54 protein-coding genes and 1 pseudogene (1 of these 55 cut by a window edge) are annotated in these 52,625 nt (G+C 63.5%); 28 read left to right on the top strand and 27 right to left on the bottom strand.

Annotated features, from left to right (window positions below):
• The 7 genes from AC50X5_RS10415 to AC50X5_RS10445 all read right to left on the bottom strand — a co-directional run.
• On the bottom strand, positions 1–35 hold the 5' end (the start) of the coding sequence (locus AC50X5_RS10415) for an aspartate ammonia-lyase (protein ID WP_494975995.1). It extends 1,396 nt beyond the left edge of the window; only the first 35 of its 1,431 coding nucleotides appear in the window; the start codon lies at positions 33–35; its stop codon lies beyond the left edge, outside the window.
• A 7-nt stretch (positions 36–42) separates the two neighbouring features.
• Positions 43–1,098, bottom strand: a complete 1,056-nt coding sequence (locus tag AC50X5_RS10420) for an asparaginase (protein ID WP_494975996.1) — start codon at positions 1,096–1,098, stop codon at positions 43–45.
• Positions 1,099–1,146: 48 nt separating this feature from the next.
• On the bottom strand, positions 1,147–1,863 hold the full coding sequence (locus AC50X5_RS10425) for a FadR/GntR family transcriptional regulator (protein WP_494975997.1): 717 nt from the start codon (positions 1,861–1,863) through the stop codon (positions 1,147–1,149).
• 57 nt (positions 1,864–1,920) lie between these two features.
• Complete coding sequence (locus tag AC50X5_RS10430) at positions 1,921–5,319, bottom strand: DEAD/DEAH box helicase family protein (RefSeq protein ID WP_494975998.1); 3,399 nt, start codon at positions 5,317–5,319, stop codon at positions 1,921–1,923.
• Between the two features lie 62 nt (positions 5,320–5,381).
• On the bottom strand, positions 5,382–6,320 hold the full coding sequence (locus AC50X5_RS10435) for a restriction endonuclease (protein WP_494975999.1): 939 nt from the start codon (positions 6,318–6,320) through the stop codon (positions 5,382–5,384).
• Positions 6,320–7,393 carry a restriction endonuclease subunit S gene (locus tag AC50X5_RS10440; RefSeq protein WP_494976000.1) on the bottom strand — a complete coding sequence of 358 codons (1,074 nt, stop codon included), beginning with the start codon at positions 7,391–7,393 and terminating at the stop codon, positions 6,320–6,322. The genes AC50X5_RS10435 and AC50X5_RS10440 overlap by 1 nt, the downstream gene beginning before the upstream one ends.
• Positions 7,390–8,886 (bottom strand): type I restriction-modification system subunit M, encoded by a 1,497-nt coding sequence (locus AC50X5_RS10445; RefSeq protein ID WP_494976001.1) that lies wholly within the window; start codon positions 8,884–8,886, stop codon positions 7,390–7,392. Before AC50X5_RS10445 ends, AC50X5_RS10440 begins: the two co-directional genes overlap by 4 nt.
• Before the next feature lie 121 nt (positions 8,887–9,007).
• On the opposite strand from AC50X5_RS10445, the gene AC50X5_RS10450 reads away from it, so the two are divergent.
• The gene (locus AC50X5_RS10450) at positions 9,008–10,246 is read left to right on the top strand and encodes a hypothetical protein (protein WP_494976002.1); all 1,239 of its coding nucleotides are present in this window, start codon (positions 9,008–9,010) and stop codon (positions 10,244–10,246) included.
• A gap of 76 nt (positions 10,247–10,322) precedes the next feature.
• On the opposite strand, the gene AC50X5_RS10455 is transcribed toward AC50X5_RS10450, so the two are convergent.
• Entirely contained in the window at positions 10,323–11,402 is a 1,080-nt protein-coding gene (locus AC50X5_RS10455; protein WP_494976003.1) for a thermonuclease family protein, read from the bottom strand.
• A 242-nt stretch (positions 11,403–11,644) separates the two neighbouring features.
• Here AC50X5_RS10455 and AC50X5_RS10460 point away from each other — a divergent pair, with 242 nt between their 5' ends.
• On the top strand, positions 11,645–12,106 hold the full coding sequence (locus tag AC50X5_RS10460; protein ID WP_494976004.1) for a DUF3817 domain-containing protein: 462 nt from the start codon (positions 11,645–11,647) through the stop codon (positions 12,104–12,106).
• Between the two features lie 24 nt (positions 12,107–12,130).
• Here the strand turns inward: AC50X5_RS10460 and AC50X5_RS10465 are convergent, their stop codons facing one another.
• The 3 genes from AC50X5_RS10465 to AC50X5_RS10475 form a co-directional block, all read right to left on the bottom strand.
• Entirely contained in the window at positions 12,131–12,403 is a 273-nt protein-coding gene (locus AC50X5_RS10465) for a Txe/YoeB family addiction module toxin (protein ID WP_494976005.1), read from the bottom strand.
• Positions 12,400–12,651 carry a type II toxin-antitoxin system Phd/YefM family antitoxin gene (locus AC50X5_RS10470; protein WP_494976006.1) on the bottom strand — a complete coding sequence of 84 codons (252 nt, stop codon included), beginning with the start codon at positions 12,649–12,651 and terminating at the stop codon, positions 12,400–12,402. The genes AC50X5_RS10465 and AC50X5_RS10470 overlap by 4 nt, the downstream gene beginning before the upstream one ends.
• A gap of 95 nt (positions 12,652–12,746) precedes the next feature.
• The gene (locus AC50X5_RS10475) at positions 12,747–14,207 is read right to left on the bottom strand and encodes an MFS transporter (RefSeq protein ID WP_494976007.1); all 1,461 of its coding nucleotides are present in this window, start codon (positions 14,205–14,207) and stop codon (positions 12,747–12,749) included.
• A 137-nt stretch (positions 14,208–14,344) separates the two neighbouring features.
• On the opposite strand from AC50X5_RS10475, the gene AC50X5_RS10480 reads away from it, so the two are divergent.
• From AC50X5_RS10480 to AC50X5_RS10500, 5 genes are all read left to right on the top strand, one after another.
• Positions 14,345–15,211 carry a helix-turn-helix transcriptional regulator gene (locus AC50X5_RS10480; protein WP_494976008.1) on the top strand — a complete coding sequence of 289 codons (867 nt, stop codon included), beginning with the start codon at positions 14,345–14,347 and terminating at the stop codon, positions 15,209–15,211.
• Positions 15,208–15,591 carry a RidA family protein gene (locus tag AC50X5_RS10485; protein WP_494976009.1) on the top strand — a complete coding sequence of 128 codons (384 nt, stop codon included), beginning with the start codon at positions 15,208–15,210 and terminating at the stop codon, positions 15,589–15,591. The genes AC50X5_RS10480 and AC50X5_RS10485 overlap by 4 nt, the downstream gene beginning before the upstream one ends.
• A gap of 2 nt (positions 15,592–15,593) precedes the next feature.
• Complete coding sequence (pip, locus tag AC50X5_RS10490) at positions 15,594–16,580, top strand: prolyl aminopeptidase (protein WP_494976010.1); 987 nt, start codon at positions 15,594–15,596, stop codon at positions 16,578–16,580.
• Positions 16,581–16,633: 53 nt separating this feature from the next.
• Complete coding sequence (locus tag AC50X5_RS10495) at positions 16,634–16,981, top strand: hypothetical protein (protein WP_494976011.1); 348 nt, start codon at positions 16,634–16,636, stop codon at positions 16,979–16,981.
• Positions 16,982–17,073: 92 nt separating this feature from the next.
• A complete protein-coding gene (locus AC50X5_RS10500) occupies positions 17,074–17,253 on the top strand; it encodes a hypothetical protein (RefSeq protein WP_463935593.1) in 180 nt (59 codons plus the stop codon).
• 28 nt (positions 17,254–17,281) lie between these two features.
• On the opposite strand, the gene AC50X5_RS10505 is transcribed toward AC50X5_RS10500, so the two are convergent.
• The 3 genes from AC50X5_RS10505 to AC50X5_RS10515 all read right to left on the bottom strand — a co-directional run bounded on the left by AC50X5_RS10505 (position 17,282) and on the right by AC50X5_RS10515 (position 18,238).
• Positions 17,282–17,644, bottom strand: a complete 363-nt coding sequence (locus AC50X5_RS10505; RefSeq protein WP_494976012.1) for a hypothetical protein — start codon at positions 17,642–17,644, stop codon at positions 17,282–17,284.
• 122 nt (positions 17,645–17,766) lie between these two features.
• On the bottom strand, positions 17,767–17,973 hold the full coding sequence (locus AC50X5_RS10510) for a hypothetical protein (protein WP_494976013.1): 207 nt from the start codon (positions 17,971–17,973) through the stop codon (positions 17,767–17,769).
• A 127-nt stretch (positions 17,974–18,100) separates the two neighbouring features.
• On the bottom strand, positions 18,101–18,238 hold the full coding sequence (locus tag AC50X5_RS10515) for a hypothetical protein (protein ID WP_494976014.1): 138 nt from the start codon (positions 18,236–18,238) through the stop codon (positions 18,101–18,103).
• A gap of 213 nt (positions 18,239–18,451) precedes the next feature.
• Here AC50X5_RS10515 and AC50X5_RS10520 point away from each other — a divergent pair, with 213 nt between their 5' ends.
• A complete protein-coding gene (locus AC50X5_RS10520; protein ID WP_494976015.1) occupies positions 18,452–18,898 on the top strand; it encodes a hypothetical protein in 447 nt (148 codons plus the stop codon).
• On the opposite strand, the gene AC50X5_RS10525 is transcribed toward AC50X5_RS10520, so the two are convergent.
• Positions 18,895–19,512 (bottom strand): uracil-DNA glycosylase family protein, encoded by a 618-nt coding sequence (locus AC50X5_RS10525; protein WP_494976016.1) that lies wholly within the window; start codon positions 19,510–19,512, stop codon positions 18,895–18,897. The two genes, AC50X5_RS10520 and AC50X5_RS10525, sit on opposite strands and share 4 nt — an antisense overlap.
• A gap of 210 nt (positions 19,513–19,722) precedes the next feature.
• On the opposite strand from AC50X5_RS10525, the gene phnD reads away from it, so the two are divergent.
• The 4 genes from phnD to AC50X5_RS10545 are packed head-to-tail and all read left to right on the top strand — an operon-like array spanning position 19,723 to position 23,099.
• Positions 19,723–20,643, top strand: a complete 921-nt coding sequence (gene phnD, locus AC50X5_RS10530) for a phosphate/phosphite/phosphonate ABC transporter substrate-binding protein (protein WP_494976017.1) — start codon at positions 19,723–19,725, stop codon at positions 20,641–20,643.
• The gene (gene phnC / locus AC50X5_RS10535) at positions 20,643–21,518 is read left to right on the top strand and encodes a phosphonate ABC transporter ATP-binding protein (RefSeq protein WP_494976018.1); all 876 of its coding nucleotides are present in this window, start codon (positions 20,643–20,645) and stop codon (positions 21,516–21,518) included. The genes phnD and phnC overlap by 1 nt, the downstream gene beginning before the upstream one ends.
• Entirely contained in the window at positions 21,499–22,335 is an 837-nt protein-coding gene (gene phnE, locus AC50X5_RS10540) for a phosphonate ABC transporter, permease protein PhnE (RefSeq protein WP_494976019.1), read from the top strand. Before phnC ends, phnE begins: the two co-directional genes overlap by 20 nt.
• Entirely contained in the window at positions 22,332–23,099 is a 768-nt protein-coding gene (locus tag AC50X5_RS10545; RefSeq protein ID WP_494976020.1) for a tyrosine-protein phosphatase, read from the top strand. The genes phnE and AC50X5_RS10545 overlap by 4 nt, the downstream gene beginning before the upstream one ends.
• Positions 23,100–23,182: 83 nt before the next feature.
• On the opposite strand, the gene AC50X5_RS10550 is transcribed toward AC50X5_RS10545, so the two are convergent.
• Complete coding sequence (locus AC50X5_RS10550) at positions 23,183–24,976, bottom strand: glycoside hydrolase family 35 protein (RefSeq protein WP_494976021.1); 1,794 nt, start codon at positions 24,974–24,976, stop codon at positions 23,183–23,185.
• 175 nt (positions 24,977–25,151) lie between these two features.
• Between AC50X5_RS10550 and AC50X5_RS10555 the strand changes: the two genes are divergently transcribed.
• Entirely contained in the window at positions 25,152–25,667 is a 516-nt protein-coding gene (locus AC50X5_RS10555; RefSeq protein WP_494976022.1) for a hypothetical protein, read from the top strand.
• A gap of 25 nt (positions 25,668–25,692) precedes the next feature.
• Here AC50X5_RS10555 and AC50X5_RS10560 read toward each other — a convergent pair whose 3' ends face one another.
• The 4 genes from AC50X5_RS10560 to AC50X5_RS10575 all read right to left on the bottom strand — a co-directional run bounded on the left by AC50X5_RS10560 (position 25,693) and on the right by AC50X5_RS10575 (position 28,816).
• A complete protein-coding gene (locus AC50X5_RS10560) occupies positions 25,693–26,079 on the bottom strand; it encodes an RNA-binding S4 domain-containing protein (protein ID WP_494976023.1) in 387 nt (128 codons plus the stop codon).
• Positions 26,080–26,174: 95 nt separating this feature from the next.
• Positions 26,175–27,038 carry an SDR family oxidoreductase gene (locus AC50X5_RS10565; RefSeq protein ID WP_494976024.1) on the bottom strand — a complete coding sequence of 288 codons (864 nt, stop codon included), beginning with the start codon at positions 27,036–27,038 and terminating at the stop codon, positions 26,175–26,177.
• Positions 27,039–27,045: 7 nt separating this feature from the next.
• Positions 27,046–28,047, bottom strand: coding sequence for an aldo/keto reductase family protein (locus AC50X5_RS10570; protein WP_494976025.1), 1,002 nt, complete (start codon positions 28,045–28,047; stop codon positions 27,046–27,048).
• Between the two features lie 52 nt (positions 28,048–28,099).
• Positions 28,100–28,816 carry a hypothetical protein gene (locus AC50X5_RS10575; protein WP_494976026.1) on the bottom strand — a complete coding sequence of 239 codons (717 nt, stop codon included), beginning with the start codon at positions 28,814–28,816 and terminating at the stop codon, positions 28,100–28,102.
• Positions 28,817–28,995: 179 nt separating this feature from the next.
• On the opposite strand from AC50X5_RS10575, the gene AC50X5_RS10580 reads away from it, so the two are divergent.
• Positions 28,996–29,397: a YchJ family protein gene (locus tag AC50X5_RS10580; RefSeq protein ID WP_494976027.1), complete on the top strand. Its 402-nt coding sequence runs from the start codon at positions 28,996–28,998 to the stop codon at positions 29,395–29,397.
• Positions 29,398–29,628: 231 nt separating this feature from the next.
• Here AC50X5_RS10580 and AC50X5_RS10585 read toward each other — a convergent pair.
• The 5 genes and pseudogenes from AC50X5_RS10585 to uvrA all read right to left on the bottom strand — a co-directional run.
• Positions 29,629–30,210, bottom strand: a pseudogene (locus AC50X5_RS10585) (hypothetical protein); the annotation flags it as partial.
• Positions 30,211–30,298: 88 nt separating this feature from the next.
• Positions 30,299–32,314, bottom strand: a complete 2,016-nt coding sequence (locus AC50X5_RS10590; protein WP_494976028.1) for an acyl-CoA dehydrogenase family protein — start codon at positions 32,312–32,314, stop codon at positions 30,299–30,301.
• 73 nt (positions 32,315–32,387) lie between these two features.
• The gene (locus tag AC50X5_RS10595) at positions 32,388–32,678 is read right to left on the bottom strand and encodes a hypothetical protein (protein ID WP_494976029.1); all 291 of its coding nucleotides are present in this window, start codon (positions 32,676–32,678) and stop codon (positions 32,388–32,390) included.
• Between the two features lie 242 nt (positions 32,679–32,920).
• A complete protein-coding gene (locus AC50X5_RS10600) occupies positions 32,921–33,124 on the bottom strand; it encodes a hypothetical protein (protein WP_494976030.1) in 204 nt (67 codons plus the stop codon).
• 412 nt (positions 33,125–33,536) lie between these two features.
• Positions 33,537–36,077, bottom strand: a complete 2,541-nt coding sequence (gene uvrA / locus AC50X5_RS10605; protein ID WP_494976031.1) for an excinuclease ABC subunit UvrA — start codon at positions 36,075–36,077, stop codon at positions 33,537–33,539.
• Positions 36,078–36,246: 169 nt separating this feature from the next.
• Between uvrA and AC50X5_RS10610 the strand changes: the two genes are divergently transcribed.
• The 3 genes from AC50X5_RS10610 to AC50X5_RS10620 are packed head-to-tail and all read left to right on the top strand — an operon-like array spanning position 36,247 to position 42,060.
• The gene (locus AC50X5_RS10610; RefSeq protein WP_494976032.1) at positions 36,247–37,716 is read left to right on the top strand and encodes a DUF3375 family protein; all 1,470 of its coding nucleotides are present in this window, start codon (positions 36,247–36,249) and stop codon (positions 37,714–37,716) included.
• Positions 37,709–38,635 (top strand): DUF4194 domain-containing protein, encoded by a 927-nt coding sequence (locus AC50X5_RS10615; RefSeq protein ID WP_494976033.1) that lies wholly within the window; start codon positions 37,709–37,711, stop codon positions 38,633–38,635. Before AC50X5_RS10610 ends, AC50X5_RS10615 begins: the two co-directional genes overlap by 8 nt.
• On the top strand, positions 38,632–42,060 hold the full coding sequence (locus tag AC50X5_RS10620; protein ID WP_494976034.1) for an ATP-binding protein: 3,429 nt from the start codon (positions 38,632–38,634) through the stop codon (positions 42,058–42,060). The genes AC50X5_RS10615 and AC50X5_RS10620 overlap by 4 nt, the downstream gene beginning before the upstream one ends.
• Positions 42,061–42,127: 67 nt before the next feature.
• Here the strand turns inward: AC50X5_RS10620 and AC50X5_RS10625 are convergent, their stop codons facing one another.
• The gene (locus AC50X5_RS10625) at positions 42,128–42,631 is read right to left on the bottom strand and encodes an FBP domain-containing protein (RefSeq protein WP_494976035.1); all 504 of its coding nucleotides are present in this window, start codon (positions 42,629–42,631) and stop codon (positions 42,128–42,130) included.
• 391 nt (positions 42,632–43,022) lie between these two features.
• Between AC50X5_RS10625 and AC50X5_RS10630 the strand changes: the two genes are divergently transcribed.
• From AC50X5_RS10630 to AC50X5_RS10655, 6 genes are all read left to right on the top strand, one after another.
• The gene (locus AC50X5_RS10630) at positions 43,023–44,093 is read left to right on the top strand and encodes an iron-siderophore ABC transporter substrate-binding protein (RefSeq protein ID WP_494976036.1); all 1,071 of its coding nucleotides are present in this window, start codon (positions 43,023–43,025) and stop codon (positions 44,091–44,093) included.
• Between the two features lie 9 nt (positions 44,094–44,102).
• Positions 44,103–45,197 carry a FecCD family ABC transporter permease gene (locus AC50X5_RS10635; protein ID WP_494976037.1) on the top strand — a complete coding sequence of 365 codons (1,095 nt, stop codon included), beginning with the start codon at positions 44,103–44,105 and terminating at the stop codon, positions 45,195–45,197.
• 98 nt (positions 45,198–45,295) lie between these two features.
• Positions 45,296–46,360, top strand: a complete 1,065-nt coding sequence (locus tag AC50X5_RS10640) for a FecCD family ABC transporter permease (protein WP_494976093.1) — start codon at positions 45,296–45,298, stop codon at positions 46,358–46,360.
• Between the two features lies 1 nt (position 46,361).
• Positions 46,362–47,252: an ABC transporter ATP-binding protein gene (locus AC50X5_RS10645; RefSeq protein WP_494976038.1), complete on the top strand. Its 891-nt coding sequence runs from the start codon at positions 46,362–46,364 to the stop codon at positions 47,250–47,252.
• Positions 47,249–48,313 (top strand): siderophore-interacting protein, encoded by a 1,065-nt coding sequence (locus AC50X5_RS10650; protein WP_494976039.1) that lies wholly within the window; start codon positions 47,249–47,251, stop codon positions 48,311–48,313. The genes AC50X5_RS10645 and AC50X5_RS10650 overlap by 4 nt, the downstream gene beginning before the upstream one ends.
• A 77-nt stretch (positions 48,314–48,390) precedes the next feature.
• Positions 48,391–49,221: an SGNH/GDSL hydrolase family protein gene (locus AC50X5_RS10655; protein WP_494976040.1), complete on the top strand. Its 831-nt coding sequence runs from the start codon at positions 48,391–48,393 to the stop codon at positions 49,219–49,221.
• A 28-nt stretch (positions 49,222–49,249) separates the two neighbouring features.
• Here the strand turns inward: AC50X5_RS10655 and AC50X5_RS10660 are convergent, their stop codons facing one another.
• Positions 49,250–49,537, bottom strand: coding sequence for a YciI family protein (locus tag AC50X5_RS10660; protein WP_494976041.1), 288 nt, complete (start codon positions 49,535–49,537; stop codon positions 49,250–49,252).
• A gap of 78 nt (positions 49,538–49,615) precedes the next feature.
• Between AC50X5_RS10660 and AC50X5_RS10665 the strand changes: the two genes are divergently transcribed.
• The 5 genes from AC50X5_RS10665 (at position 49,616) to rpsN (ending at position 51,917) form a co-directional block, all read left to right on the top strand.
• Positions 49,616–50,092 (top strand): MarR family winged helix-turn-helix transcriptional regulator, encoded by a 477-nt coding sequence (locus AC50X5_RS10665; protein WP_494976042.1) that lies wholly within the window; start codon positions 49,616–49,618, stop codon positions 50,090–50,092.
• Between the two features lie 54 nt (positions 50,093–50,146).
• Positions 50,147–50,908 carry an SGNH/GDSL hydrolase family protein gene (locus AC50X5_RS10670; protein ID WP_494976043.1) on the top strand — a complete coding sequence of 254 codons (762 nt, stop codon included), beginning with the start codon at positions 50,147–50,149 and terminating at the stop codon, positions 50,906–50,908.
• Between the two features lie 295 nt (positions 50,909–51,203).
• On the top strand, positions 51,204–51,440 hold the full coding sequence (gene rpmB / locus AC50X5_RS10675; RefSeq protein WP_463935512.1) for a 50S ribosomal protein L28: 237 nt from the start codon (positions 51,204–51,206) through the stop codon (positions 51,438–51,440).
• Entirely contained in the window at positions 51,440–51,607 is a 168-nt protein-coding gene (rpmG, locus tag AC50X5_RS10680) for a 50S ribosomal protein L33 (protein WP_056737121.1), read from the top strand. Before rpmB ends, rpmG begins: the two co-directional genes overlap by 1 nt.
• A gap of 4 nt (positions 51,608–51,611) precedes the next feature.
• A complete protein-coding gene (gene rpsN / locus AC50X5_RS10685; RefSeq protein WP_026266887.1) occupies positions 51,612–51,917 on the top strand; it encodes a 30S ribosomal protein S14 in 306 nt (101 codons plus the stop codon).
• Positions 51,918–52,625: the final 708 nt, after the last annotated feature.

The raw sequence follows: 52,625 nt of genomic DNA on the forward strand, positions 1-52,625 counted from the left end.
GCAGGGGTTTCGGTGGTCGAAATGCTTTTTGTCATGGTGGTCCTAGCGGGCTTCGTTGACTTGCATGGACAGGAAATCGAGGGCCTGGAAGGTGCCCACCTTGCGGCCGCCCCCCAGGACTGGGGTGGCGGCGATGGTGCCAAGGGCGGAGGTGTCGACGTCGAGCGCTTCCAGTACGCGGACGGTGACGGGCATGCGGGCGCGGTCGCCGCCGTCGGAAATCTTCACTGCGATGGCACGGCCGTCCGGGAGTCCCACCAGCTGGACGCCTTCAAAGCCGTCCTTCGCGACCGCTCCGGGGAGCCGGCGCATCAGTTCGGTCACGTCCCGGCGCTCGCCGGCCACCATCTCCGGGTGGCGGGTCATGGCCAGGCCGACGGCGGCTTCCGCGGTGAGTGCCGGCGGCTCCTGCACTTCCCCGGTTCCTGCGTCGGAAACGGCCTTGGCGATCTTTCCGAAAGCGATAGCCATCCCCCGGAGGGTGAGGGCGAACAGCGGTGTTCCGCAGCCGTCCGTGCTGACGGCGAAGGGCTGCTCGCCGGTGAGGTCGGCAACCGTGGCGGCGACGAGCTGCTGCAGCGGGTGGCCGGGATCCAGGTAGCCCTTGACCGGCCAGCCGTTGATCACGCACATGGCGGCCATGGAGGCGTGCTTGCCGGAGCAGTTCTGCGTGAGCTGGGTGGGGGTGCCGCCGGCGCGCAGCCATTCTTCGCGCTCCGGCCCGCCGTAAGGCATGTCCAGGCTGTTTTCCAGGGCGTCCGGCGTGAGGCCGTGGAGATCCAGAATGCGCCGCGCGCCGTCAACGTGGGCGGTGCTGCCCGAGTGGCTGGCGGCGGTGAGGGCCAGCAGGTCGGCAGGGAGGTCCAGTCCGGCCCGGACCATGGCTACGGCCTGCAGCGGCTTAAGCGAGGACCGCGGGTAAAACGGCGCAAGGGGATCGCCGGCGCTGAGGAGGGTTCCGCCGTCGAGGTCCGTTGCAATGACGGAGCCGTAATGGATGCTTTCGGCGAGGCCGTCCCGGACGGCGACTGCGAGCGGCGCATGCGCGGGGAGTTGGCCCGCGTGGGCGGGCAGGATGACGGGCGCGGGGGAGGGCATGGGGTCCTTCGGGGTGGTCAAGGAGGGCGGGTCCGCTTTTGGCGGAGGTTAACTGTCCAGGATGGAGTCGACGGCAGCGCCGACGGCTTCAAGGTGGCTTGCCATGGCTGCCGCGGCGGCTTCCGGGTTGCCGGCCTCGATCGCGGAGAGGATTTTCTGGTGTTCGGTATCTGAGGCATGCTGGCGGTCCGCCACCAGGTTCAGGGTTTCGGACTGGTGGGCCAGGGCATCCCGGATGTCCGCCACGACGCTGGCAAACACGCGGTTTCCGCTGGTTCGGGCGATGGCCGTGTGGAACGTGGAATCGAGGTGCACCCAGGATTCCGGGTCACTTTCCTGGAGCATGGCCTGGGCAACGTCCTTGAGCTCCTGGAGGTCCTCTTCGCTGCGGCGGAGGGCTGCAAGCGCCGCTGCCGGGACCTCGATGTGCGGCCGGGCTTCGGTGAGGTCCCGCGCTGAGTACTGGCCGAGTGCAAGATCGTTTGCCACCTTATTGGCGACGACGAATGTTCCCTTGCCTGTTTTGGTGACAGTCAGGCCAAGGGCGGTGCAGGAGCGGAGAGCTTCCCGGATTACGGAACGGCTCACCCCGTACTGCGCAGCAAGTGCTGCCTCGGAGCTTAGTTTGGCGCCTACCTCCACCCGGCCGGACTCGATGTCCTGGCGGACGGCGTTGAACACTGCCTCGGCGGCGCTGAGCCGGGTGAGCGGCATGGGGCTTGGACCAGCAGGCTGTCCTGCTGTCCGGCTGTCTGACAGGTTCACGGTTTAAAATATGGCACGGGTCACAGGGAGGTGTCAAAGCGAGAGTGAGTTAGAGCCTCAGCTGACCCGGGCGCGGTCCTCAATGGAACGGAGAATGCCGAACAGCTTAACCACACCGTCATCCCCGAACAGCACGTCAGGGCCGGACGGCGCAAGCTCGTTGTAGGGCGAACTGAACAAGGCTGCCGGGTCCACCTTGCCGTTCTCCACGAGGTGGTTGGTCAGAACCTGCAGGAAATCGATTTGCTGAGCGGTGAGCGTGGTGCCTGCCACGAACTCCCCAAGAGCTTCTTCCACGGCTTCCCGGTCGAGGCCGACGAGCGACCGGACGTACAGACCCAACCCTTCCGCGGCAGCCCGATTGAGGTCCTCGGAGGAGCCGAGGCCACTTTCCAGCAGGATCCGTTCAAGCTCGGAGAGATCCAGCGCCGTCAACTGCTTGTTCCGCCGGAGCCGCTGGACCGTTGCGTGTTCCTTGTACTGGTCGAGGTACAGCCGGATTTTCTCGCGGTAGCGCACCAGGTCCACGTGGCCATTGCCGGCGCCGGTCAGTTCCAGCTCTTCAAGTTCACCGAGCTCGTCCTGGAAGTTGGTATAGACGACGTTCCGTTTCCGCTTTTCGATGAGGTGCACAAGGGTACGGAGCTTCTGCCGGAGCTCCTCCAGCCACTCGACGGAAACTGACTCCCACTCGCCGTCATCAAGGACGGCTTCGATGAGGAGCAGCTGCGCAGCAATGGCGGGCACGTTCGGTTGGTCCTGCAGGGCAGATGCGACTGCTTGGATCTTTTTCCGGTAGGGACCGAGGGGTTTGCCCTGAAGGGCTGCCAGCTCGGTTTGGAACATCAGATAGTCGAAGCGTTTGGCCTCCTCCGTATCCGGCAGGGCACCAATTGACGCAAGTCTGGCGAGCTCAGTCTCGAGAGCGTCAAAGTCTTCCGTTTGCAGGGACTCCCACGTGGTTGCTTCCGAGAAGCGGTCCAGCCACTTCCGCGACGGCTTCACCAAAAAGTTGTCCCGCGGCAGCCGATCCACGGTATGTTTCAGGTTTTCCCGCAATTCGACGACGAAGGGAGAGCCGGGGTCCCAAGCCAAGTCTGCCGTTGTGCGCAGCAGCTGGGCCCGTGCTGCAAACGTGCTTTCCGCAAGGGATATGCCCAAGGAGCCTTCATTGCCTGGCATGCCGGCATTGAAATACTCGGCGTTCCGGCAGAGGTCAAAGATGAAAAAGTCCGTCTTGTTCTCGTCCGGGCCAAAGAGGTCAGAACAAAGGCGTGTTCCACGGCCCACCATCTGCCAGAACTTTGTTTTTGAGCGGACCATTTTGAAGAACACCAGGTTGACCACTTCGGGGACGTCTATCCCGGTGTCCAGCATGTCCACGGATATGGCTATATGCGGATTTCCGTCACGGCGTGAAAACTCGTCGATCAGGGACTGGGCGTAGTTGACCTGATGGGTGATAACGCGGGCGAAGTGGCCTTTGAGATGCGGGTAATTGTGGTCGAAGCGCTTTTCAATGAACTCCGCGTGCCGGTTGTTCTTGGCGAAGATGATGGTCTTGCCCAGGCGGTCGCCGCCGGCCACTTTGTGGCCGCGGGTCATCAGGACCTCGAGGGCTTTGTCTACAGTGTCCGTGTTGAACAGCCAGGAGTTCACGACGTTGGGGTCAACGGACTCCGGGATTTCGCCGTCTTCGTTCCAGTCGAGTTCGTCCCACTGTTCCTTTTCCTCGTCGGGAAGGTCGTCGTAGGCGATGCCTTCGTAGGGGAATCTGAGCGGGACGGGTACCACCCGGGGAGGAACCAGGTACCCGGATTCGATAGCCTCGTTGAGCTCGTAGGCGAAGGTGGGAACGTTGTCTTCGATGCCAAACAGGTTGTAGGTGTTGCGGTCCACTTCTGACTGGGGTGTCGCCGTGAGCCCGATCAGGAGGGAGTCGAAGTACTCGAAAATGGCACCGTACTTCTGATACACGGAGCGGTGGGCTTCATCGATGACGATGAGGTCGTAGTGGCCGATGCCGAACTTCCGCTGGCTCAGCCGTCCCTCGGTCTTGTTGATGAGGTTCATCATGGTGGGGTAAGTGGCCAGGTGTATGCGACTGTCGGCCTCTTCGCCGGATCCGAGGATGACGGGTCCCGAACCGGGCAGGTGGGTCCTGAACGCGTTGGCCGCCTGTTTAACTAGGGCCACGCGGTCCGCAAGGAACAGGACGCGTTTGGTCCAGTTCGCTTCCTGCAACATTTTTGCGAGTGCGACGACGGTGCGCGTCTTGCCTGTGCCGGTCGCCATGACCACGAGGGCCTTGCGTTCGCAGTTCTTCTCGTAGGCCTCCGTCACGGCGCGGATGGCGTTGTGCTGGTAGGGCCGCTCGACGATCGCATCGTCGATGGTCTGTTCAGCAAGTGGTTTGCGGGTCTGCCGCCGATCGACGAGCAGTTGGAGCTGGTCCCGGGTGTGGAAGCCCTGCACGGGCCGCTCCGGGTACATGGTGTCGTCCCAGATCCAGGTTTCGTATCCGGAGGTGTAGTAGATGATGGGGCGTCGTCCGTACCGGCGCTGCAGGCAGTCGGCGTACAGCTTGGCCTGCTGCTTCCCGGTGTGCGGGTCCTTGGTGGTGCGTTTCGCTTCAACTACCGCAAGGGGAAGACCGTCAGCCCCCCACAGAACGTAATCCACGTAACCTGTGCCGCTAAGGGTGCCGCTTTTGGTGGGCATGGTGTCCACCTTGAATTCGCGGTCCTCGGTGTTGGACAGCGGCCAGCCGGCTTCGTGCAAGTCCAGATCAATGAGGTGCCTGCGGGTGAGCGCCTCGTCATAGTCGTGGTGGTCCGGTACCAGCTGGTTTTGTTTCTTGGCCTCAGCAATCTGGGCCTGCAGTTGTTTTAGCTGCGCCGCGAGGTCTGCCGACTCAGCGGCGGCCTTCGACAGAGCTTCATCCCGGGATTTGAGCTCGGCTTCCAGCTTTTGCAGCTGCTCAGGGCTTTGCTGGGTGGCGGGGGCCTTTTGTGCCGGGGCCAGGAGGGCGGAGTCGAATGCCAGCGACGGCGGCAGCTGGTTGCCCCTCGGCGCATAGTTCCGGGCGAGCCAGTAGCAAACGTGGTGCAGCTCCCGCAGGACGAGTTCGGCGCCTTGGGCGGTAGGGGCGACTGCGTTGTGGACGGCATGATTGCCGGCTTTGCGGATGATGGTCAGTTTGTTGCCGATGGCGTTGCCGACGAGGCTCTTAAAAGCCGGCTCGCTCAGGAGTGCGTTGAGGTCCTCCTTGTAAGGACGAGGCAATGCTGTCTCAACCTTGTAGAGCCACTCGACGAGGCGTTCCACGGTGTAGCGGGCGTAAAAGACGGATGCCCGGGGGTCCAACCGGGCAAACTGTTCCGCCCGCCTGGCCTGCTGTGCCAGTTCGGGCCAGTCGGTCAGCAGAAACCCGAAATTGCTGTTCACTGCCCCCATGCAGCCGTCTCCATTCCCACGTCCCGTTGCTTCTGAGATCAGTCAACCATGCGGCACTCCCGTTATTCGAAGAAGTCCTCGTCCAGCTCAACCACGTCGTAACTCTGTTTGACCTGCACACCCACCCGGTACTTGATCATCAGGGTCACCAGACGGGCGGCGTCGATCAGGATGATGCGGGAGGGAACGCCGTCGGCATACTGCTTGGCACCGGAGGAGAACGAACTGGTGGTGATGAAGACTCCGCGGGATGCCCCGACTCCGTGGAGGGCACCGACGAAAGCCTGTATGGCTTCCCTGCCAACAGTGTTGCCGTCCGCATAGCGCTTCGCCTGGACGTAGATGCGGTCCAGGCCCAAGGCGTCCTGGTCGATGACGCCATCAACGCCGCCGTCCCCGGATCCACCGATGCGGCGACCCCGCTGCTCGGCACCGCCGTAGCCCATTGTGAGGAGCAGCTTGACCACTGCGTCTTCAAAAAAGTCCGGGTGTCCATCACGCAGTCGCTGTAGCAGCGCAGCTCCCACCTCGTCGTGAATGCGGTTTACGCCGTCCTCAATTTGCTCGACCGGTTCCAGGTCTTCCCCGGCAGTGACCCCTGCGGCCACGGATTCTTGGGTCGGAACGTGCTTATCAGTTTTGGGCCAGTACGGAGCAAAAAGTTCGTGTGCTTGGCTGTAGTTGATGCCGTCCGGGTTCTCTTGAAGCCAGTTTCTGCCGGCGTCCGTGATGCAGTAGTGGCCCTTGGTTGGACGGTCAATCCACTGCGCCCTGGTCAGATGACTAAGCACCCAGCCCATCCGTTGCTCATAACGAAACCCGCCGGAGTTCAGCGTTTCCTGACGCGCCGAGTCAGTAAGCCCTGCTTCGTCGGCAGCCTGATGGAAAAGGTCCTTGCGGTGCAGGGTGGACCCGTCGCTCAGAGCTTGGAGCACGGGCACGATGAGCGCCGGCCAGATCGGGACGGCTGTAGCTGAAGAATCCTGCTGAGCATCGGTCACTACAGTTCTCCTCTGAAGGCGCGGTACTGAAGGGAAGCAAAGAGGGCGTCCAGCTCCGCCAGGTGCTTTCGGTTGGTTTCTTTCAAGCGCTCGACGGCGGCAACACGGTCTGCGAAAGCCTTTTGAAGCTGCAGTGTGGGCACCGGGATTTGGGCCGCGTATATCCTTGACCCTGATATCAGGGGCTGGCCAGACTGGCTAGCGTACTGATTTAGGTTAGCGGCGCGAAGCGCTGCAGTCATGAAGCCTATGTCTAGGTCGCTTCTAAGAAGATGCACAATCAGTGCGTTATCAGTCACCCAAGATTTGGCCGGGGCCAGGTGGACGACACCACAATATGCGCCCACACGCCCTATCACGATCGTGGCTTTATCCATTAGGTATTCGTCGTGGTACCCATTGATGCCATTCCCACCGTAGACGGGGTAGACCCCGCTCGAAATCATGTTCTTAGCTGGAAGAAACTTCCCACTCGATACCTTCAACAACTCGAGCAGCGGTAGGGAGGGAGGGGAATTTGCAGCCACGAGTTGCCGGTACAGAGATTGGGTGAGGGTGTCGAGGTGGGCGAGGGCTTGGCGGCGCTTGGTGCGGAGCTCCTCGGCCTTGTCCAGGATCGCCGCAATCCGCCGCTGCTCGTCGAGTGATGGAAGCGCCAAGGGGAGGCCTAAAAACACCTCCTCTTTGACACGCTGCCTGTTGGTCGCCCCAAAGCTTAGGCGTTTGATTCCGTCGACGAAGGGGGGCGCCGTCACTACGCCTAAAAGATAACGTGTATCAACTTTCGCAGTATCAATATTGAACACGGGAAAATCTTTGGAGACAACGGCTCCGTCTAGCTCCTTAGGCACAATAGCGAAGGCGCCATTCCTGGCGTCAATACGTGAATATATGAATTGGCCGGCTTTCACGCGGTATCCGGTAAATATTTGCGGGGTTTTGCCCTCACCAATTTTCCGTTGGACTGCTCCACGACCGTTTAACCGGAGGGTCAGAAACCTCTCCGTTTCTGGTCGGTCCACGCGCTCGGTATTATCGTGCTGGGAAAGAACATCATTAAAGACTGAACTCACTTGAGCAGCTCCCGCAACTCCGCCATGTCTTGCTCAATTTCGCTTTCGAGGTCCTCCAGCGCAGCCAGGATGTCCCTTGGTTCAGCGTGCTCGATGTCTTCGTGCTCGATCTCCCTGTACCGGTTCAACGACAGGTCGTAGTCGTTGTCGGCAATTTCTGAAAGCGGCACGCAGAACGACTGTTCTGTTCGCTCTCTAGTGAGTTCCGCCGTCGTGCGTTCCTTCCACCGAGCAAGGACCTCTGGGAGGTCGGAAGTCCCCAGCGGGGTGCGCTTGTCGTCGAGGGAGAAGCCGTCGGAGCGGACGTCGTAGAACCAGACATTGTCCGTGCCGCCGGAGTTCGTTTTGGTGAAGAAGAGGATGGCTGTGGACACTCCGGCGTACGGCTTGAAGACACCGGACGGGAGCTTGACCACTGCATCGAGCTTGTGTCCCTCGACGAGCATCTTGCGCAGTTCCTTGTGCGCCTTGCTGGAACCGAAGAGCACGCCGTCGGGGACGATCACTGCCGCACGGCCTCCGTTCTTGAGCAGCCGGATGAACAACGCAAGGAACAGCAGCTCTGTCTTCTTGGTCTTGACCAGAGTGAGCAGATCCTTGGCTACGTTGTCTATGTCGATGCTGCCGGCAAACGGGGGGTTGGCAAGGATGAGATCGTACTTCTCCTCCTCGGTACTGTGCAGGTCGGCGAGGGAATCGCGGTACGAGATGTCCGGGTTCTCGACGCCGTGCAGCAGCATGTTCATGGAGCCGATCCGGAGCATGGTGTTGTCGAAGTCGAAGCCGTGGAACTGCTCGTTATGGAAGAACTTGCTAGATTCCGGGTTGGTGAGCAGGTTCGGGTGGTTTTCGCGCAGGTGCTCGCTGGCCTGGACCAGGAATCCGCAGGTGCCGGATGCCGGATCGCAGATGGCTTCCAGCGGTTTCGGTGCCGTCATGTCCACCATGAGGTCAATGATGTGCCGGGGGGTGCGGAACTGCCCGTTGGTGCCGGCGGAGGACAGCTTGGAGAGCATGTACTCGTACAGGTCGCCTTTGGTGTCCCGGCCGTCCATGTTGATGCCGTCAATGACGTCCACCACCTGCTGCAGCACGCCGGCGTTGGGGATCTTGAACTGCGCGTCCCGCATGTGGTGGCTATACGTGGATTCCTCGCCGTTTGCCAGCTTCGGGAGCTCATTGCGCAGGAACGGGAACACCGACTCGGCGAACACGGTGAACATCTCGTCTTTGGCGAAGTTTTTGAACCGGCTCCAGCGCAAATCCGAGTATGGCCGGCCCTTCGGGTCGTTGCCCTCGGGGAAGACGGCTTCTTCCATCGGCTGACCCAGCAGGTTGGCTTTCTTCTCCTGAAGGGTGTGACGCTCATCGAGACGTTTGAGGAACAGCAGGTAGGTAATCTGCTCGATCACTTCCAGCGGATTCGAGATTCCGCCGCTCCAGAACGTATTCCAGACCTTGTCTACTTGGGACTTAATTTCACCGGTGATCACTCCAGTGAGTTTAGTGCGTAGGAGAGACCTCGGATTGTGATGACGGGCGGCATGCCTGCATCCCTACGGGTCGAAACGTCACGTCGGCCATTAGTCGGTGCTATGTGTGATGATGTCGCCTATGAATGATGTGAACCCGGACCTTGCCCTCTACGTACAAGGTGAGGCCGCTTTAGTGGCAGGGTCACCAGACGCCATCGCCGAACTCTTCCGGAAGCTCGATGTTCCGCCGGAATCAGCGACAAAGGTAGGCACAGCCCTCACCGACATGCTGGCTGTCGCCGGGGGACTGCTGAGCCAGCTGGGACAGGGAGCGGTCAGTGGCAACTCGTTCCAGATGACTCCCGAGTCCTACGCGAAGTACCTGGAGTTGGCTGGCTCCACCAAAGAAACGTTCGGCATCGTCAGCGGCGTGCTTCGTGAGGCTGACGGACGAATTGATTCCATCGTCAAGCTGGTGCAATCTCCCCCGGCAAACCTCGCAGCCGCGTCCAATCCCGCGATGCTGGCGGCCGCGCTCGCGATTCGAACTGCTATTCACAGCCTCGAGGTGCAACTCGAGTCCATCGAGGCCAAACTCGATACGGTGCTGCGCGACACTCGCAACGAAGCGCTGGGCAACATCCAGGGAACCACCGCCATCCTGGACAAAGCCTTTGGATACTTTGAGGAAACTGGGGAGCTCAGCCCCACCCTGTGGGACCAGGTGGCAGGACAGGCTGCAGCCCTATCGCAAATGCACGCCGTGGCACTCAACCACATAGAAACTCTCGCGGAGGGGCTGAGTGCCAAGGGCTTCGGAAAGCGGCTGGAGGGCGCAAGGAATGCCGCCTCCGGTGAACTCCAGCACTGGCTGATCATCACAGCAGTTGCACTGACGAACATGGTCCGGATGGATTCACTTGAAATCGTGCACGGCTCCAAGGCTGACTCTGCCGGCGCACACACCCGTCACGTAGAGCAGGCCAGAAACCGCCGCCTTGAGCTCACCCGCGCAAAGGTGCAAAAGCTGGCGGATGCTGCTGCAGCGGCCTCCAAGGTAGACACGTTCACGCGGGTAGCGAACCCTCTCGAGATGCCAAAGCTCTACGACGCCTTAGCGGAAATTCAGCGGTTGCTGCTGGTGTTCTCGCAGGGCTACGGCATGCCTGCGCTCGCCGATATCGACCGGAAGTCATGGCACGCCTCGCTGCTAGATCTTGGTCAGGCGGCGGGGACGACGGTGGCGGGTGCTGTGGGTGCGGCTGCAGGCACGGTAGCCGCTGCCCCCAAGGCTATTGCCGGAGGCGTGGAAGATACCATCCTGCATGTTGCTGGAAGTATCGAGGAGCGTCGAAGGAACTCCAGCGAGGACCAGTAACGGGTGTGAAAGTGCGCTAACACGACAAAGGGTCCAGGAGCGATATGCTTCTGGACCCTTTGTTGCTAATTGCTGCTTAGCAGGGACGCCAGGTTTTCCCGCCCGGGGCGTAGCAGCGCGGACCGTTGTAGTTCGAAGGAGGTGCCGGGGGCACGTAGGGCTGAGGCGCCGGTGGGATGTACGGCTGAGGTGCTGGAGGGACGTAGGGCTGCGGAACCGGGATGTTTCGAAGCCGCTCGTCTTCAATCGCAGCCAGCCGGGACGCCTCGGCGGCCGCCGCTTCCGAGGCGGCACGTTCTTCTGCTGCCTTTTTCTCTGCCGCAGCCCGCGCTTCAGCTGCCAGACGGTCCTCTTCCGCCTTCCTTTCCGCCGCTGCCAGGGTGGTCTGAAGTGACTGGAGTTCTTCCTTCTTTTTATCCCCGGAGGAGATACTGCTGTCAAGGACGGCGAGTGCTGCCACGGCTCCGCCAGCGGAGAGCCCGGCCCAGTAAACGGCCCTGTTGGCGGCTTTAGTGGAGGCGTAAACTGTCCGCAGGGTTCTCGCCGCTGCCAGCTTTACAGTAAGGGCTGCGGCGGCCGTGCCTGCAGCGGCGGTGCCCGCGGCGGCTGACGTGGCTACGGGCGCAGCACCCGCGGCCTGTTCCAATGCATCGGTAGTTTGAGCGAGTTGCGCCGGCAAGGTGCAGGTAACAGTTTCGGAGAAGAGTCCTGTCTTCGCCTCACGGGCTTCCTCATACGCTTCTTCTACGGAAGGCAGGAATTTGACGTTTCCGTCGTACTCGACTGGTATGCCCAGCCCCTCGCGTGCGATTTCTGCGTTGACCAGGGTGCCATCAGGGGCGAATACGCCTGCAAGCGTCCGCCCATATCGATCGTGGCGTTCTTTATCGAATTCAAGCCGTACAGAGGTACCCGGGGGGAGAATGTTGGTGAGGTAATCAGAAGCTTGCGGTCCAAGGCACTCGACGGGTTGATTCGGGTCTTTTGTTTCAGGAGTATCCACGTTAAGGAGCCGGATGGTGTGGTCCCCGTTGTTGATGGAAACCACTAGGGTGTCGCCATCGATGACGCGGACGACGGTGCCGGAATCTGCATTAGCAGCGGCGCTGACAGCTATGGAGCCAGCGACCAGGGCGGCCGTGGCTATTGAAGCCACTAATAGTTTTTTCATAAATGTCGTTCGATCTTTCTGAGGGGCGGCAGAGCATCCACGCGGATGGTTATCTATAACCGCCGATATTTCCGCTTATTACATTGGAAGCGGAGTCGCTCCAAGATACCGGCACTTTCGCTTCCAACCCTGTCTGTTACACGCTGCCCCAGAGTTTTGGTCCAGATGTCTGCGCCGCGCCCGTTTGGTAGCCTCGAAGGGATCCCGTTTCCCAACTGAGGACCTCCATGTCTCCGCGCACACTGTTCCGCACCTTTGCCATCGCCGAAGCCATCACCTGGACCCTGCTGCTCCTCGGCATGTTCCTGAAGTACGTCACCAAAACGACGGACGTGGCGGTCTCGATCGGCGGCGGCATCCACGGCTTTGTGTTCCTCTGCTACGCCGTGGTGGCGTCCTTTGTGTGGCTGAACCAGAAATGGCCGGGCCGGGTGGGTGCCGTTGCTCTGGTGGCCACCCTCATTCCGTACGCCACCGTTCCGGTGGAGCGCCGGCTGGACCGTTCGGGAATGCTCGGCGGCGGTTGGCGGCTCGGTGCCGGCGGTGAGCAGCCGCGCGGGGTGCTGGAAAAGGTCCAGGCCTGGGTACTCCGCAAGCCCGTAGTTGCCGGCGTGAGCGCCCTGGCTGCCGTCGCCGTCGTCTTCGGTGTGCTGCTGGTGGCCGGCCCGCCCGGCACCTGGTTCGCCTAACGCTGCAATGCCGGGTGCGATCCGTTAGTTGCCGTAGTGGTACCGGCAGGCGGCAATGCGGATTTCGATACCATCCTCAGTTTCGACGAACTTGTAGACCAGTCGATGCTCGTCTGTAATGCGCCGCGACCAGTATCCGTGAAAGCCGTGTTTCAGCGGCTCAGGCTTACCGATTCCATCGTTGCCGTTCCGGGCGATGTCCTTGATAAGGGTGTTGATGCGCTTGAGTATCTTCCGGTCTTGGGACTGCCACCATTCGTAGTCCTCCCAGGAGGATTCATCCCAAATGATGGTCATTCAGCAAGGTCCCGGGCGGTTCCCTGCCCGGATTCCAAGCGCTCGATTGAGGTCAGGATCCTCCGTGCGTTAGCAGGGCTGCGTAGGAGATAGGCAGTTTCCCGTAGCGATTCGTAGTCGTCGCGCGAAACGATGATCACGTCTTCCTTGCCGGGACGGGTGATGATGACTTCTTCCCGGTCATTGGTCACCGCATCGAGGGTTTCCTTGTAGCGGGCCCGTGATTCTGTGTAGCTGAGTGTGCGCATTGCAGGGCTCCTTGGGTGTTGCGTACAAAATATTGTACGCCCCGGCTGGGCCGCTTAGAAGTGGTGCCCGTCCACCCGTTAGTGGCAGCACTGCCCTACAGTGCCGCCGTCGGCCGTTTCCCGCGGAGGAACAGCGCAACCGTGGCCGCCGTTGCCAGGCATAACAGCGCATTGATGCCGATGGCCGGCAGTACTGCGTCCAGAACCCCCTGTGGACTCCGATCGCCGCCCCGATGAAGAAGTCCCGCCGCGATGATGCTGCTCATGATCGGGATGCCCATGGTGATGCCCACCTGCTGGCTCATGGTGGTCAGGCCGGTGGCGAGGCCCTGCTCAGTGTTGGAGAGCCCGGAGGTGGCAGTGATCATGAAGCCGACAATCGCCGCCAGGTTGGCAACGCCGCCGACGAAGGTTGCCAGCAGCACCAGGCCCAGCGAAACCTGCCCGGTGTTGATCAGGAGCAGGGACCCGGTGGCTGCGGACTGAACCACCAACCCGCCCACGATGGTGGCTTTTGCGCCGTATCTGCCCACGATCCTGGGAGCGATCAGCCCGCCCACCACGGTGCCGAAGCCCAGCACGGCGAAGGCAAGCCCGGCTCCGAGCGGCGAGAAACCCAGCACCTGCTGCAGATACAGCGTGAGGACAAAAACCAGGGACGTCTCGGTGGCGAACGCCAGGACTCCGGCGACGTTTCCCCAGGCGATATTGTTCCGCCGCAGGATGACGACCGGGACCAGCGCGTGGTCTGTGCGCTTTTCAATGACGACGAAAACAGCCAGCAGCGCCAGCCCACCGGCCAGTGAGCCCCATGCCGGGGGCTCCAGCCAGCCCCGTTCACCCGCGGTGGTCAGGCCGAAGACCAGCAGGAGGAGCGCAAGGGTCACGGTCAGTGCACCGGGAACGTCCAGACGCGTCTTCTTTGTCCGGGGCGCTTCGGTCAACAGCTTCGGTGCGAGGACCAGGACGAACAGGGCCACCGGGATATTGATGAAGAAGGCCCAACGCCAGGAGAGCAGGTCCGTCAGGAGGCCCCCGAGGATGGCGCCGGCGGTGAACCCGGCAGCCATCAGGGAACCGTTCAGGCCCAGTGCCTTATCGCGGAGGGATCCCTCAGGGAAGGAGGTGGTGAGCAGGGACAGCGCCGCGGGGGTGACGGCCGCCGTGGCAAGGCCTTGCGCCACCCGGGCGGCCAGCAGGACCTCCGGCGTCGTGGCGAGCCCGCCCACCAGCGAACCAATGCCCAGAAGTGCCATCCCGGCGATGAAGAGGCGCTTGCGCCCGAAGAGGTCAGCCACCCGGCCGAAGAAGAGGGTGAAGCCTGCCGCACACAGGGCGAACGACGTCGCCGTCCATTGGAGTTGCTCCAGCGAAAGCCCGACGTCGGCCCCGATCCTGGGGAGGGCGACGTTCAGGATGGAGAAATCCACCGCGAGGGTGAAGCTGGCGGTCAGCAGCAGGACCATGACCAGCCGCTGACGGCCGGTCATCCTGGCCGGCAGCGGGGAACCCGGAGGAAGCGCGCGGGTGTCCGGGGAGGTGTGGGGTGTTGTCATTCGGGAAGTGTCCGTTCAGCGAGTCAGGTGTGGGTTCCTTTCCACCCTGTCGCTCCAACGCCCCGACAGCCACGCCGTGTTGTGGGTAGCACTGCCGGTGCTACCCACAAACGGCGAGGGTCGTGAATACTCGGGGTATGAACCAACCAGCAGCCATGGGCGATTTCCTGCGCAAGCGGCGGGCCGCATTGAGCCCCGGCGATGTGGGACTGATGGATTACGGAACCCGCCGCGTCCCCGGCCTGAGGCGCGAGGAAGTAGCCATGATGGCAGGGATGAGCGTCACGTACTATGCCCGCCTGGAACAAGGGCAGCACGTCAACGCTTCGGACGCCGTCATCGATTCACTCGCCCGGGCGCTGGTGCTCACAGAGGTGGAACGGAAGCACCTCGCCGACTTATCCGGCATCAAGCGAGGCGGTGCGAAGCCATTCCGGAGCAGGCCGGATCACGTCCGCCCGGGAACCAAGCGACTGGTCGACGCCATGGTTGTCCCTGCCGTGGTACTGGGCAAGCGCACAGAAATCCTGGCCTGGAACTCCGCCGGCCATCGCCTGGTGGCCTCCCGCCAGGACTATGATGCGCCGGAGTCGCCATCCAGGCGCCCCAATATGACCCGGATGCTCTTTTTGGACGACGCCACCCGCGCGCTCTACCCGCACTGGCGCTCAGAAGCGGGGCGGGCAGTCGCCTCCCTGCGGTTGCTGTCCGGACGGTTTGCGGACGACGCCGAGCTGGCGGCATTGGTGGGTGAACTCACCCTGAAGAGTCCGGAGTTCGCCTCGATGTGGGCGGAACATCCCGTGGAAAACTGCATGTCAGGACAGAAAACCCTGCTGCATCCCGACGTCGGATCCCTGGAGCTGGGGTTCGAAGTACTCACCATGCCGGATGATTCCGGTCACCGCATCCTGACCTACACGGCAGACCCGGAGAGCGGTTCCGCCGCTGCCCTCGTCCGGCTCTCGGCGGACATAACCACTGGCGGGCTAAGGCTGCCATGACACGTTCCTACTTCAGCCCCAGCCTGCACCAGTCCACCGCACCCTTTTCGCACTTCACCCAGCATGGAGGCACAGGGTACACGGCAGGAATTATCGGCCAGGACCCGCAGAGCGGTGCTTTGGTCTCGGACGATGTCGCGGAACAGTGCGCTGCCATGCTGGCCAACCTGGAGACGCTGCTGAGCGAGGTCGGGCGGGAATTCTCCGATGTGCTTCGAACAACCGTGTACCTGACGGACTACCAGGATTTCGCGGCCATCAACGGCGTCTATGCTGAGCGGTTCACGGCTCCCTTTCCCGCGCGAACCACCATTGGGGTCGCAGCGCTCCCGCTCGGCGCGAAGGTGCAGATCGACGCCGTCCTGGCGATGGGGAGCTGACCATGCCCTACCCGCTTATTGAACCTTTCGACTCAGGGATGCTGGAAACGGGCGAGGGTCACCAGCTTTACTGGGAGGTCTGTGGCAACCCGGAGGGCAAACCGGCCGTTGTCTTGCACGGAGGCCCCGGATCGGGGTCCTCTCCCTGGTGGCGTCAGTTTTTCGACCCTGAGCTCTACCGGATTGTGCTGTTTGACCAAAGGGGTTGCGGCCGGAGTCTCCCCAATGCCGGCGACGACATCGCCGCGCTGGACCGGAACACCACGCCCCATTTACTGGCTGATATCGAAAGGCTGCGCAAACACCTTGCCATTGAGCAATGGCTGGTTTTTGGAGCCTCCTGGGGCTCCACCCTGGGACTTGCCTACGCCGTGGAACATCCCGGCCAGGTATCTGAGCTGGTGTTGTGGGCTGTGGTCACCACCAGGGCAGCCGACGTTGCCCGGCTGACGCGCACCCTGGGGGAAATCTACCCACAGGAGTATGACGAGCTGCTCGAAATCATTCCCGTCAGTCGCAGGGATGGAAACGTTGCGGCGGCAATCAACGAGTTACTGGTCTCGGACGATCCTGCCGTATCCGGTGCAGCGGCACGGGCCTGGTGTGCCTGGGAGGACCGCATCGCCACTCTCAGCGGTCCGGTGCAATCAAGCCCCCGCTTCGCGGACCCGCGGTTCCGCCTCGGGTTCAGCAGGATCGTCACCCACTACTTCGGTAACAACGGCTTCCTCGCAGATGACGCCATCATGGGGCATCTGGACCGGCTCAGTGCCATCCCTACGTACCTCCTCCGGGGCAGGCTGGATATCGCCTCCCCGTTACGCAGTGCCTATGAGATTGCACGGCAACTGCCCTTGGCGACGCTCGACGTTGTTGAAACTGACGCACATGGCGGTGGTGACGACACCATAAGCCGATTGGTGAGCGCATTGGACAGGTTCGCCGATTCGGAGGACCGGGAGTCGTGGAATCGTGTAATGGACACCTAGACCGGCGGAGTCTGACTCTTCCCGCAGAGCCACTCTAGTGGGACCATGCCCATATGAGCGATGAAATCACTGAAGACCCGCGCGACCATAAGCCGCACCAGCGCGGGCACGTTGCACCAAGCACCCAGCAGATGCGGACCGTTGGCCAACGCCGGCGCGAAGCGGAGCAAAAACTGGATCAGCACCTCGATGAGGCGCACCACAAAGATGACCGCCACTCCGCTGACCTGCGGACAGATGCCGGGATGTCCCCTGATGGGGATGTGGACAGCGCCGATGTTGCCGCTATCCAAAACGATGACCGGCTGACCGCGGCAGACCGCGTCGATTTGATAGCCAACCAGGTCATCCCCGAAACAGAAAACAAGGGCGCGCAGCCCGACAATAACGGCAACCGCTAAATCTCAGGGACTACTTGGACGGCAGCGACGGTGCTCGCTGCCGTTTCCCCTGGGCGGGGCATCTTTAAAGGTCGCGGTGTCGAATAAAGGATATGAACTACTACAGCCCGGCGGCGCAGGAACGGGCCAAAGACGCCGCATACGATGCAGTTGAAAAAGTACTGACCGGCTTGTTCGAGCCGCTGAGTAGGCAGGCCCTGACAGCACGCTGGAACCAGGCCCTCGAAGCCATGGAAAAGCACCTCGAAGCGCAGGACAACGGAACGGAATAATCCTCTGGCCGCTCCGCAGTAGGTTCTGTCAGGCCAACCGGGGACCGAGAACTGTTGAAACCACTATGAACCAGATCCCCACGAAGGCGAACATCCCGCCAAAGAATCTAATGAATAGAGGCTTGGAGAGGATCGACTTGGAGTAGTCGACTCCCAAGGGCTTGAAGTCTTTCATGACGCCCGCGTAAGCCTGCGCGGCCCCGCGCACTTTGAAGACCAGGACAAACCCAAGCACGACCGCGGACAAGCCTAAAGCGCTCAGGATCCAAGGCATCACGTTCACAACCTGCGCCTGGCCCAGGAATGCCGTAAGGGGCACGGATACAAACGCCGCTGCGAACACAACCGTGTAGGCGACAAGGCAGCCCTTTAGCGGTTGCGGCAGTCTCATCACTGATCGCCAGAATTTCATTGGTCCCCCATCCAATCGGCTATTGCAGCCACCCTAACCCGTCCACGCTGTGGGGCGGGAACTGCCTCCGGTGTTGTACGGCAACGTGTTCAGGGGCAATATCAGCGGGGGGTGACGTCCAGGCCCTCCATAGCCCAGGCTATGATCTTGAGCTCGAATGGTGGCGGCTCCAACGCCTCGTGGACGTACGCGTCAAACTCAAAGTCTTCTGCGTTTCCGCCCTCTCCCCAGTACTTGAGCCAGAGACCTGTCATGGTGATGGCGTTATTCTCCAAAAGGATTCGTGCTGTCTGCCGTGGATCTTCCATATCTGTTATCCCAGTGCTATCGCCGGTCATCCTGCAGCCTGAAGTGATAAGTCTACTTTCTAAATTGGGGGATGGAGTTCCGGGCCAGAAGGGACGGGGGTGACGCGCGTAACTAAGACGCCGTGTATCAAGACGTCAGCGGTCCCATGGATTCGGACGCCGCTTCCACGCCCGCGTAGATCTCACGAAGTTCCATACCGGGCATGGCGGCCAGCGGATTCCAGATGATGATGTTCAGGACACCCAACGCTGCATAAAGGATCACGGCGGCCAGGCCCGCCAGAGATTGATTACCTGCGCTAAACGTTTCATGGTTACCCCCGGCTGGCCCGTTTCCGGGCAGTCTAACCGGCCTCTCACCGCAGCGGCCTCCGTAAGCGGGCGGCAGCTCCGGCGTCGTACGGGTGTTCAAGGGTTCCGTGCGCAATAATCGGAACCTAGGCCATTTTGTCCCTTGATCAAACATCTGGAGCAGTCCATGCCTGACCCGGTAATCAGCAGCATCGACAAGACCCGGCTGGAAGCTGGCTATCTGAGCGTCACCGAACTGCTTGAGGCGGCACACCAGAACACCTTCCTGGACCCGTTCTCGATCCTGATTTCGCGGAATGTCATCCTCGGGGAGGGAAACACCTTCTACCCGAATGTGCTGATTTCCTGCCGGCAGGGCCAGTGCTTCATCGGCAGCGGGAACGTCTTCCACTCCGGAACCACGGTGATGGTCGACGCCGGCGGCATGGTTTTGATGGGAAACAACTGCGAAGTGGGGCCCGGGGGAGTGCAGTTGATGGCCAACCGCCGGAACTCTCGCCTTGTGGTGGGGGACGCGGTGCGCATCCAGGGTGGAGTGTCACTGTCCGGGAGCGGAGTCCTGCAGCAGGACTCCGAGATCCTGCCCGGCACTGTTGTCGGCTCGACGCCCTAGAGGTGCTGGATGCCCGCGCGCTGCATGGCGTCGCGGTAGATCTCCACGTTCTTGGCCAGGAGCTCTTCCTGCTTGGTTTCGGAAACGGCGAACGCACGGCCGCCCAAAGCGCTGGCCTTGTAGACCTTGATACCGCTGTTGCGCAGCGAGGAGTGGTACGTCTTCTCGAAGAGCGTCAGGAACGACGAGGCATCCGTGCCGTGGGCGATAATCGCGGAAACACGCGAGTTGATCTTGAGGAACTGGCGGAAAGGGCGGAGGCCGTCGGTCTTTTCCTGGACGTTCAACGCGCTGGGCAGTTCGGGATCGCGCACCCAGGGGTAAGCGTGCCACGGCATCACGTAACGGGGGTCCAGCTCGGCAGCCTCGTAGATGCTGGTGGCGCGGCGGGCGGCTTCGTCATCGTTGAAATGGGAGACAAAGCCTGACAGGGTTCCCCGGCCGGGGCTGACCTGCAGGCTGACGATCCGGCACTCATCCTCATCGTGGATCGGGTCTACGTACGGAACAACGGAACCGGGTTTGCGTGCCATCAGCTCGTCACAGAGCGCGGTCACTGCCGCAATGTTTGGTTCCTGCAACAGGGTTTTCTTTTCATCCCAGTCAATGGTCATGGTCTCTCCCTCAGCAGCACGGGCATCCAGATTCAGGCGTCTCTTGCAACTCTACGCTTTTGGGCGGCTGGGTGCTTACGGGCAGTTTCGAGAACACGCTGAACCTATTGTTCACCTCGCGTTCCATATGCAGTACGCCGTTCTCGTAATTACGTGTCACCTCACGCAGCTTTTATATGGGTATCCCGTTCGCCCCGAAAGGATTCCCCCATGCGTTTCCCCCTCGCTCCCACCGCAGGCATTCTCGGCCTTGCGTCCGTGCTCGTCCTGACCGGCTGCGCCGGCGGTCCTGCTTCCGCTGACGCCGAAGCCGCCGATGCCCCCATCAAGTTCGCCACGCTGCCCCTCACTGAGGACCCCAATGCAGTGAACCCGGTGGATGCGTTCGCCGAACTCGTTGCGGCAGAAACCGGCCGCGAGGTGGAGGTCATCGACGTCCCGGACTACACCGCCGTGATCGAGGCAATCCGGAACAACCATGTGGACATCGGCATCATGAGCGGCTTCCCGTCCGCCCTCGCCGTGAACACCGGCGAAGTTGACTCCCTGATCGCCTGGCCCGGCGGCAAGGAGCCTGTCTCCACCTGCCTGGTCCTGGACGATTCGCCCATCAAATCTCTCAAGGACATCAAGCCGGAGACGGTCGTCGCCTTTGCGGACCCCGCTTCCAGCTCCGGATACTTCATGCCGACCCACATGCTCCACGAGGCCGGCCTGGAACCCAAAACCGGCTACACCTCGCTGTTCGCCGGCGGTCACGACATGAGCTTCATCGCTCTCGAAGCCGGCCAGGCCGACGTCGCCTGCACCTCAACGATCTTCCCCACCATGGCCGGCCAGGGCAACAAGATGTTCCCGTTTGACGAAGGCGAGACCCGCTCGATCGGCGAGAGCATCTCCATGCCGGTGTCCGTCACCGTTCTGGCCAGCCAGGGCATGTCCTCAGAGAAGCGGGCCCTCCTGCTTGACTCACTCCCCAAGGTCTTCGCCGAGAAGAACGCCGAGAAGCTGGGCGTGCTCTACGAGGGAATGACCGACGGCGAGCCGATCCTTGAGCCGGGCAAACACGTTTTCCAGCCGTTCGTGGACATTGCTGCCATCGCCGACGTTGATATCTCGGACCTGAGCTAGTGAACGCCCCCACGCTCAAGCCGGCCGCCATGGCCGAAGTTGCAGAACCGATTCCGACGGCGGCACTCGAGCCGGCTTCTCCAACCACCGCAGAACTCCGGCAGCACCTTCCTCTCGTCACCGTCCGGGACCTGCAGGTCGCGTACGGTGACGGTCGCCTGGTCCTGGACGGCGTTGATCTGGACCTGTACCCCGGCGAGGTCGTCGCGCTGCTGGGATCCTCGGGATCCGGTAAATCCACGCTCATGAAGTCCCTGACCGGCTTCGCTCCCATCACCGCCGGTACGGTCCGCGTGGCCGGCCACGACGCCACCAACCTGAGACGGCGCGAGCTGCGCACCTTGCGTGCCGACGTCGGGCAGGTTTTCCAGCAGTTCAACCTCATCCCGCGGCTCAGCGTGCTGACCAATGTGCTGACCGGCGCCCTCCACAGCGCCGGACCCATCAACCTGGTGGGTGGCTTCGGTGGCGCGCAGCGGAAACTGGCGCTGCAGCTGCTGGACCGAGTAGGCATAGCGCACAAGGCGAATGACCCCGCGCGCTCGCTTTCGGGTGGCCAGCAGCAGCGCGTCGCCATCGCACGTGCCCTGATGCAGCAACCCAAGCTCATTCTCGCCGATGAGCCGGTGGCCTCCCTGGACCCCAAGCTCGCCGACTCGGTACTGGAGCTGCTGCGCGGAATCGCCAAGGAAGACGGCATTCCGGTGCTGGTCAGCCTGCACGTCCTGCCCCTGGCGCTGCAGCACAGCGACCGCATCGTGGGACTCCGCCACGGCGAGATGCTGGTTTCGGCTCCCACCGCCCAGCTCGACGCCGCGAAGCTGGCCCCGCTATACCGGGACGAGGAGGACGACCATGCCCACCATCTCGCCTGAACGCCAGCAGGCCAGGCCGCAGCTGGACAAGGCGGAACGTGAGCGCCTGGAGAAAGCCTTCACAGTTCCCCGGGTCCGCTTTATGTTCGGCATTCCCGTTGCCGCCGTGATCATGTTGTGGTCGTTCGTCGGAGCGGAATTCAACTTCGTGAAACTGGGCGAAGGCACCATCAACATGGCCGAGTTCGTCACCCGCCTCTTCCCGCCGGACTTCGCCAAGTTCGGAACGATCGTTGAACTGCTGATCGAAACCCTGCAGATGGCGATCGTCGGCACCGTGCTGGGCGCGGTCCTGTCGCTCCTGGTCGCGTTTGCTGCGGCGTCGAACATTGCTCCCAAGTGGCTTTACTACCCGGCCCGCTGGATCATGAACGTGATCCGCTCCGTCCCGGACCTGGTCTTCGCCCTGATGTTCGTCTCGGTCGTCGGCCTGGGCCCCTTCGCGGGCATCCTGGCCATGACCCTCGGCTCGATCGGATCAATCGGCAAGGTCTACGCGGAGGCGATGGAGGCAGCAGACCGCGGCCCCATCGTCGCCATGGAAGCCGTGGGCGCGTCCAAGCGGCAGGTGATCCAATACGGTGTGCTGCCCCAGGCGGCGCCCCTCCTGGTCTCCTACACGCTCCTGCTTTTCGAAGGCAACGTCCGCGGTGCCACGATCCTTGGCCTCGTGGGTGCCGGCGGCATCGGCCTGGAACTGACCACCGCCATGAGGATGTACAACTACGGCCATCTGAGTGCGATCGTGCTCAGCATCATAGTGCTCGTCACGATCATCGATCAGTGCAGCGCCCTTATCCGACGGAGACTCACATGACCATCATCAGCACCATCCCCGGGCTTGAGCTCAGCGCCCCGGTGAACCTGCGGGACCTCGCGGGCATCTCCATTGCGGGCGGCGTGATCCAATCCGGATTCGCGATCCGCACGGACGATCTGTCCTATGTAACCGAAGACGCCGCCGCGCAGCTGGTGGACCAGGGGCTCAGCGCCATCATCGATCTGCGGTCCAAGGATGAAACCGTCCTCACCGGCCGCGGCCCGTTTGCGAACACCGCCGTCACCTACCACCACCTGCCGTTCATCTCGAGCATCGATCAGGACGTCACGCCCGGCGGGACTTTCGACCAGGCAGCTTTCGCCCAGATGTATGTGCGGATGTTCGACCGCGCTGCCGCGAACATCGTCAGTGCGCTCGGGATCATGGCGCACACGCCAGGCGCTTCCGCATTCCACTGCGCCGCCGGCCAGGACCGTACCGGCGTGCTGGCGGCCTCACTGCTGCTGGTACTCGGCGCTTCCCACGAGGACATCGTTGCCGACTACGTGCGCACCGGTGAGAACTCTGCCGCGATCCACGCCCGTATCCGGCCCGTCATCGGCGTTCTCATGACCCGGCTTGGCATGGATCCGGACGCGATGGCACTGGCGGCCACGCGCGCAAAGTTTTCTGATGTGCCGATGCGTGCGCTGCTGTCCAGCTTGGTTGAGCGGCACGGGGACCCGCTGGTGCCGCTGCGCGCCGCAGGCCTCACGGATGCGCTGATCCAGCGCCTGCAGGAGCGCGCGCTGGGCGCCTGACTCATCCGCGTCTTGCCGCTGCTCAGGCCCGGCCGCTGCGGACCCATCAGGGAAGGTTCGACGGCGCCGGGCCGGGGCCGGTGCTACAGCTCGGCTGCGGCTATGGGACCGGAGCTGACGGGACCTAGATCGTGCCGGGCACGCAGCTCGATCGATGTTCCGGCTTGCTCCAGTTCCAGCACGTGAATGCTGTTGGTACCCTCCACGACCAGCGGCGCCGGGATGTACAGGGTCACCTGCGGGCCGATGTTCCAGTAGCGCCCCAACAGGAATTCGTTGATCCAGACGAAGCCCTTGGTGAAGCCCGGCAGCGCCAGGTAGGCGTCGGCCGGCCCTTCGGCCTCAAATGTCGCGGAGGCGAGCGGAGCTAATTCCGCCATGGCCCAGTCTGCGAGTGCCACCGGTGTATTGGTCCAGTTGAAGGTGTAGCGCTGGTTGACCAGCACCCCGCCCAGGAGGCCCTTTCCATGCCCGGTCAAGGGGCCGTAGTTGATCCGTCCCTGGTTCTCCACGAGGATTTCCAACCGGACGGGGACACCGTGCCCGGTCACCGTAAGGCCCGCCGCACCGGTGACGACATCCAGTACGCCGGCGAATACACCGTCCAGCCAGATGTACGCGCGGTCGGCCAGGCCCGGCAGGCGCAGCTGTGTGTCGTCCGGCCGGCCCGGGCGGCCCGGCAGTATGGCGTCAGCGGTGTAAAGCACCAAACCCGCCCTCAGCCCCAATTGCTCGAAGGACAGCGGCTTGACTGACTCCACCGGTCTCCCCGTGCTGCGTACCAGTTCCAGCAGTTCCACTCCGGGTGAGACCGGAAGCGTCCGGACCGGCAATACCGCCGTTTTCTTGCTGAGCTCCAAGGGAAGTGGCGGAAGTTCGGTGACGCCCTGCGCGCGGAAGAACTCGGCCCGCATGGCATGGAACTTTGGCGTCAACGCCCCGTCCTCGGCAATCGGCGCGTCCGAGTCGTAGCTGGTTACCGTGGGCTGGAGCCTGGTGCCATCGTGGTTGCTGCCGGACCACAGGCCAAAGTTGGTGCCGCCATGGGCCATGTACAGGCACACCGATCCGCCCAGGTCCAGGACTTTCCGGACTTCGACGGCGGCCTCCGCCTCATCGCGGACCGTGTGGTTCTCGCCCCAATGATCGAACCAGCCACCCCAGAACTCGACGTTGAAGAAGGGTTCGCCGGGCCGGCGCCGCTGCCAGGTGGCAACCGCTTCGTCGCCGCGGCTCCCCAGCGTCGCAGTGGCCCAGGTGCCTTCCATGGCGCCGCCGTCGAGGAAATAGTCCGTGCCGCCGTCGGCGGTAAACAACAGCTCCGTGATGCCACGCTCTTCCAGGGCCGCACGGTTCCAGCGGAGGTAATCCTGGTCGTCGCCATAGCTGCCGTACTCGTTCTCGATCTGTACTGCGATCACCGGGCCGCCCGCACCTGCCTGCCGGCTGGCGATGATGGGAAGCAGCACATCAAACCACTCCCCGATGGCTGCAGTGTAGACCGGGTCCAGGCAGCGGAGGCCGATTCCCGGGATGCCGGTCAGCCAGACGGGGAATCCGCCGTTGTCCCACTCGGCGCAGATGTACGGGCCCGGCCTGACGATCACGTCCAGCCCCTCCGCCGCCGCGAGGTCGATGAAATGGCCAATGTCCCGCCAGCCCGAAAACTCCGGATCAGCACCCCGCTCGGGCTGGTGAAAGTTCCAGGCGATATACGTATCAACAGTGTTGGCGCCCATGGCCTTGAGCTTCCTGAGCCTGTCCTGCCACTGATAGGGGTGGACGCGGAAGTAGTGGATGGCTCCGGCGAGGATCCTGTGTGGTTCACCGGCCCGGAAGATCATTGAATCGCGAAGGGTCAGGATGGGGTCAGGCATGCGCGGCTCCCAGGTCCGGCTTGATCAGGTGACTCGATCATAGCCGCGCCAGGCTGAGCCAGGGGGCTGAAGCTGGGTTGACGCTCCGCGTACGATTCTTGGACCGGGGATGTTGGTACCCGAAATTTTGCGGGAGTTTCCCGTGTCACCCGGAGCCTAGCCAGGAGAGCCCAGCATGGACAGCACAATGGTCAGCAGGACAACCCTCAAGGCTGATGGTTTCGCCGGGTTCCGGAGTCTCGGGGGCCTGGAGATCATGCGGATTCCGCAAGGCACCGGCCTCTTCGCGGTCCTGCGGCCGGAGGAGTTTGAGCCCCGCTACCTGAAGAAGAGCAGTGCCGGAGTGTTCAAGAAGAAGGACCCCTCCCTGCCGGAGCCCGCGCTCGCCGCTGAATGGGTAGAGGCGGCCGATGTCCTGTACATCGGCAAGGCCGGGCCCGGGAGCAAAGGAAACCGCGGCCTGCGGAGACAGATCCAGGAATTTATTGACTTCGGCTTGGGTAAGCCGCCGGGCCATTGGGACGGCCGGCTCGTATGGCAACTGGCCGGTCCGGAATCCCTGTTAATCGCGTGGAAGGAGTTGCCCGCTGATGAACTGAACGGCACTGAGGCCAAGTACCACGCGGATTTTGTCCAGGCGTATGGCCGGCTGCCCTACGCGAACCTGGTGCAGGCCCGCGCCAGGAAGTGAAAAGTTGACACGACGAGGAGCCCGCTCAGCCGGCGCTGCCCCGCAACCGTTCCATTTCGCGGCGGTCCTTCTTGGTGGGCCGACCGGCGCCGCGGTCCCGTTGCGGAAGGCCCAGAGCCGGGGCAATGGGCCGTGGGGGCGTATGGTCCGTGAAACAGTGCGAGGCCGCCTCGGCGCCTACGCGCTTCGCGATCAGCCGCCGGACCTCAAGTGTCCGCTCGTAGCCGGACATCCGGACCGTGACTGTATCTCCCGTAACCAGCGTGGCGGAAGCCTTGGCCGGGCTGCCGTTCAACCGGACATGCCCGGCGCGGCACGCAGTAGTGGACGCCGAGCGGGTCTTGTAGGCGCGAATGGCCCAAAGCCAGGCATCGATGCGGACGCTTGCGGGGGAGGACGGAAGGCTGGTCATGATTGGCACCGAGTATACGTCGCCCGGTGTGCGCGGCAGGAAAACTCCCTGGGAGGGGGTTTCCGGTCGAGCACGGGCGCCCTAAGCCAGGAACGTTACAGCTGCGGCCGCTCCAGGAACTCCGCCAAGGTCAGCGGTTCCTGTCCGGTGAGCCCGTGCATGTCCGGAGATACGCCCGACATTTCACCGGCGGCAATGGCCGTATAGGTGCTCACCCAGGCCTCCACCTGCCAGCCAGGCGCACCGTAGGAGGCCCGGGACGCATACGCCTCCTCAACAGTTTCCGGGTGGTACCTGACCTGCCGGCCGGTGCGGGCCGTGATGATTTCGGCAGCCTGCCCCAGCGTGAATTCCTCCGGGCCGGTCAGGTTGTAAGTCTTGCCGGCATGGACGTTTGGATCGCGGAGAACCGCCGCGGCGCAACGGGCGACGTCCTCCCTGGCCACCGCGGAAAGCAGCCCGTCACCGGCAGGGCCACGGATCACGCCGTCCCTGCCGGCCAGGTGCGGCAGGAAGTCCAGGTAGAAGTTGTCCCGCAGGAACGTGTACGCCATGCCGGATGCCTTGATGTGCTCTTCCGTGGCGTAATGATCGCGGGCCAGGGTGAAGGTGGCGTCCGGAGCGGCACCGTAGAACGACGTGTACACCACGTGCCGTACCCCGGCCGCTGCGGCAGCGTCCACAAACGCCAGATGCTGCCGCAGCCGGTCTTCGGCCTCAGCGGCGGACACCATCAGGAGCGTTTTCACGCCCTCCAGCGCCGCGGATGCGTTGGCGTCACCATAGGAGCAGACCACGACGGCGGAACCTGGCAATTCCGGTGCCCGCGCTGCATTGCGCACCACGAGACGCAACGGGCTGCCGGCGTCGGAAAGCTCCCGCGCCACCATCCCGCCGATGCTCCCAGTGGCACCGGTGATGGCGAGATCAGGGAGCCCGGACCCCGGCTGTGCCGTCACGGTATTCCTATTCCCGGGTGGCTGGCGACTTGGTCTGTGCGGCGTCGCGCTCAGCCAATCCGCCGATAGCTTCGTCAATCCGCTTCATGATTTCCGCCTCAAGGACAACTCCGGCAGCAGCGGCGTTGTCTGCAACCTGCTCAGGCCTGGACGCCCCCATGATCGCAGACGCCACGTTCGAATTCTGCAGGACCCAGGCGATGGACAGCTGGGGCATGGACAGGCCCGCATCCTCGGCAATGGGCTTCAGCGCCTGAACACCGGTCAGGACGTCGTCGCGCATCCAGCGTTCAATCATGTTGGCGCCGCCCTTTTCATCGGTGGCGCGGCTGCCTTCGGGCGCGGGCTGCCCGGGCTTGTACTTTCCGCTTAGCACGCCCTGGGCCATGGGGGACCAGACGATCTGGGACAGGCCCAGTTCTTCGGACGCCGGGACCACCTCAGCCTCGATGACCCGCCAGAGCATGGAGTACTGCGGCTGGTTGGAGATCAGCTGGAAGCCCATTTCCTTGGACAATGCATGCCCTTCACGGATCTGGTCCGCGGTCCATTCGCTGACGCCGATGTACAGCGCTTTGCCGGCCCGGACGATGTCCGCGAACGCCTGCATGGTCTCTTCCAGCGGCGTTTCGAAGTCGTAGCGGTGGGCCTGGTAGAGGTCCACGTAGTCAGTCTGCAGCCGGGACAGTGAGCCGTTGATGGACTCCATGATGTGCTTGCGGGACAGGCCCTGGTCATTGTGGCCCTTTGGCCCCGTTGCGCCGTAGACCTTGGTAAAGATTTCCAGGGATTCGCGCCGTTCACCCTTGAGCGCCTCGCCCAGGACGGTCTCGGCCATGGTGTTGGCGTACACATCTGCCGTGTCGAAGGTGCTGATGCCGGCGTCCAAGGCGGCCTGGACGCACCGGGTGGCGACGTCGTTCTCCACCTGCGATCCGTGGGTCAGCCAGTTGCCGAACGTGATTTCGGAGATCTTTAAGCCGCTGTTACCGAGATATCTGAATTCCATGGGCTTTACGCTAGCCGAGTTCCCCGCCTGCCGTAAGGGCCTGGCAAGCCACTCAGCCGGCCTTGCGCTGCTCCCTGGGGATCTGTTCCTGCAGTACAGGCATGCCGCTCCGGGCCGCCAGGGATTTGCTGCCCGGCTTGACCAGCCCGGCTGGAATGTACGGCTTCCGGAACGACGGCGGGACAGGGTCACGCTTGATGGGTGCTGCCGGCCGGCTTAGAGCGGACTCAACCAGCGGTGCGACTTCGGAGAGCTCCTTCGCCGGGACTGCAGGATCCGGAAGGTCGCGGATCGTGGTGTGCAGGGGCGGCCGCTGTGCCTTCTCCCGCTCGGCCGCGCGGGCGTCTGCTGCTGCCACGGCGGCTGCCCAATCTTCCGCCAGGACCATGGGCTCGGGTTTGGCAGCGTTCAGCAGGGGGTGATGTTCGACGGCGGAGCGGACGCTGGCCTTGACGGCTGCGGGTTTGAGCAACGCACCCCAGTCCCTGGCAGGGCGGTGCGCTTTGGGCGCCGGTGCCTTCTGTGCCGGGCCGGCGTGGACTGGTGCCGGTTCCCCGGGCAGTGGTCCGGAGACATGGACTATGGGGATGGTTTCGTAGCGCGGGAATCTTCCCACCAGCGCCATGGCGATTACGGCCACCAGTTTGCCGGTGCCGGCGATCAGCAGCGTGATGACGAACATCAGGAACATGACCAGGAACATGACGAAGCCAAGACCAACCGTGCCCAAAAAAGTCAGGTTGAGGGTCAGTGTGGCGGGGTCTCCCATGTCATGCCTCCGATCCGTCGCGGTCCAAAATTCACGGGGCGGTGCCAACCGGTCCCGTTTATAACCCTACGGATTTTAATCGTCGGCCGTGCCTTACGCGCCGGGCCCGGCGCCGGTTGTTTCTAAGCTGTTACCGGATGTGACAAACTCCTGGAAACCCCTGAATTGAGATGAGCTCCATGCCCCGGTCAGCCGCCGTCGACGGTCCCTGCCCCTGCCTGTCCGGCGAACTGTACGCCGGGTGCTGTTTCCGCTTCCACAGCGGTGAAGCGGAAGCGCCCACTGCGGAGCAGCTGATGCGTTCCCGCTACAGCGCCTTTGTGGTGGGCGATGCCGGGTACCTGCTGCGGACGTGGCACCCGGACACGCGGCCTGTCCACCTGGAGTTGGATCACAGCATTCGATGGCGGCGGCTGGACATCCTTTCGACCAGCCGCGGCGGCCCGCTGGATTCAGAAGGAATCGTCGAGTTCAAGGCGTGGTACAGCCAAGGCACGGAGCGCGGAACCCAGCACGAGACAAGCACCTTCCGGCGTGTGAATCGCCGCTGGTACTACCTCGCCGCCGTCGGGTTCCACTAGGTCCTGGCAGCTCGCCAGCAATTATTCGCGGCGCTCGTCACGGGTCCTGCCGTCACGGAATTCACCCTCGCCGGGTTCCGTGCGGCGGGGCTCGCCCCGGAGGGGTTCATCCCGCAGCCGGTCATCCCTTCGGTCAGCGGCCGTCAGCCTGTTTTCCTCGGCCTGACGGTCGTCCACGTAGCGGTCGTCGGAGCTGCGGTCGTCCAGGTTGCGGCCATCCTCCCGCTCGTCTTCAACATATTCCGTGTCCGTGGCGTACGCGCCTTCGAAGCCCGCGCGGTCCACGTTCCGGTGGAAACGCATGCCAGCGAGGCCGCCCAGGACTGCTCCCACCAGGGCAATCAGGGCGACGATGACCGCGGCAATAATGCCCGTCGTCGTCAGCTGTCCTTCGTTGATGGGGATGCGGGGAAAGGTGTTCAGCTCGGCGAAGATGTTGAATTGTTGCCCGGCCAGGACGCCCAGCAATGCCACGATAATCGCCATGATGATGGCCCATAGCCACACCATGACCCCCTGCCTGGCACCGTTGAACCGGGACATCCGGCCCGCTACGTAGCCGCCGCAGTAGTAGCTCACGAACAGGATCACCAGCAGGGCAGTGATGCCGGCGATTCCTACAGGTCCTCGCGTGGCTTGGTCGACGGCTTCGTTGACGTCGGTATTGGTGGACAGTCCCACGGCAGTTCCAGCGGCCGCAACGAGTGCTGTCAGGAGTACGGCCATCCCGGTCGCGGTCAGCCAGCCGAAGAAGGCCGAGCCCACCTTGATGCCGCCGAATTGTTCCTTCTCGCGGGCCACAACCGCCTGGCGGCCGCCCGGGTCTGCTGTGCTCATGCTCCCACCTAACCACCGCGTCCCATAGATAGCAAGGGTACTTATTATCTGCCGTCGGCGGGTCTCAGCTGCTTGGCCGGTACTTCCGGCGCAGGTTCGCATTCCCGGATGGACCCGGGGTGGCGTCGGCAATCCACGGGCCGGTCCCTTCGGACTGATCCAGGATTCCAGCCTCCAGCCACGTATAGTCTCCGGCCAGGACCTTCCCTGCCAGAGCGCGGTCGCCATCGTCGGTGTTGCGCCATAGCTGCTCGAAGTATCCATCAACCCGCACGCGCGCCTGCTCGCAGTACGCCTCCGCAAGCTCAAAGGCCGAGGCTCCGCGTTCCGGAGCTGTCCGCAGCAGCATCTCGGCCCGGGAGCAGCAAGCCGCCATGGCGAACAACTCCGCGCCGATGTCCACGATCCGGCCCAGGAATGCCTGCTTGAACTCCAGTTTGGCCTGCCACCGGCCCATGCCGTAGAACGTCTGCCGCGCCAGCCGTCGGGACGCCCGCTCCACGTAACGCAGCTGCTTGGCCAGCCGGCCGAACTCCGCATACGAGCGGGGATCCATGCCCGCGCCGGCCACCAGTTTGGGCAGCCAACGGGCGTAGAAACCTGAAGCGCCGACGGCGGCACGCGCCTTGTCCTGCATGCTGGCGTCAGCGGACGCGAGGTCCCCGGCGGCCGCCAGATGCGCGTCCACGGCCTCGCGGGCAATGAGCAGGCGCATGATTTCCGAGGACCCTTCGAAGATCCTGTTGATGCGCAGGTCCCGGAGCTGCTGTTCGGCAGGCACGGCGCGTTCGCCGCGGGCCCGGAGGGAATTTGCAGTTTCGTAGCCGCGGCCGCCACGGATCTGCACCAGCTCGTCCGCGACCAGGCAGCTCATTTCAGTGGACCAAAGCTTGGCCAGGGCGGCCTCTATCCGGACGTCCTTCTGGCCGGCGTCGGCCAGCTCGGCGGACAGCTCAAACACGGCGTCCAGTGCAAAGGCCGTGGCGGCGATGAAGGAGATCTTCTTGCCTACAGCCTCGTGCTTGCCCACCGGGCGTCCCCACTGGGTTCGGGCGTTGGACCACTCCCGGGCAATCTTCAGGCTCCAGCGCCCGGATGCGACGCACAGGGCGGGGATGGACAACCGGCCGGTGTTCAATGTGGTCAACGCGATCTTCAGGCCCTGGCCCTCACGCCCCAGCCGGTTTGCCGCCGGAACCCGCACCTGGTGGAAGCGGGTCACGCCGTTCTCGATCCCGCGCAAACCCATAAAGGCGTTGCGGTTTTCCACGGTAATACCGGGGGAGTCCATTTCCACCACAAACGCGGAGATTCCGCCCTTGTGCGCGGTGCCGTCGGCGTCGGTGTGGGCGGGCACCACGGCCATCATCACCACCAGCTCCGCGATCACACCGTTGGTGGTCCAGAGCTTCACGCCGTCAAGGAGATAGGCGTCGCCGTCGTCAGTGGGAACTGCGGTGGCGCTCAGACGCGCGGGGTCGCTGCCGACGTCGGGCTCTGTAAGGAGGAAAGCGGTGATGGCGCCCCCGGCGCAACGCGGCAGGTATTCCTTCTTTTGGGCGTCATTGCCGAAGACCTTCACCGGTTCCGGGACGCCGATGGACTGGTGTGCGGACAGCAGCGCGCCGAGGCTGGGGTGGACCGAGCCCAGCAAAGCCAGCGCCCGGCCGTAGTACACCAGGGACAGTCCAAGGCCGCCGTACTCCTGGGGAATTTTCATACCGAAGACGCCCAACTCGGCCAGTCCCTTGAGGTATTCGTCAGGAATCTGCGCGTCCGCTTCGATGCGCGGCCCGGACATGGTCCGGCAGAAAGCGGCGAGGCCTTCCATGAACGCTTCCCCGCGCTCAACATCCTCTGCGCGGGCCTGCGGCCAGGGGTGGATCAGCGAGAGGTCGAAATTGCCCAGGTAGAGGCCCTTGGCGAAGCTGGGCCGGTCCCAACTGGATTCCCTGGCGGCTTCCGCCACGGCGCGGGCCTGCTGCTCGGTAACCTCATGCCCCAATTCCTGGGGCGGCACAGGGGTCTCGGATGCGGGGCTGTCAGTCGGTGCTGCAGTGGAGTCAGTAGCGGAGCTCACGGGTATCTCCTCCGACCGGTTGTACCGGTACAGGCCGCGGGTCCGCCTCGGGTAGGGAACCCTCCAGCTGAGTTCATGCTACCGGTCGGTAGCTTCCCGTACCAGAGCCTGTTTGCCCGTGAATATCGGTGGGCAGCTTCACCTTGGAGCCGTGGTGGACCAGCCGGTCCCAGAGATGGTTGATGCTGTGGACCAGGGCTTTCAGGGCACCCCAGACAATGTTCCAGATCAGTTTGCACACCCCCAGCAGGACCAGGGCCACGAAGGCGGCGGCGAAGACGAAGGCGGCAAGGACCAAGGCGATGAATATCGTCGCGAGGAATACCACGGTGGCTGATTCGATTGCTGTGACATCAAACTGCATGGCTTCTCCTGCGGCAATGCCCGGAGAGTCCGGGCGAATACAACCACCCACTATTTGAGTAGCAAGAGCGTAAGGTCACGGGCGGTGCCGGGGCCAGAGTCCGACGGCGGGTTGTTGGCAATTGATGCCTGATCGGAACACTGGTGGCGCTCCGGTCACGGAATGGTTGCGTTCCAGCCGCTCAATCCGTGAAAACAGAGGCCGGCACCCAACGGGGGCCGGGCTCTTGTCCAGTGTGGAAGCTACTTGTCGTCGGCAACCCCAGCGGCAGCACGTGAGGCAACGATCGCCCGCGCAGCGAAGGTGGCACCGGCAACCAGGAGAAGCACCGCACTGAGAATGGAGTACCAGTTCCCACCCGCAGTGAAGGCTGTTATTACGCCGCAAAGAGAAAGAATAATTGCCCCCAGCGACCAAAAGAGTGTTGCTTTTTTATTTTGATCCATGGCCCCAGCCTAAGCGGCAGGAATGAACCGCGCGGTCCGTTCTTCGTTCCACGCGCCTGTTCTTTAGGCACCGGTAAAGATTTCAGCCCGGGATACTTAGCTCCGGACTTTTCTGATGCTGAACCTGCGTCGTCGCACGGAGGTGGGGCCTTTCAGGCGGATTCGGTGCCACCGCTGGTGGGCAACGGCGCCGGTGGGGTCAACGGGAGAAGCAACAGCAGGTATCTGCGACGATCCTCTCCTGCGGCGCCGCAAGCGACGGAGAGCGAATACCGTCAAAACGATCCAAGCGAAAGCCACACCGAAAACCAAGATCAACGCCGGAATCGTATCCATGGCTTAGTTTAGGCGCGAACTGACACTAGGACTACTAAATTTTTGGACGCCCCCGGTACCTTACCCGCCTCACCGGTTAGTCACCCCTTTTGAATTCCAGGGCCGCGGCCAGATAAGGAGCAGTACGGCTGTGCAGTGAACGCGCGACGTCGGCAACTGTTCCGGCTGCGACAATGCGGCCGCCCGCATCCCCGCCGGAGGGGCCCAGGTCCATGACCCAGTCTGCAGCCGCCACCACCGCCATTTCGTGTTCCACCACGATGACTGTATTCCCGCTGTCCACCAATCCGTGGAGCTGGGTCATGAGCAGCTCCACATCGGCCGGGTGCAAGCCCGTGGTGGGTTCGTCCAGAAGGTAAAGTGTGTGTCCGCGCCTGGCGCGCTGAAGCTCGGTGGCGAGCTTGATGCGCTGCGCCTCGCCGCCGGAGAGTTCGGTGGCGGGCTGCCCCAGCCTGAGATAGCCCAGTCCTACATCCCGAAGGCTTTTAAGGCTGCGGGCCGCTGCAGGAATGTCCGTCAGGAACTCTGCTGCCGCATCCACTGTCAGCCGCAGGACTTCAGCTACGTTCTTGCCCCGGTACGTTACTTCCAGGGTTTCGCCGTTATAGCGGGAACCATTGCACTCCGGGCACGGGCCGTAGCTGCCCGGCAGGAAAACCAGTTCCACTGCAACGAAACCCTCACCTTGGCAGATGTCACAGCGGCCACCGGCCACGTTGAAGGAGAACCGCCCCGCCCCGAAGCCGCGTGCCTTGGCTTCCATTGTGGCGGCGAATTCCCTGCGCACAGCGTCGAAGAGCCCGGTGTAGGTAGCGAGGTTGGACCGGGGCGTCCGCCCGATGGGCTTCTGGTCCACGGTGACCAGCCGGTCAATCCGGTCGGCGCCGCTGACCCCCCGTACTGTCAGCGGCGTGGCCGGATCCGTCTCATCCTGCTCTGCCTCCGCCGCTATCTGGTTGGCTTTCAGTCCCGAGCCCACCACCTCGCCCAGGACATGGCTCACCAGGGTGGACTTGCCTGAGCCGGACACTCCTGTCACGGCGGTGAAAACACCCAGCGGGAAGCGCGCATCGAGGTCCTTGAGATTATGCCGGCTGACTCCGGACAGCTCCAGCCAACTGTGGGGCTTCCGGGCGGTTCCCGCACGGGGTGACGCTCCACCGTCGTCGAAAAGGAAAGGGCGGGTGACGGACTCCGGGATGGCTGCCAGCCCCGCAACCGGCCCGCTGTACAGGACCTCGCCGCCGCCTTCCCCTGCCCGGGGGCCCACATCCACCAGCCAGTCCGCCCGACGTACTACGTCCATGTTGTGTTCCACGACGAAGACCGAGTTGCCGGAGGCCTTGAGCTGGTCCAGCACTGCCAGGAGCGGCTCTGCGTCGGCCGGGTGGAGGCCCGCGGAAGGCTCGTCCAGCACATAAATGACACCGAACAGCCCGGACCGGAGCTGCGTGGCGATCCTCAGCCGTTGCATCTCACCGGGAGAAAGGCTGGGGGTGGCGCGGCCCAACGCCAGGTATCCCAGTCCCAGGCTCAGGAGCACGTTGATCCGCGCCAGGAGGTCGGCCGTAATGGCCACCGCCACCTCGTTCTCCTCACCGGACTGTTGACGGCGGGACGCTGTGCCTGCCCTCTGTAAACCGGCTGTGGGCCGGATGACCTCGGCCAGTTCGGCCATGGGCATCGCGTTCAGTTCGGCGATGCTCCGGCCGGCAAAGGTCACAGCGAGAGCTTCCGTCCGAAGCCCGGTACCGTGGCAGCGCGGACAGGGACCGGACTCCATAAAAGCCAACACCCGCTCCCGCATGGGAGCACTCTGGGAGTCTGCGAGGGTGTGCAGTACGTAGCTTTTGGCGCTCCAGAACCGGCCTTTGTAGGGCTTGGCCACCCGGTCCCGTTCAGGGGTTACTTCCACAACGGGTTGTTCTTCGGTGAACAAAATCCAGTCGCGCTGTTTCTTGGGCAGCTTGCGCCAGGGCGTGTCCACGTCGTAACCGAGGTGACTGAGGATGTCGCGGAGATTCTTGCCCTGCCAGGCTCCCGGCCACGCGGCAATGGCACCTTCCCGGATGGTCAGGGTGTTGTCCGGAACCAAGGAGTCCTCGCTGACCGTGTGTGCCACGCCAAGTCCATGGCATTCCGGGCAGGCACCGGCGGCGGTATTAGGCGAAAAAGCGTCTGAATCCAACTGCTCCGTACCTGCCGGATAGGTTCCTGCCCGTGAAAACAGCATGCGCAGCGAATTGGACAGCGTGGTCACGGTACCCACAGAAGAACGGCTGCTGGGTGTTCCACGGCGTTGTTGGAGCGCGACGGCGGGTGGAAGCCCCGAGATCATCTCCACCTTGGGATTGTGGCCCTGCTGGATGAGGCGGCGGGCATAAGGCGCCACAGACTCGAAATAACGACGCTGGGCTTCTGCATAGATCGTGCCGAAGGCCAGTGAAGACTTTCCGGAACCCGAAACTCCCGTGAAAGCCACAATAGAGTCCCGCGGCACGTCCACGTCCACGTTCCGGAGGTTGTTCTCACGCGCGCCCCGCACCCGCACATAGCCATCGATCATGTGGTCGCCATGCAACCCTGCCGCGTCGTCCTTATTTGTTGCGCTTTGCATTCACTCGACTCTAGCGGGGAGGCGCGGTTTGGTCCTCGTCGCCTACGTTCGCAGTCTTCGGCAGGGGCGCCGCCCAGCCCCTGCTGCCTGCTGCGTTAACCTTGTAGTTGGCAGTTTTCCGGGCGGCGCCTGGATATCAACCCCACCAACGTTCCATAAAGGAGAGTGCGTGCCCCGCTCCGCCAGGTCTTCGGCCGATGCCATCAGCGCCCGGCTGCGAGACCTGGAATTGCTCACCAAGGGGCCGGCCTGGGCATTGACGCGATCGGCGCCGTGGGTGATCGCGGTGCTGCAGGCGTCCTTTACGCGCACCCGGCCGCAGCTTCCGCTCGAGGAGTTCCATGCCGACGTCGACTCCTTTCTGGAGCAGTTCCGGCGCGAAGACCCGACTGTGGGGATCTCCGCAAGCGGCACGCTGTCGGGCAAAAAGTACGCTGACGAGTGGACCCGGCGGCAGTTCCTCACCCGCCGCAACCAGTCCGGCCGCGTCGTCTATGAAGTTACCGAACCCGCAGCCCGTGTTCTGGCCTTCCTGGATAGCCTGTCCAGCGAACGGTCAACGCTTAACGGGTCTCGGCTGGGGACGCTGCTGGGCGACGTGGAAAAACTTGCCAACGAGACCAACCCGGACCAGAGCGCCCGGCTGGAGTCTCTGGAAGAGGAAATCGAACAGCGCCAGCAGCTCATCGAGGACATCAGCTCCGGCGAGTTCGACGGCCTGTTGGATGACGACCAAGCCGTTGAGGCCGCGGGTAACGTGTTGGACCTGGCCGCCAGCCTGCCCGCCGACTACAAGAAGATGCGGGACCGGATCGAGGAACTGGTGGGCGAGCTCCGCAACCAGATCATCGAGGAGTCCCTCAGCAAGGGCGCCACCATGGCGCAGGTGCTGGAGGCGGACAAACGGTTGCGGCAGAGTCCCGAGGGACGCACCTTCCGGTCCTTCACCGCTTTCCTGGAGGATCCGCAGCAGCAACTCCGGTTCCGGTCAGCGATCGGTGAGGTCTTGAGCCGGCAGTTCGCGGACGAGCTGACGGCCGAGGAACGCGAGACGCTGAAGAACCTGGTGGCCGAACTGCGCCAGCAGCACAGCCAGATCCAGCGCATCTACGGCAAGCTCAGCGAGAGCCTGAACACGTATGTCCAGAGCGACGATTTCCGCCAGTCCGTGCGGCTTCGCAGGGTCCTGGGCGAAGCAGAGCAGGCGATCCGGTCACTGCCCTACGAGCGCGACCGTCCCGGCCTGGTTCCCGGCCCGCTGCTGTTCAACGCCGGCTTCGAATCGCTCGCCATGGTCAAACTCTTCGACCCCGACGAGTTCGCGGTCCCTCCCCGGCTGGCCGATCCCATCGCCTTCAGCGATTCAGACAGGGTGCGCTCGCCGCGGACAGCGAAGGCGAAGCCCGACGTCGTCAGGGCGGCTCTTGCGGGCGCCGGCACCTTGGCGGAGGCGTGGGACAACCTCCCCGCCGAGGAGCGCCACATCAACACCATCCGCGCGCTCCTTTCGCACGCACTGCAGAGCGGCGCCGGCTTCGACCGCGACGCCTGGTCCGCCATCGACTTCGCGCAGATAGACGGATCCACCCGAAAGGCCTACCTGCCGGTGGTCACGCTCAAGGAAGACTCCCATGACTGAAACTCCAGCTGTAGCTCCTCCCGAGCCCACGCACGTCCGCAGCGACCCCTTCACCGTCACGCCGCGGGACACCTTTGTGGACGGCGCGGCCCTGTACCCGGGAGACACCGGGGTCCTGTCCATGAAGATCCGCCAGGCGCTGGTGCGGCTGCTGAAAGGCCCGTACGTCGACGGCGGCCGCGACGAAAAACTGTGGACCACCATCCTGGACAACCAGGTCATCCTCCGCAGCCGCCTGTCCGAGATGTTCCTCACCCTCCAACTGGACCACGAACGCAAGATCGCTGTCCTGCGCCCCGTTGACCCGGAGTCCATCGGGGCCGGCAGCCGGTCCAGCATCCTCCGCCAGCAACGCGCGCTCAGCCGCGTCGAAACGATTGTGCTGCTCCGGCTCCGCCTCCTCCTGGACCGCCACGTTACAGCCCAGACGGACCCCACTATCACCCGTGAGGAAATCACGGACCTCGTGGCGCACTACCAGCCCACCGGTCAACAGGATGCCCTCCGCGACGCGGATGTAGTCACCCGCGCCATCACCAAACTTCTGGCCCGCCAACTTCTCCTCCCCACGCCCCTGGACGACGTCTTCACGATCTCCAACGCCCTCCCGCTGGCCCTGCCGTTCGAGAACATCGGCGACATCCCCGCCCATATCGAAGCCCTGGTCAAGGTAGCCGCGGACGAATCCGGTACAGAGCCGATGCTGGAACTGGATACAGACCCGGCGGCTGAACCCGTTGATAACGAGGACGACGATAACGGCGACGACGGCGCTGCCGCCCCGGGAGTGGCTTCGGGCCTGTCGGAGCCGCGCGCTGAGCTGATCGAAGATCAGCTGCGCGGCGAAGGGGCGGCGGCGGCAGCGCCGTCGTCGTTCCCGGTCTCCCGCAGCGATACCACCGGGGAGGACGCCAAGTGAGCATCGCGACGATGCTTCCCATGGGGGAGCTGACCAACCCGGGGCAGATGCGGCTTGCGTTGGTGCAGGTGGTCAACTGGGGGACGTTCCATGGAGCCCACACCATGCATGTGGACCGGAACGGCACGCTGCTCACGGGTAACTCCGGCGTCGGTAAGTCCACGTTGTTCGACGCGATGTTGCGCGTGTTTGATGCCCGTCCGCGGTCCAATGAGGCCGCGGCGCAGCGTGCCGGCGGGGCCGTGGAGGACAAGAGGACAACGTTCACTTACATGCGCGGCAAAGTTGGCGACAAGGCTGTGGGGGAGGGCTCGGCAAGTGCCTTCCAGCGGCCCGGCGCCACCTGGTCCGCCGTCGGCCTGACATTCGACAACGCTGCGGGCACCCGCGTGACGGTATCTGCCCTCTTTGATGTGCCCAAAAACGGGACGGAGTCCAGCGTTGGCCGGTACTACCTGATCGACAACAAGCCGCTGGACCTGCAGGCCATCGAGGGCATCGCAGACAAGAGGTTCACCAGAGCGGCGCTGGAAGCGGTGTTCCCGGACGCGCAGGTATTCGATGTGCACAAGGCGTTTGCGGAGCGGTTCCGCCGGCTGCTGGGGATTAACTCGGACCAGGCGCTGCCGCTGCTTCGCGTGATCCAGGCAGGCAAGGGCCTGGGCGGCAGCGTGAACACTTTCTTCCGCGACCAGGTGCTGGATGCCCCGGCCACCCTTGCTGCCGCGGATGACGTGGTGGAGGAGTTCAGCAACCTGATGTCCATCCGGCAACGCCTTGAGGATGTCCGCCAGCAGCGCGACCAGCTGGCCCCGGTGCCGGAGCTGAATAAGGAGTATGCCCAGGCGTTGCTGGACGCGAACCGGCTCCGGGCGCTCGCCGGTGAGGAATTCGAGTCCTACCGGCAGCAGCTCGCCGTTGAGGTCCATCAGAAAACCCTTGCCCGGTTCCGGGAGATGGCGCAGGCGAAGGCCAAGGAACTCGGTGCCGAGCGCACCGTCAGGGACGCCCTTGCCAAGGAGCTGCGCCAGCTCGAAACGGACTACAACAACCAGGGCGGCAACGCGATCTCCGCGATCGAGCAGTCGCTGGAGAACGCCCGCGTGGGGTTGCGCCTCCGCCAGCAGGTGGAGGAAGCAGCCAGGAAGGCGCTCGCGGACGCCGGCCTGGAACTTGAATGGACAGGGGCCGGCTGGGAGCAGGCCCACGAGCAGGCAGCCGCCAGGTCAGCCGAGTTGAAGGGCGATTCCGAGGCCCTCAAGGAGCTCCGTTTCGAGGCCTTCGACGCCCACGCCACTAAGAAGCGCGAACTGGCCGCGGCTGAGCAGGAGCTCGTCTCCCTGAAGACGCGCACCTCGCTGCTGCCGCCGTCGAGCATTGAAAACCGGTCCGCGATCGCCGCGGCAACTGGCATCCCGGAAGAGCAGATGCCGTTCGCCGGCGAGTTGATGGACCTGGCTGACGGGCAGGAACAATGGCGGCCCGCGGCGGAGCGCGCGCTCCGGAACCTGGCCACCACGCTGCTGGTTCCGGGAGAGCATTTCGCCGCGGTGACCCGCTACCTGAACGATCACAAGGTGCGCGGGGCTCTCCGCGCCGTGGATATTTCCAAGCCCCTCCCCGGCGGTGCGCTGGCGCTTGAGGACGTGAACGACGGCGACCTCCTGACCAAGCTGGACATCCTCACCACGGGTGCGGCTGCTGACGCCGGGGAATGGATCAGGGAACGAATCGCCCTGGACTTTGCCTATCCGTGCGTCGAGGATCCGGACGAGCTGGCGGGCCTGGACAAGGGCCTGAGCCTGGGCGGGGTAGTCAAGCGGAACCGCCACACTGTGGAAAAGGACGACCGCTTCACCGGCCGCCAGGACTACGTGCTGGGCTTCGATAACGCCGCAAAGCAGGAGCTGGTAGCCGCGCAAGTGGACCAGCTGATGCGGGAACTGGGTAAGGCTGCGGAACTGGCGCAGAGCCGCGAAGAGTCCCACCAGGGCATGACCCGCCAGCTCGAGGCGCTGCGGCGGGTGGCCGAGGACCACCGGCCCTGGGAACAGGTTTCCGCTGCCGTGGCAGCAGAGGAACTCGCCCGGATCGAGCAGCGGCTTAAGGACGCGCTGGCCTCCCAGGCGGACCTCGAGCCGCTGCGCGCACGCATCGAAACCGTCCGCGAAAAGCACCAGTCCTCCACAGGCGCGGCGGCCGTCCTGCAGAGCGAGTACAAGGCGCTCGACCAGCAGCTCACGGCGACCGATGCCCTGCTGGAAGCCGCGCGTGGCCGCCTGCAGCAAGCGCCGCCGTCGGACTCCACGGTTGCCGCGCTGGAACCGTACTTCGCGGGTTTCGGCGATGTCACGGAGATGCACGAGCTGGATAACCTGGCCAACCGGGTCCGAACCACGTTGCTGGGTGAACTGCACGCTTCGGAAACCCGCGGGCAGACCACTGCGGAGCGGCTCACCAGGATCTTCGAGGCCTTTGTGCGCGAATGGGGATCAGCCATCTCGGCGGACCACGGTACGTCGATTGGCGCTGCCGGCGAGTTCGAATCGCGTTACCACGCCATCATCAGCGACGGTTTGCCAGCGCAGGAGGCCGAGTTCCGGCGTTTCTTCAACCAGCGCACGCACGAATCGTTCAGTACGCTGCTGCACCTGCTGGATGAGGAGCGCCGGTCCATCACCAGCCGCATCCTGCCCCTGAACGGCATCCTGTCGCAGGTGAACTTCCACGAGGGCAGTTACCTCGAGCTGGATATCAAGCAGACCATGCCGGCCACTGCCAAGCAGTTCAAGGACGCCATCCAGAATGCGCTCAAGGCCCGGCATGTCCGTCCCGGCAAGGCAGAAACGACTGACGAGGACGCTGCGCTCACCCTCCGGTACAAGTCCCTTGAATCGCTGGTGAAGAGGCTCAGCTCGCAGTCGCCGGAGGACCGGCGATGGCGGGCAGAAGTGCTGGACGTCCGCGGCCACGTGTTTATCCAGTGCAAGGAGCACCGGGAGGTTGCCGGTAAGGATCGCACTGACGTGTTTATGCATGCGGACACCGGCTCCATGTCCGGCGGCGAGCGGCAGCGGTTCACGGCCTTCATCATGGCCGCGGCTCTGAGCTACCAGCTGGGTATCGCGGACCAGGGATTCACCACCTACGGCACGGTCATGATGGATGAGGCGTTTGTGCTGGCCTCGGAGGAATTCGCCGGTGCCGGGATCAAGGCGCTGCACGAGTTCGGTTTCCAGTTGCTGCTGGCTGCCCCGGAAAACGTCATCGACCTGTCACGCCACCTGGGTTCCGTCACCGAAATCCTTCGGGACAAGCGCACTAACCGCTCAGGGGTGCTGACCGCTCCGGTGATCACGCCGCCGTCGAAGGTTGGCGCGCCCTGGCGCTCCGAAGCCAACCCGGTGGACATCGTCCTGAGGTAGGGGTCCAACGGGAGAACTTGCGGCCGGTCCAAAACCAAAAGACCGGCCGCAAGTTCCCGTCGTGTGCCTACCGGGTGACGCCGTCGCGCACGCGGTCCAGGAACTTTGCCGTCCGCGACTCGAGGGCGGCAATCTGTCGAAGCACGACGGCGGCCGGGTCCGGGTTGATCTCATTGGCGGGCGGTTCCTTGCGGACGTTGGCGCTGCAACCGAAATCGGCACAGATCAGCGTCCCCACGGTGTTGCCGTCGCGGCCGGACTGCCCGGCCCGCTTGGCTACCCACAGGTAGACGTCGTCCTTGGAGAACACGTCCCGGCACAGTTCGCAGAGCACCACGCGCTTCTTTCCCGAGCCACCCTCGGGTGCGCGCAGCATGATCCCGGCCAGCTTGCCCTGGTGCGGAACCACCAGGTACCCGCGCTGGGGCATCTTTTCGTCACGCCATCCGAGGAAATCCAAGTCATCCCAGTTGAGGGTCTCGAAATCGCGGGGAAGGGTGAGTTTTGCGGCCTCGGATCGGCTGGCGTTCACAAAGGAGGACCTGATTTGTTGTTGGCTGATTTTCTGCATGGCAAAGCTTCTTTCAAAGTGGTCGACGTCCGCGTGCACGAGGGGCGCGCGGAATGGCAGGGGGCACGTCGGATCGCCCGGCTGAAAGGCGCGCGGAAAAGGAGGTTTCCGCTTAGGCAAATTCCGACGTAAGGGTGAGTGCAAAGCAGGCCATATCGGCCACCTCGCCAACCATGGCAGCGGCAACTGCAACAGTGCGCATGCTCATCCCCTCGTCGTAGCTTTTTGGAAGCGGTAGTCCGCTGTCGATAATCCTCCCAAAATTCCCACCAAGCTGTCCACATGAGGCATCCGAGGTGGTCAAAGGATTAGGTGACGGGAACGTTTCTTAATTCGACCGAGGGTAGGCTAGCCTTACTTGGGTTCGCACACTTTTCGTCAAAGGATTCACGTGGCTTCCCAATTTCCCCGCCGTGCCCTGCTCAAGACCGCAGGGCCCGCAACTGCCGTTCTGGCCGCCGTCGCTCTTTCCCTCAGTGGTTGCTCCACCGGCCCCGCAGCGTCAACAGATCCCAACAGCACGGCTGCAGCCAGTGGTCAGTTCCCCGTGACCATCGAGCACGTTTACGGTGCGACCACCATTGAAAAGCAGCCCACCCGCGTAGCCACCGTTTCCTGGGTCAATGACGACATCGCCATCGCCCTGGGCGTGGTTCCCGTCGGAATGCCCAAGACCGAGTGGGGCGCCAACGAGCAGGGCTCCACCCCCTGGAAGGACGCAGCGCTGGAGGAGCTTGGCGCCGGCATCGGCACCGACAAGGCTCCCGCGATGTACTCCGAGGCCGACGGCATCAACTTCACCGAGATTGCCAAGCTCACCCCGGACGTTATTCTCGCCGCCTACTCGGGCCTCAAAGAGGAGGATTACAAGAAGCTCTCCGAAATCGCCCCCGTGGTGGCCTACCCGGAGCTCGCCTACGGAACGCCGTGGCAGGATTCAACCGCCATGATCGGCAAGGCCCTGGGCAAGGAAGCCGAAGCCACCAAACTGATCGCGGACACCGAGTCCCTCATCAAGGAGAAGGTCGCCGAGTACCCGCAGATTGAGGGCAAGACCTTCATTTACGGCAACCTGGAACCCGCGTCGGCTGAAGGCCTCAACGTCTACACCGCCAATGACAACCGCCCCCGCTTCCTTAGCGGCATCGGCATGAAGCTCGCCCCGGCTGTGGAGGAACTGTCCAAGGGCTCCTCCGAGTTCTACCTCCCGTGGTCCCTGGAAAAGGCCAACGAGCTGGAATCGGACATCTTCGTGACCTGGGTTGCGGACACCGCCACCCGGGACAGCATCCTGGCAGACCCGCTGCTGAGCCAGATCCCGGCGCTCAAGAACGGCGCATTGGTTGCCGATTCGAACAACACCCTGACCCTGTCCATCTCCGCCGCATCGCCGCTGAGCCTGCCGTGGTCCCTTGACCAGTTCCTCCCGCAGCTCGGCGCAGCCGCGGACAAGGTGAAGTAAGAACCCACCATGACCCAAAGTACGACGACGGCACTCATCGAGGGGCGGGACAATGCCGCTTTGGCTTCGGCCAAGCGGCAGGACCCCGCCACCCGATCCTGGCAGCGCACCCCGGCGGGACGTTCCGCCTGGCTGCTGGGCGCCGTCGTCGTACTCGCGTTGATCACCGCGCTCTCGCTTGCCGTGGGCGCGCGGGGGATTCCGCTGGACACCGTCTGGCAGGCCATCACCCAGTTCGATCCCGCCAACGGCGATCACGCCGTGGTGCAGGCCCGGATTCCGCGGACGGTCCTGGCGCTGCTGGTGGGCTGCGCCCTGGGGCTGGCCGGCGCGGCGATGCAAGGCGTTGCCCGCAACCCGCTTGCCGACCCCGGCATTATGGGCGTCAACGCCGGCGCGGCGCTGGCCGTCGTCACAGGCATCTACGTTTTTGGCATCTCGGCACTGTCCGGGTACATCTGGTTCGCCTTCGCCGGTGCCGCCGTTGCCGCCGTCGTGGTGTACCTGGTGGCATCCCTTGGCAGGGAAGGCGCGACGCCGGTCAAGCTCGCGTTGGCGGGAGCAGCCCTTAACGCCGGCCTTTTCTCGCTGATGAACGTCATCCTGGTGTCCAGCCAGGACACCTACGACCGCTTCCGCTTCTGGCAGGTAGGCGGCGTGGCCGGCCGGGACTGGTCAGTGGTGCTGTCCGGGTTGCCGTTCCTGGCAGCCGGCGTGGTCATCGTCTTGTTTTCCGGCCGCATCCTGAACAGCCTGGCCCTGGGCGACGATGTCGCCCGTGGGCTTGGTCAGCGCGTCGGCCTTGCCCGCGCCGTCAACGCCCTGGGAATCGTGCTGCTGTGCGGCACCGCCACGGCGCTGGCCGGGCCCATTGGCTTCGTCGGGCTGGTGATTCCGCATGCCGTCCGCATGCTGACAGGCCCGGACTACCGTTGGATCCTGCCGTTCTCCGCCGTGCTGGCGCCAGCGCTGCTGCTCGGAGCGGACATCATCGGCCGTGTGGTGTTGCTCCCCGGCGAAGTTCCCGCAGGCATCATGACAGCTTTGGTGGGCGCACCGGTTTTCGTCTGGCTGATCCGCCGCGGGAAGGGAGCCGGACTGTGACAACTTCCAGCACCACCGCCACCCCAAACGCCGCCGATGCGGCACCCAACGGCATTCCCGCCGTCGAACACCCCCGCGAAGTGCCATCCCGTGGACAGCTGCCCGGGAAAAAGAGCCGCGGAAAGAGCCGCCGTCTTGCCTTCAACCGTACCGCCCTGCTGGGCACCGGCGTCGTGGTGCTGTTCTTCGCCAGCGTCCTGCTGGGCAGCTACACCGTGACCATCCCGGACTTCTTCAAAATCGTGATCGCAGACCTGACCGACGGTCCCAAGATCCCCGGCGCCAGCTTCATCGTGATGGAAAACAAGCTGCCGCGTGCCGTTGTCGGCACCATGATCGGGGTGGCATTCGGGCTGGCCGGTGCCCTGTTCCAGACCATGTTGCGCAACCCGCTGGCAAGCCCGGACGTTATTGGCATTACTTCAGGTGCCAGCGCGTCTGCTGTCCTGGCCATTGTGGTGTTTGGCGCCAGCGGTGCCAGTGTGTCGTGGGCGGCACTGATCGGAGCGCTCGCAGTGGCGGGCTTCATCTACTTCATCAGCCGTAGCGGCTCGCTGGGGTCCGGCGGCGGCAAGGGCGGCACCGCTGCCGGAAACCGCCTGATCCTGGCCGGGATTGGCATCGCCGCAGCACTGCAGGCCCTGGTCAGCTTCCTGATGACGCGGACAGACATCCGCACCGCCGCAGAGGCGTTGATCTGGATCAACGGCTCCCTGAATTCCGCCAGCTGGGACCGGGCAAGCGTCCTTGCGCTGGCGTTGATCATCCTGGTGCCGCTGGTGTCGGTGCTCGCCGTGGCGCTGCGCATCCTTGAGCTCGGTGACGACACCGCCGCCGGCCTTGGTATCCGCGTCGCCTTCACCCGGCTGGCAGTCGTTGTAGTAGCGGTTTCGCTGGCGGCGGTGGCGACGGCGGCAGCCGGCCCGGTTGCCTTCGTCGCCTTCCTTGCCGGTCCCATTGCCCGCCGCTTTACCGGCAAAGCCAGCCTTCCGGCGTCGGCCTTCGTCGGTGCCCTGATTGTCCTGGCGGCTGATTTCTTTGCCGTCAACGTTGCACCTCTGCTCCTGGATGGCACCGTGCTCCCGGTGGGCGTTATTACCGGCGCGCTCGGTGCCCCGTTCCTGCTGTGGCTCCTGGTCACGGCCAACCGAAAGGATGCCTGAGATGGCGTTGCTGAACGCGCAAGACCTGACGCTGCAATATGACCAGCGCTGCATCGTGGATAGTCTCACCGCCACCATCCCGGAGGGCAAGGTGACCATGATCGTCGGGGCGAACGCCTGCGGCAAGTCCACGCTGCTGCGCGGCCTGTCCCGGTTGCTGAAGCCTGCCGGCGGCAGCGTGACGCTGGATGGCAAGGACATCCACAGCCGTCCGGTCAAGGAACTGGCCCGCATCCTGGGCCTGCTGCCGCAGCACCCCACGGCTCCGGACGGCATCACCGTGCAGGATCTGGTGGGCCGTGGCCGCTACCCGCACCAGGGTTTCTTCCGGAGTTCCAGCGCCGAGGACGAACGCGCCGTGCAGCACGCCATGGAAGTCACCGACACTTTGCAGCTGGCGGACCGTAATGTGGATGAACTCTCCGGCGGCCAGCGCCAGCGGGTGTGGATCGCAATGGCCCTGGCGCAGGAAACCGAGGTGCTGCTGCTCGACGAGCCCACCACCTACCTGGACTTGGCCCACCAGGTGGAGGTCCTGGACCTGGTTACGGACCTGAACCGCCGCCGCGGCACCACAGTTGCGATTGTGCTGCACGATCTCAACCTGGCCGCACGCTATGCGGACCACGTTATTGCCATGAAGGGCGGCGCGATCGTGGCCGAAGGCAATTCCACCGAGGTAATCACCGAGGCGCTGGTCCGTGACGTCTTCGGGCTGGAGTCAAGGGTGGTCCCGGATCCGATCTCAGGTACCCCCTTGATTGTCCCCATCGGCCGGCATCACTCACCGGTACAAGCCGTGACGGATGCCCACACCGCGTCCACGGAACCGGCGTCAACGGCGGCCGCCCACCCAAAAGCACTGACCACAACCCTGGAGATGGCCTCATGAACAGCGCAAACGGCACCCCAACCGCCACGGCCGTCGGTACGAAAACTGAACCGATGACGCTCGCGTTCGACGTCACCGTCTCCTCCGTGCAACAGCTGAGCCCCACCTTCCGCCGCGTCACCCTGGGAGGCTATTCGCTGCGTGACTTCGGCGTTCGCGGCGACACCTTGGACCTGCGCATCAAGCTGATGATTCCCTCGCTGGCTGAGGACGGAACGCAAATCCCGCTTCCTGCTTTCAATATGGAAAAAGCAGGCTGGTACCAGGAATGGCTCGCCATGGACCCTACCCTGCGGGGGTCGATGCGCACCTATACAGTCCGGGAGTCCCGGCTGGACAGCGTCTATCCGGAGATCGACGTCGACTTCGTCATGCACTTCGATAAGGATGGCAACGGCGGCCCCGCAGCCAACTGGGCGCAGGCCGCCAAGCCCGGCGACGCCATCACTGTGATCGGGCCGAACAACCGGGCCGCCCACTGCTTCACCGCCGAGATTTACTCGGGCATCGAATGGCGTCCGGGCATGGCCCAGCGAGTCCTGCTGGCCGGCGACGAAACCGCCATCCCGGCCATCTCCGCCATTCTGGAGAGCCTGCCGTCCTACATGACCGGCCATGCCTTCCTTGAGGTGCCCGAGGCCGGAGATTTCCTGGAGCTCAAGTCCGCCGCCGACGTCGAAATCACCTGGCTGGCCCGCGGCGCCTCGATCGGCCGTTCACGCCCGCACGGCGAGCTCCTGCAGGAAGCGGTCCGCAACGCCGTGCCGGTGCCGGGCTGGGTGGGAATCAAGTCCGACGACGGCGGAGCGGGCCCCGAGCCCGAGGACGTCAACGTGGATGAGGAGATCCTCTGGGAGACTCCTGCCCGCATGGAAACCGCTGCGATCGCGGCAACCAAGAACCCGGACATGCCGGCCGGCGCCATGCCGTTCTATGCCTGGATTGCCGGCGAAGCAGCCGTCATCAAGGACATGCGCCGCTATCTGGTGCGCGATGTGGGCATCGACCGCAAGCAGGTGGCGTTTATGGGGTACTGGCGCCAGGGTAAATCTGAAGGCTGACCCTCCCGCGGGCCATGTCGCCTGATGTTCATCCGGCCTTTCCCGCCCCGCATGCTTGTGTAGCTAAGGTGGGCCGGGTGCATGGCATTCCTGAGCTTCCTACCGGCGGGCGGCGCGTGTACGTCGCCCTGGGAGATTCCTTTACCGAAGGCGTGGGAGACAACTCGCGCCGGCTGCCCAACGGAGTCAGGGGCTGGGCCGACAGGGTTGCCGAGAAGCTGGCCAAGGCGAACCCCGGCTGGGAGTACGCCAACCTGGCTATCCGCAGCAAGCGGCTGCGCCACGTAGTGGCCGAACAACTGGAACCCGCGCTGGCCATGGAGCCGGCCCTCATCACGCTCTACGCCGGCGGTAATGACATCCTTGATTTCGGCACTGACATCAACGCGCTCCTGGCGGAATATGAGGATCTGGTGGCCAAGCTCAGTGCCACGGGGGCGGTCCTGGTCCTGTTCACCGGTTTTGACGTGAAGGTCTCGGCCGTCCTTGAACCGCTCAAGAAGCGCAACGCCATCTACAACCAGCGCGTCCGCGAGCTGGCAGACAGGTATAACGCTGTGCTGGTGGACTTCTGGTGTTTTGAGGCCTATCACGATCCGCGCATGTGGGCTCCGGACCGGCTCCACATGTCCAAAGCGGGCCACAAGTATATGGCGGCCCAGGTCCTGGACCACTTGGGGGTCCCGCACAAAATAACGCCAAAGGACTGGGGGCCGCCGGACAGGATGACCCTCCGGGACTGGGAACGCCGGCAGCGTCGTTGGATGAAAGACTGGGTGCTGCCGCTTTTCAGCCGGAAGCTCCGGGGAATCACGCTGGGCGATGCCCTGCAGCCGCGCTGGCCGGAGCCGGTCAGGGTGCCGGCGAAAGGCGGGCTGAAGAAGCTGGCCGACGAGCTCGTGCCCTGAGGCTTCCAGTTAGCAACCCCGCGGGAAGCTACTCATCCAGCAGGTTTTCAAATCCTTCAGCCACCCGGCTGGCGTGGAATGCGGTGACCTCGAATTCGGCCACGCCGTTGATATAAAAGGGGTCCTGCGCCAGGGAGTTGTCGAGTTCTTCGCGGCTGGCCCGGGACAACAACATCCCGCCGGTGCGTGGAACCTTGCGTCCGGCGGCAACGAACAGGCCGTCGTCGAAGGCCTTCTGCAGCCATTCGATGTGGGCGTCGAGGTGGAAATCCACTATGTCCTGGGGCACTTTGTAGGTCAGGGAGACTACATACATGCGGCTCAGACTACCGCGAAGGTATAACAGGACCGTTCAGTTGAACAGTCAAGCATCCAATGCTCCTAGAATGGAGGGATGACTGAACCACGGTGGCTGAATCCTGATGAGAGACGCGCGTGGCTGGCGCTGCTGAGCATCAACACCATGCTGCCGGCAGCCCTGGACAACCACCTGCATGCTGCGGGAAAGGTCTCGCTCTTCGATTACAACGTGATGGCCATGTTGTCCGAGGCGGAAGGCCGCTTCCTCCCCATGAGTGCCCTGGCGGGCCGTACCAGCGCTTCCCTCTCGCGCTTGTCCCACGTGGTCACCAAGCTGGAGAAGCGCGGATGGTTGGAGCGCCGGCCGCATCCCGGTGATGCCCGCGTCACCACCGCGCACCTCACCGATGAGGGCTTTTCCCGGCTGGTCGAACTGGCCCCGGGCCACGTTGAGTCGGTGCGGAACAAGTTCCTGGACGCCTTGTCCCAGGAGGACGTTGCTGATCTCGCCAGAATCGGCGAAAAGATCGTGGCCAAGCTCGACGCCGACCATTGGATCCTGCGCAACTGACGGCAGGCGGGGGAGCGTCCTGTTGGGCTCCCGGCGCGTGGCAGACTCGGAGCTATGGAATTTACCTCCCGCTATGTGGCCCTTGGCGACTCCTTCACTGAGGGCGTCGGTGACGACAATCCCAACCGCCCCAATGGTGTCCGCGGCTGGGCCGATCGGGTTGCTGAGCAGTTGGGGGCCGCGGATCCGGGATTTGGCTATGCGAACCTGGCGATCCGGGGACGGAAACTGCGGCAGATCATCGGCGAACAGGTAAGTGCCGCCGTCGAGCTCAATCCCACCCTGGTGAGCATCTACGCCGGTGCGAATGACATCCTCCGGCCGCGCATCGACATTGATGACCTGCTGGTGGAGTATGACGACGCCGTTGGCCGCCTGACTGCCACCGGAGCCACCGTGGTGATGTTCACCGGTTTTGACGCCCGCGGCTCGAAGGTCTTCAGCACCATGCGCGGCCGGACCGCCATCTACAACGAACTGGTGCGCGGCATCGCGGGCGATCACGGTGCGCTGCTGGTGGACTACTGGCGCTTCAACGAGTACTACGACTGGGGCATGTGGGCCCAGGACCGGATGCACATGTCCGCTGCCGGGCACGCAAACATGGCCAAAAGGGTGCTGACGGTGCTGGAGCATGATCACTCCATAGAAGTCCCGCCCATGACACCCGTACCCCAGCTTGGCCCGCTCGAGACAGTGCGCGCCAATGCCCGCTGGGCGCGTGAGTTCGCGGGGCCGTGGGTCATGCGGCGGCTGACCGGCACGTCCTCGGGCGACGGCCTCCAGCCCAGGTACCCGCACCTGACACGGCTGTAGCGGGTTCAACCTGGCCGTCCTGCGCCGGTTTAGCCCTGACGGGGCGGCCGCCCTTATACACCTTCGCGGCCCGGATTGGTCTTTAATTGCGCGAACTCGTAGACTTGACAAGCGCTAAGTGCGCGGAGCGTGCGCAATTGCTCCGGTTGCCCGGTATTTTCTCCAGGGTGGCCGGTAGTTAGGGGCTCAAGTTGCGTGACTAACCGTTCGCCCTGATTCACTTTTGGGTCGCTCTTAGCTGCATGATCCAGCAGCAGATATGCGGATCATTACATTCAATTTTTGAGGAGAAGTCATGGCAGCACACTGCCAAGTGACCGGAGCCGAGCCGGGCTTTGGGCACAGCATTTCGCACTCGCACCGCCGCAACAAGCGTCGGTTCGATCCGAACATCCAGAAGAAGCGCTACTGGGTTCCGTCCCTGCGCCGTAATGTCACCCTGCAGCTGTCTGCAAAGGGCATTAAGACCATCGACGTCCGCGGCATCGACGCAGTCGTCGCCAGCATTCTTGCTCGTGGGGTGAAGCTCTAATGGCTAAAGACAAGGACGTACGTCCGATCATTAAGCTGAAGTCCACCGCGGGAACCGGTTACACCTACGTAACCCGCAAGAACCGTCGTAACGACCCGGACCGTATGGTCCTGCGTAAGTACGATCCCAAGATCCGCCAGCACGTCGAATTCCGAGAGGAGCGCTAAGCATATGGCTAAGAAGTCAATGATCGCTAAGAATGAACAGCGTAAAGTCATCGTAGAGCGCTACGCTGCCAAGCGCCTCGAGCTGAAGAAGGCTCTGGTAGACCCCAACTCCACCGACGAAGTCCGTGAAGCTGCACGCCTCGGCCTGCAGAAGCTTCCGCGTAACGCCTCGCCGGTACGCCTGCGCAACCGCGACATCATCGATGGCCGCCCGCGCGGTACCTTCCAGAAGTTCGGTATCTCCCGTGTCCGCTTCCGCGACATGGCACACCGTGGCGAGCTCCCGGGTATCACCAAGTCTTCCTGGTAATCCGTTTCTGCTGATTCCAGCTGCTTGAAAAGGGCCGGCAACCGTTTGGTTGCCGGCCCTTTTGCGTCCCCGGCGCTCGGGGCGCAACCGGTGATCGAGCCACTTTGGTTGTCGAGCTTGTCCGGTGGTCGAGCACCATCGGCGATCGAGCCACTTTGGTTGTCGAGCTTGTCCGGTGGTCGAGCACCACCGGTGATCGAGCCACTTTGGTTGTCGAGCTTGTCCGGTGGTCGAGCACCACCGGCGATCGAGCCTGTCGAGATCCGCCCATGTGCTGCAGCCCACAGGGCTGAATGCACGACGCCGGTACTCGGTTTTGGCGGTTTCGAACCCCCTGGCGCCGAAGATTCCGCGCCATTGCGGGGGTTTGGGGGTTGTGGGTGTGGGTGGTGGTTGATTTGCGGTGGGGGTTGGGTGGGTGTATTGTTTTTTGAGTCGCCGCCGCTGATGCGGGAAAATAGCGACCGACCCCCTTGTTCAAATGGCCTGGAAATGGCGCGCTTTTTGGTGTGCTTGTTGTGGGTGGGGCTGGTGGTGTGGGGCTTTGTGTGGCTGGTTCGCTGGTTTGCAAAGCTTCGCAGGATCGGGTAAGTTTGAAAAGTTGCTCCGGAGCGATCCACGGCTGAGATGTTGTGGTGGTGCCGGGTGTGTCTGTTGTTTGAGAACTCAATAGTGTGCCAAGTTTATTGATACCGATTTATTTATATG

The sequence above is a fragment of the Pseudarthrobacter sp. MDT1-40-2 genome (assembly GCF_059383595.1).

Excerpts from the sequence above, each read along its gene's own strand:
- AC50X5_RS10420 (WP_494975996.1), bottom strand. The coding sequence starts at position 1,098 with ATGCCCTCCCCCGCGCCCGTCATCCTGCCCGCCCACGCGGGCCAACTC.
- AC50X5_RS10430 (WP_494975998.1), bottom strand. The coding sequence starts at position 5,319 with ATGGGGGCAGTGAACAGCAATTTCGGGTTTCTGCTGACCGACTGGCCC.
- AC50X5_RS10450 (WP_494976002.1), top strand. The coding sequence starts at position 9,008 with ATGAATGATGTGAACCCGGACCTTGCCCTCTACGTACAAGGTGAGGCC.
- AC50X5_RS10460 (WP_494976004.1), top strand. The coding sequence starts at position 11,645 with ATGTCTCCGCGCACACTGTTCCGCACCTTTGCCATCGCCGAAGCCATC.
- AC50X5_RS10465 (WP_494976005.1), bottom strand. The coding sequence starts at position 12,403 with ATGACCATCATTTGGGATGAATCCTCCTGGGAGGACTACGAATGGTGG.
- AC50X5_RS10470 (WP_494976006.1), bottom strand. The coding sequence starts at position 12,651 with ATGCGCACACTCAGCTACACAGAATCACGGGCCCGCTACAAGGAAACC.
- AC50X5_RS10475 (WP_494976007.1), bottom strand. The coding sequence starts at position 14,207 with ATGACAACACCCCACACCTCCCCGGACACCCGCGCGCTTCCTCCGGGT.
- AC50X5_RS10480 (WP_494976008.1), top strand. The coding sequence starts at position 14,345 with ATGAACCAACCAGCAGCCATGGGCGATTTCCTGCGCAAGCGGCGGGCC.
- AC50X5_RS10485 (WP_494976009.1), top strand. The coding sequence starts at position 15,208 with ATGACACGTTCCTACTTCAGCCCCAGCCTGCACCAGTCCACCGCACCC.
- pip (WP_494976010.1), top strand. The coding sequence starts at position 15,594 with ATGCCCTACCCGCTTATTGAACCTTTCGACTCAGGGATGCTGGAAACG.
- AC50X5_RS10495 (WP_494976011.1), top strand. The coding sequence starts at position 16,634 with ATGAGCGATGAAATCACTGAAGACCCGCGCGACCATAAGCCGCACCAG.
- AC50X5_RS10500 (WP_463935593.1), top strand. The coding sequence starts at position 17,074 with ATGAACTACTACAGCCCGGCGGCGCAGGAACGGGCCAAAGACGCCGCA.
- AC50X5_RS10505 (WP_494976012.1), bottom strand. The coding sequence starts at position 17,644 with ATGAGACTGCCGCAACCGCTAAAGGGCTGCCTTGTCGCCTACACGGTT.
- AC50X5_RS10510 (WP_494976013.1), bottom strand. The coding sequence starts at position 17,973 with ATGGAAGATCCACGGCAGACAGCACGAATCCTTTTGGAGAATAACGCC.
- AC50X5_RS10520 (WP_494976015.1), top strand. The coding sequence starts at position 18,452 with ATGCCTGACCCGGTAATCAGCAGCATCGACAAGACCCGGCTGGAAGCT.
- AC50X5_RS10525 (WP_494976016.1), bottom strand. The coding sequence starts at position 19,512 with ATGACCATTGACTGGGATGAAAAGAAAACCCTGTTGCAGGAACCAAAC.
- phnD (WP_494976017.1), top strand. The coding sequence starts at position 19,723 with ATGCGTTTCCCCCTCGCTCCCACCGCAGGCATTCTCGGCCTTGCGTCC.
- phnE (WP_494976019.1), top strand. The coding sequence starts at position 21,499 with ATGCCCACCATCTCGCCTGAACGCCAGCAGGCCAGGCCGCAGCTGGAC.
- AC50X5_RS10545 (WP_494976020.1), top strand. The coding sequence starts at position 22,332 with ATGACCATCATCAGCACCATCCCCGGGCTTGAGCTCAGCGCCCCGGTG.
- AC50X5_RS10550 (WP_494976021.1), bottom strand. The coding sequence starts at position 24,976 with ATGCCTGACCCCATCCTGACCCTTCGCGATTCAATGATCTTCCGGGCC.
- AC50X5_RS10555 (WP_494976022.1), top strand. The coding sequence starts at position 25,152 with ATGGACAGCACAATGGTCAGCAGGACAACCCTCAAGGCTGATGGTTTC.
- AC50X5_RS10560 (WP_494976023.1), bottom strand. The coding sequence starts at position 26,079 with ATGACCAGCCTTCCGTCCTCCCCCGCAAGCGTCCGCATCGATGCCTGG.
- AC50X5_RS10570 (WP_494976025.1), bottom strand. The coding sequence starts at position 28,047 with ATGGAATTCAGATATCTCGGTAACAGCGGCTTAAAGATCTCCGAAATC.
- AC50X5_RS10575 (WP_494976026.1), bottom strand. The coding sequence starts at position 28,816 with ATGGGAGACCCCGCCACACTGACCCTCAACCTGACTTTTTTGGGCACG.
- AC50X5_RS10580 (WP_494976027.1), top strand. The coding sequence starts at position 28,996 with ATGCCCCGGTCAGCCGCCGTCGACGGTCCCTGCCCCTGCCTGTCCGGC.
- AC50X5_RS10595 (WP_494976029.1), bottom strand. The coding sequence starts at position 32,678 with ATGCAGTTTGATGTCACAGCAATCGAATCAGCCACCGTGGTATTCCTC.
- AC50X5_RS10600 (WP_494976030.1), bottom strand. The coding sequence starts at position 33,124 with ATGGATCAAAATAAAAAAGCAACACTCTTTTGGTCGCTGGGGGCAATT.
- uvrA (WP_494976031.1), bottom strand. The coding sequence starts at position 36,077 with ATGCAAAGCGCAACAAATAAGGACGACGCGGCAGGGTTGCATGGCGAC.
- AC50X5_RS10615 (WP_494976033.1), top strand. The coding sequence starts at position 37,709 with ATGACTGAAACTCCAGCTGTAGCTCCTCCCGAGCCCACGCACGTCCGC.
- AC50X5_RS10625 (WP_494976035.1), bottom strand. The coding sequence starts at position 42,631 with ATGCAGAAAATCAGCCAACAACAAATCAGGTCCTCCTTTGTGAACGCC.
- AC50X5_RS10635 (WP_494976037.1), top strand. The coding sequence starts at position 44,103 with ATGACCCAAAGTACGACGACGGCACTCATCGAGGGGCGGGACAATGCC.
- AC50X5_RS10645 (WP_494976038.1), top strand. The coding sequence starts at position 46,362 with ATGGCGTTGCTGAACGCGCAAGACCTGACGCTGCAATATGACCAGCGC.
- AC50X5_RS10650 (WP_494976039.1), top strand. The coding sequence starts at position 47,249 with ATGAACAGCGCAAACGGCACCCCAACCGCCACGGCCGTCGGTACGAAA.
- AC50X5_RS10660 (WP_494976041.1), bottom strand. The coding sequence starts at position 49,537 with ATGTATGTAGTCTCCCTGACCTACAAAGTGCCCCAGGACATAGTGGAT.
- AC50X5_RS10665 (WP_494976042.1), top strand. The coding sequence starts at position 49,616 with ATGACTGAACCACGGTGGCTGAATCCTGATGAGAGACGCGCGTGGCTG.
- AC50X5_RS10670 (WP_494976043.1), top strand. The coding sequence starts at position 50,147 with ATGGAATTTACCTCCCGCTATGTGGCCCTTGGCGACTCCTTCACTGAG.
- rpmB (WP_463935512.1), top strand. The coding sequence starts at position 51,204 with ATGGCAGCACACTGCCAAGTGACCGGAGCCGAGCCGGGCTTTGGGCAC.
- rpmG (WP_056737121.1), top strand. The coding sequence starts at position 51,440 with ATGGCTAAAGACAAGGACGTACGTCCGATCATTAAGCTGAAGTCCACC.
- rpsN (WP_026266887.1), top strand. The coding sequence starts at position 51,612 with ATGGCTAAGAAGTCAATGATCGCTAAGAATGAACAGCGTAAAGTCATC.